Origin of the sequence: Rathayibacter sp. PhB151, assembly GCF_004366415.1 — a bacterium.
In the GTDB taxonomy this organism is placed as follows: Bacteria; Actinomycetota; Actinomycetes; order Actinomycetales; family Microbacteriaceae; genus Rathayibacter; species Rathayibacter festucae.
Genome location: NZ_SOEN01000010.1, coordinates 57,330 through 115,000, shown reverse-complemented (window position 1 = coordinate 115,000; position 57,671 = coordinate 57,330). Strand labels below are relative to the sequence as shown.

Here is a 57,671-nt window from a genome sequence, read left to right as displayed (position 1 = left end):
CCTTGAGGTGCAGGATCAGGTCGAGCAGGTGGTCGGAGTCCTCGTCGTTGAGCGCCGCGGTGGGCTCGTCGAGGATGAGCAGCTTGACCCGCTTGGAGAGCGCCTTGGCGATCTCGACGAGCTGCTGCTTGCCGACTCCGATGTCCTGGATCTTGGTGGTGGGGTTCTCCTTCAGGCCGACCCGGGCGAGCAGCGAGGCCGCCTCCTGGTTGGTCTTGTTCCAGTCGATCAGACCGGCGAAGCCGCGGACCTCGTTGCCGAGGAAGATGTTCTCCGCGATGGAGAGGTAGGGGCTGAGGGCCAGCTCCTGGTGGATGATGACGATGCCCTTCGCCTCCGAATCGCGGATGCTGGCGAACTGCATCACCTCGTCCTCGAAGACGATGTCGCCCTCGTACGTGCCGTGCGGGTACACGCCCGACAGCACCTTCATCAGCGTCGACTTGCCGGCGCCGTTCTCTCCGCAGATCGCGTGGACTTCGCCGCGCTCGGCGTTCAGCGTGACGTCCTGGAGCGCCTTCACGCCCGGGAACGTCTTGGTGATGCCGCGCATCTCGAGGATGTTCGTGGTCACGCGTGCCTCCCTTCCTTCGTAGTGGGGGAGGGCGCCCGATGGGCGCCCTCCCGGGGTCGTGCTGACTTCAGTGGAGGCGGTGCTTAGCCGTTGACCTCGGCGTCGGTGTAGTAGCCGCCGTCGACCAGCACGGACTGGATCTGGTCCTTGGTGACGATGACCGGCTCGAGCAGGAAGGACGGGACGACCTTCTCGCCGTTGTCGTAGGTCTCGGTGTCGTTGACCTCGGGCTCGGTGCCCTCGAGGACGGCCTGCGCCATGAGCACGGCCTCCTTGGCGAGCTCGCGGGTGTCCTTGTAGATGGTCGCGTACTGCTCACCCGAGATGATCGCCTTGACGGAGTCGAGCTCGGCGTCCTGACCGGTGATGATCGGGAAGTCGGTGCCCACGGTGTAGCCGGCGTCGGTCAGCGCGGAGATGATGCCGCGGCTGAGGCCGTCGTAGGGCGAGAGGACGCCCTGGATCTTCGAGCCGTCGGAGTACGTCTTGGTGATGATGTCCTCCATGCGGCTCTGGGCGACCTCGGGGTCCCAGCGCAGCGTGGCGACGGTGTTGAACTCGGTCTCGCCCGACTTCACGACGAGGGTGCCCGCGTCGATGAACGGCTTGAGGGTGTCCATCGCGCCGTTGAAGAAGAACGTGGCGTTGTTGTCGTCGGGGCTGCCGGCGAAGAGCTCGATGTTGAAGGGGCCGGCCGGGGCGCTCGCCGCGGCGGTGCCCTCGAGGTCGGTCAGGCCGAGGCCCGCGAGGAGCGAGGTGGCCTGCTGGACGCCGACCTTGTAGTTGTCGAACGTGGCGTAGTAGTCGACGTTCGGCGAGTCGCGGATGAGGCGGTCGTAGGCGATGACGGGGATGTCGTTGGCCTTGGCCTCCTCCAGCACGCTGGTGAGGGTGGTGCCGTCGATCGAGGCGACGATCAGGGCCTTGGCGCCCTTGGTGATCATGTTCTCGAGCTGCGAGACCTGGGTGGGGATGTCGTCCTCGGCGTACTGCAGGTCGACCTGGTAGCCGGCCTCCTCGAGCTGCGACTTGACGTTGTTGCCGTCGGCGATCCAGCGCTCGGAGGACTTGGTCGGCATCGCGACGCCGACGAGGCCGCCGTCGCCCGAGCCGGAGCCCGAGTCGCCGGAGCCGCTCGAGCAGGCGGCGAGGGAGAGGATCATCGCGCCACCGGCGAGGCCGGCGATGAGTGCGCGCTTCATTGTGGTCACTGTGATTCCTTCGTCATTGAATGCAGCGGGTGCTGGGCTGCCGCGGGGTGCCAGCGGCGGCGGGACGCTCATGTGAGCGATCACATGGAGTGATGCTAGACCCGCTGGCGGCAATCGTGCCACCACGGATGTCTCGACTCGATAACGGCGCGAATCATCGGTGCGCCGCGCGCGCGGCGGTCGCGAGCGACCGGGGAACCGCGGTCGAGCCGCGGACCATCAGCTGCGGGTCGATCGGCGGCGACGCCTCGGGGCGCTCGCCCTCGATCAAGCTCAGCAGCGTGGCCACGCAGCGGCGGCCGAGCTCGGCGAAGTCCTGCCGCACGCTCGTCAGCGGCGGCCAGTAGTAGGCGGCCTCGGGGATGTCGTCGAAGCCGATGACGCTGACGTCCTCCGGGACGCGGATCCCGCGCTCGTGGAACGCGCTCATCACGCCCAGCGCCATCTGGTCGTTGGCGGCGAAGACCGCGGTGACGTCGAGGAGGCGGCTGAGCTCGAGCCCGACGTGGTGGCCGCGCTCGGCGCTCCAGTCGCCGAGGATCGGCGGGCGCAGCGGCAGGTTCCGGTCGCCGAGCTCGACGAGGTACCCGCGCATCCTGGCCTCGGCCTCGATCCAGTCCTGGGGACCGGACAGGTGCACGATCTCGGTGTGGCCGAGCTCGATCAGGTGCGCGGTCGCCATCCGCGCGCCGGCCATCTGGTCGACGTAGAGCGCGTCGCCGCGCTCGGCGTCGGTGGTCTGCAGGGTGACGTTCGGGATCCGCAGGGCGACGCCGGAGAGGATGTCGAAGACGCGGATCTGCGGGGCGATGACCACGAGACCCTCGACCGCCTGGTTGAGGAGGTGCCGGATCCCGGCCTGGATGGAGTCGCCGTCGGTGCCGTCGACGTTGGCCGTGACGACGAGGTAGCCGGCGTCGCGGGCGGCGACCTCGATGGCCTGGATGCTCGACGCGGGGCCGAACTGGAGGCTCTGCGAGGAGAGCACGCCGATGGTGCGGGTGCGGCTGGTGACCAGCGCGCGGGCGGCGAGGTTGGGGCGGTAGTCGAGCTCGGCCATCACGCCGAGCACGCGCTTCTTGGTCTCGGCGCGCAGGCTCGGGTGATCGTTGAGCACCCGGGAGACGGTCTGGTGCGACACTCCGGCGGCGCGGGCGACGTCGTAGATGCTCGGGGCCCGCGGCGCGGGCTTGTCTTCCGGCATCGGGCACCGTGGCTTCCTGTGATCGGGCGGCGCTTCGTCGCAGGGACGCGGGTGCCGCTGCGATGCGGGGCCCGCCCGTCCGCGGGCGCGTGTGAGCACACCTTACGTCTCCCGCGGGGCGGAACCGCTCTCAGGGGGACGCGGGGGTGCGCGGGGCTCCGGCTCGTGGAACGGGGGCGGGCACGTCGGATCGCGGGGTTCCGGCGTGCCGGGGGTTGTTCCGCGTGCCGGAGGTGGGCGGGCGGAGGTTCGGCTCGTGGAACGGAGTCGGGCTCGTCGGATCGCGGGGTATCCGCGTGCCGGGGGTGGTTTCGCGTGCCGGAGGTGGGGCGGGCGGAGGTTCGGCTCGCGGGCTGGGGTCGGGCTCGCCGGATCGCGGCGTTCCGGCGTGCCGGGGGTGGTTTCGCGTGCCGGAGGTGGGGCGGGCGGAGGTTCGGCTCGTGGGATGGGGTCGGGCTCGCGGGATCGCGGGGTTGCGGCGTGCCGGGGGTGGTTTCGCGTGCCGGAGGTGGGGCGGGCGGAGGTTCGGCTCGTGGAACGGAGTCGAGCTCGTCGGATCGCGGCGTTCCGGCGTGCCGGGGGTGGTTCCGCGTGCCGGAGGTGGGGCGGGCGGAGGCTCAGGCGGGCGGGGTCGGCGCGTCGTCCGGGCTGGTGCCGGGGGCGGCATGGCGGCCGCGGGTGGCGAGCGCGCCCTCGCTGATGCGGAGGACGCGGTCGGCCGAGGACTGGACGGAGGCGTCGTGGGTGGCGATCAGGGCGGTCGCCGACTCGGCGTGCACGACCGCGCGGATGAGGTCCATGATCGCCGCGCCGGTCGCCGCGTCGAGCTGGCCGGTCGGCTCGTCCGCGATCAGGAGCCGCGGCGAGGCGGCGAGGGCGCGGGCGATCGCGACGCGCTGCTGCTGGCCTCCCGAGAGCTCGCCCGGCCGGGAGCGGCCGCGGCCGGCGAGCCCGACCAGGTCGAGGAGGTGGGCGACGCGCACGTCCCGGCGGGCCGGCTCCTCGCGGCGCAGGCGCAGCGGGAGGCCGACGTTCTCGGCGATCGTCAGGTGCGGCAGGAGTCCGAAGGTCTGGAAGACGAAGGCCAGGGAGTCGCGGCGCAGACGTGTGCGGGCCGCCTCGTCGAGGCCGGTGACCGGCTCGCCGTCGAGCAGGACGGTGCCGGAGGTGGGCACGTCGAGGCCGCTGATGCAGTTGAGCAGCGTCGTCTTGCCGGAGCCGGAGCGGCCGGAGAGCGCGACGATCTGGCCGCGCGGGATCCGGAAGGAGACGTCGCGGAGGGCCGTCACGTCGCCGGCCGGGGTGCGGAAGGTGCGGGTGAGGGATTCGACCACGAGCACGTCGGTCATCGCGGGGGCTCCTCGGCGTCGGTGTCGGCGTCCGGTCCGCGGTGCTCGGGCCAGACGCGCACGTGGTCGCCCTCGAGCGTCAGCCGCACCCGGTCCTCGAGCCTCAGCGCGTCGCGGTACTCGGCGGGCAGCTGCAGCCGGCCGACCCGGTCGAGGACGGCGAACTCCTCCTCCGAGGTGGTGGTGCCGCCGCTCGCGTCGAGCTCGTCGCGGCGGAGGGTCTCGGAGGAGATCCGGCCGTCGCGGATGGCGACCGCGCGCTGCACCTGGCCGGCGACGGTGGGGTCGTGGGTGACGATCAGGATCGTGCAGCCGAGCGACTCGTTCACCGCGCGGAGGGCGGCGAAGACCTCGTCGCCGGTGCGGGCGTCGAGCTGGCCGGTCGGCTCGTCCGCGAGCAGGACGCGGGGCGAGCCTGCCAGGGCGACGGCGATCGAGACGCGCTGCTGCTCGCCGCCGGAGAGCGCGGCCGGCCGGCGGTCGGCCTTTTCGGCCAGGCCGAGCATCCCGAGCAGCTCGTGGGCCTTCGCCGCCCGCTCGCGCCGGCCGCGCCCCGCCAGGGCGAGCGGCAGGGCGACGTTCTCGGCGGCGGTGAGCGCGGGCAGCAGGTTCTTCGCGGACTGCTGGCGGACGAAGCCGACGCTCGAGCGGCGGTAGCGGACCAGCTCCGCGCCGCGGAGGGCGGAGAGGTCGTGGCCGTCGAGGCGGGCGCGGCCGGCGGTGGGAGCGTCGAGTCCGGAGAGGATGCCGAGCAGGGTCGACTTGCCGGAGCCGGACGCACCGACGATCGCCAGCACCTCGCCCGCGCCGACGAGGAGGTCGAGGCCCTGCAGCGCCTGCACCTCGACGCCGCCGGCCCGGAAGACGCGGACGAGGGCGTCGCAGACGATCAGCGCCTCGCCGCCGAACTCGCCGGTGCGCGTCTGGAGCAGAGTGCTGGTGGGGCCGGGCGCGCCGGCAGCTGCTGATCCGGGTGCGCCACCGGGGAGGTCCGCTCTCGGCGTCCTTCCTGCGCTGCTGGTGCTCATGATTCCTCTCCGGATCTCAGGATGTCGGCTGTGCGCACGCGGCGCGAGAGCGGGGCGTCGACCGCGAGGGCGAGCGCGAGGGCCGCGGCGGCCGCGCCGAGCAGGCCGAGGGGCAGCGGCCAGGGGATCGAGAGGGCCGCGTCGCCGCCGACGAGGGTCTCCACGCCGAAGGCCGGCCAGGCCGCGGCGAGGACGACGGCCGCGGCGATCGCTCCGCCGACCACTCCGCTCAGCACCGCCGGGACCAGCTCGCCGGCCGCCAGGACGAGCCGCGCGCGACCGGGGACGCCGAGCGCGCTGAGCAGGGCGAGGGTCCCGCCGCGCCGGCGTGCGCCGAGGACCGTCGTGACCAGGAGGGCGAGGACGGCGAGCGCGGCGGTGGCCAGGAGAGAGAGCCCGGTCGCGTCCGCGACGCCGGCGACGAGGGCGGAGTCACGCTGCCGTTCCAGCACCTCGGGGCGGACGATCGTGCCATTCGGAAGGGTCGTGCGATCGACGTCGCCGACGGCGAGGACCGTGCCGGGCGGTGCGGGGGCGTCGCCGCCCGCGGCGGTGACGGCGGCGGCCAGCGCCTCGCGATCGACCACGAGGACGGACCTGTCGATCCAGTCCGGGCGCGTCATCGGCTCGCCGGTGACCACGGCGCGCAGCAGCACGTCGTCCACCACCAGGCCGAACGGCTCGGTGCCGAGAGAGGCGGTCAGCCGCGCGTCGGCCAAGACGGGCACCGGTTCGGCGGGGCCGGTGGCGACCAGGGCGCGGACGGCCTCGGCGGAGGCGTGCTGCGGCTGGTCGTCGGGCAGCGCGGCGAGCAGGTCGGCGTAGTCGTCGTCGACGCTGAGCACGGTCGCGCTGAGGGCGGCGGTGGGGCTGCGGACCTCGACCGCGTCGAGCACGCCGACCGCGGCGGTGACCGCTCCGCCGGCGGCGAGGGTCGCGGCCAGCGCGGGGCCGTCGGCGGCGTCGTCGACCCGGACGTCCGCCCCGACGGTGCGCCAGGACAGCGCCTCCTGACCCGCCGCGACCGTCTGCAGCAGCACCAGGGAGGTGAGGGCGGCGCTCGCGGCGAGCACGAGGGTCGCGAGGGTGAGCACCGAGCGGCCCTCCTGGGCGCCTGCACCGGCGAGCAGCGGACCGGGTCCGCGTGTGCCCGCGGCCGCGCGGCGCAGCGGGGCGAGCAGGGCAGTCGGCAGCGGCGCCAGCGCCAGCGCGATCACCGCCGCGCAGAGCACGGGGGCGACGAGGGCGAGCGGGTCGAGGCCGGTGCCGCTCGCTCGCGCCCCGCCGCGCAGCGCCGCGACCGCGGCGACGGCCAGTGCCAGGAGGAGGCCGGCCCCGGCGAGGCGCAGTACGCGAGCCCGGCGCGGCGGGCGGAGCAGCGGACGCAGCACCGCGACGACGGGCGCGGCGACGAGGACGGCGGCGACGGCGATCAGCAGGCCCGGCGACTCCGGCGGGGCACCGAGGGCGGCGGCGGTCGCGAGCCCGAGCGCGGTGCCGAGGGCGGTGACGATCAGCGACTCGAGGCCCGCGTGGCTCCCGAGCAGGCCGAGGGAGGCGCCGTGCGAGCGCACAAGCGCGATCTCGGGCCGCCGCCGCCGGGCGAGCGCGGTGCCGGCGAGACCGGTCACCAGCACCGCGACGCCGAGCAGCCCGGCGGCGAGGGTGGACAGCTGCGCGGTGGCGGCCGCGGCGGCGGGCGGGAGAGAGGCGAGGGCCTCCTCGTAGCCGGACTCCGCGGCGACGCTCAGCGGAGCGCCCTCGGTGAGCGTCGAGGTCGAGGTCGCGAGCGCGTCGATCTCGCGGCGCACGGTCTCGGTCCGCGCCAGGTCGAAGCGCGCGGGATCGATGCTCACGCGGATCGTGCCGACGGCCGGCTCCTGCAGGCGCAGGCCGATCCGGTCGAAGACGACGGGACTCGTGAGGGCGACGACGACGGGCTGAGGCTCGCCGCCGCTGCTGCCGGAGGTGCCGGGCTGCCAGAGGCCGGGCAGATCGGTCCATGCAGCGGCGGAGGGGTCGACGGGCTCGACGACGCCGGTGATGCGGAGCGAGGGGCCGCCGCCGCGGGAGGCGCCCTCGATCGCGTCGCCCACCGAGAGCCCGGCGGCGGCGGCGCTCGCCGAGGAGACGACGACCGGGGCGGGGTCGCCCGGGTGCTCCGTGGCCGGCAGCTCGCCGGCGACCAGCCGGATGCCGTCGGCGGCCGCCGGATCCAGGACGCCGACGCGGACGACGGCGTCGCCGGCGGGGATCCGCGCGGGCTCCTCCGGACCGAGGATCGCGGTGTCGATGCTCCGGACGACGTCGAGGAGCGGCGCGGGCAGGCGCTCGGGGAGCTCGTCGGCGAGGGCGAGCAGGCGCTCGGAGGTGGTGGTGTCGTAGCCGGAGACGTCGGCGACGGTGCTCAGGAGGCGGAGGTCGGCGTCGCTCCCGGCTGCGCTGACCGCCTCGACCGCGGCGGCGTCGAGGGTGGTGCGCAGCTGGTGCGGCACGGCGACCGCGAGGGCGGCGGTCAGGGCGGTGAGCACGAGGATCCCGAGCAGGGCGACGAGGTCGCGACGCGCACGGCGGGCGATCAGGAAGGCGGCGGCGCCGACGGCGCGGAGGCCGTCGGTGCGGCGGGCTGGGGAGGGGGCGGCGGTGGCCTGCGCCGGGCGGGCGGCGGCGCTCGGGCGCCCGGACGCGGTCATCCGTCCGCCCCCTGCCGGAGCAGCTCGGACAGCGGCAGGCGCCGCTGGGCGAGGGCAAGGGCCGCCGAGACGGCGGCGAGGGCGAGCAGCAGGGCCAGCGGCAGGAGCGAGACGGCCTGCCACGGCACCACCAGCTCGACCGGGCGGCCGCTCGCGCCCGCGGCGAGGCGGCTGCCGGTGAGCGCCAGCACGGCCCAGCCGCCGGCCAGTCCGACGAGCACGCCGGCCAGCGCGGTCGCGGCGGTGTCGGCCGAGAGGACGGCGAGCGTCCCGCGCCGGGAGAGCCCGATCGCCCGCAGCTGCGCCGCCTCGAGGCGTCGCGCGCGGGCGACCGCGGCGGCCCGGGCCGAGAAGCCGGCGAGCGCGAGCAGCAGGCTCGCCCAGACGACGACCGCGGAGGCGGCGGGGATCTCGGCGCGCAGCGGCGCCTCCTGCATCAGGCGGGCAAGGTCGGCGGCGGTGACGGTCTCGGGCTCGTCCGCGGTGGTCGCGCCCGCCGCGTCCGGCGCCTGTGCCGACCAGTACTCGTCCACCAGGCTGCCGAAGGCGTCGGCCTGCACCAGCCGGTGCGCGAGCGCGCGGCCGTCGACCACGATCGTCGAGTCGGATCGCGGGCTGGACGGCAGCCCGGCCGCGAGCGACGCCAGATCGTCGGAGGTCGCGGCTCCCGGCACCTCCGGAGTGTCGCCGACCATGCGCAGCGAGACCGGGGTGCCCGCGACGAAAGCGGTGACCGCGGCCCCCGCCAGGACGTCGAGGTCGTCGGCGAGCGCCTCGGGCAGGACAGCGCCGACCGGCTCCTCCGGGTCCCAGCCGACGGCGCCGTAGGTGGTCGGCGCGGAGGAGAGCTGGGTCAGGATCGAGAGGCGCACCCCGGTCGCGGTGACCGCGACCTCGGGCGGTCGGCGGCCGGTGTCCTGGCGCGAGCCGGCCCACTCGGCGGCGTCGGTCAGCGCGAGCGGGACAGGCGTGTCCGAGCCCGCGGACAGCGTGGCGAGCGACTCGAGCCAGACGTCGACGGTGACGAAGGTGTCCGTCTCGACGTCGCGCAGTGTCGCGGTGAGGGCGACGAGGCGGAGCGACGCGGCCGGGTCGATCGCTCCCTCCGCGGTGGCCAGCGGCACCGGCTCGGTCGGCGAGGTCAGCGCGCCGAGCGGCAGGATGTCGATCCGCCCGCGCTCGTCCTCCACGGCGGCCGACACCTGCACCTCGAGCCCCTCCGGCGCGTCGAGGGCGGCGAGCAGCTGGAGCCCGGTGGTCCCGGCGGGCAGGGCGGGGCCGGTGTCGACGCGGTCCTCGACGCGCAGCTCCCCGGCGATGTCGGCGCCGCCCGCGTGGGGGACCGGACCCGATCCCGCGCCGAGCAGCTGCCGGGCGCGGGCGTCGAGGGCGAGGATCTGCGCCGCCGCGCCGGGTCCCTCGCTCCCGAGACCGGGCGGGGCCTCCTTCGCCACCAGGCTCTGCCGGCGGAGCACGGGCGCGCCGTCGGCCGAGACCGACGACCGGGCGGGAGCGCCGAGGGCGACCGCGGCCTCGTCGCGGACGCCCTGCTGCCAGGTCGCGCTCGCACCGAGCGCCACGACCGAGGCGCCGACGGTGAGCGCGACGAGCACGATGCCGGTCGAGCGGCCGCTCCCGCGTGCCGCGAACCAGCCGGCCAGCGGAGCGACGGCGCCGCGGGAGCGGACGGCGACGGCTGCGACCGGCCGCGCGCACAGCTCCGCCAGCCGCGCGCCGACCACGGCGATCGCGCCGAGCAGCAGCGCGGGGGTGAGAGTGAGCAGGAGGTCGCCGCGCTCGGTGCCGCCGGTCGCCGCGCGCCAGACCAGCACGGCCGCGACGACGACGAGGATCGTCTGGCCGGCCGCGGCGAGCGGGCCCTCGCCTGCGGCCGGCGCGGGCGGCAGGGCGACGAGGACGCCGACGACGAGCGCCACCGCGGCGGCGCAGAGCAGGGCGGCGGCGTCCGGCAGCACCCAGCGGGGGAGGCCCGCGGCGTCGAGCGGCGGCGCGGAGACGACCAGCGCGTGCAGCAGGACACCGCCCCACGGGCTGAGCGCGGCGATCACCCCGGCGACCGCGAGGCCGTCGACGGCCACCGCGCCGATCCGCTGCAGGGGCGTCGCGCCGCGCTCGCGCAGCCGCTCGATCTCCTCGCGGCGCGCCTCGGCGAGCAGCCCGGTGACGGCGCGGGCGCAGACGATCAGCACGACGGCCAGCAGCAGCGCGACGACCAGGGCCGCGGCGCGGGAGCCGGCGAGGCCGTCGGCCACGTCGTCGAGGGCGGCGGGCAGCTCGGTGTCGACGAACAGCGAGCCGTTCTGATGCGGGACGGCCCGGGCGATCTCGAGGTCCGCGTCCCCGGCGGCGGCGCGCAGCTCGGCGAGGCCCTCGACTCCGGTGCTCGGGAACTCCGGGCTCTCGACCGCCTCCAGCTGGGCGGCGACGAGGCCGGAGGCGTCCAGTCCGCCCGGTGCGGTGATCAGCGGACCGACGGCGTGGACGGGGTTGTAGAAGGAGCGGTTCGGCTCGGGGAAGTCCTGCGCGTCGCCCTGCGCGAGCAGCGGGTCGTTCTCCCAGTACGTCGCGGAGTCGCGCGACGCGGAGTAGAGGCCGTCGATCCGGAGGGGGGCTTCGTCGCCGAGGGTGATCGTGTCGCCGACGGCGAGTCCCAGGGAGCGGGCGGCGATCTCGGGAAGGGCGACGCCGGGGGCGGCCGTCGGCCAGGCGCCCGCGGTGAGGACGGCGTCGGTGGCCGGGTCGTCGAGCTCGACGAGGTAGGAGTAGACGCCCTCCGCGGTCGTCGCCCACTCGGAGCTCGCCCAGCCGTTGCTCGTCCAGGCGACGCCGCCACCGTAGGCCTCCCGGGTCGCGGTGTCGGCGGCCGCCCGCGCATCCGCGACGGTGCCGCCCGGGCCGAGGACGCGGACGGTGACGTCGACCCGCTCCGAGCCGAGAGAGGTCAGCGCTCCGCTGACGCCGGCCTGCTCGGAGGAGCGGACGAGCAGGAGCGCGCCGCAGAGCACGGAGCCGGCGAGGACCGCGACGGCGAGGACGAGCGCGAAGAGCCGCGAGTGGCTCCGCCAGCGGCGCGCGGCGAGCGACCCCGCCCAGGCGGGCAGCGAGCCGGACGCGGTGACGACCGTGCACCTCCATCGGTGAAGCTGCGGACAGGACCGCGTGCCGAGTCTAGGGCGGCGGTTCGGCCGCGGGGGAGCGCGGGGCCCGTCGTTCTGCGGCGCCGAGCGCGGCGTGCGCCGGGGCGACCTCCGGCTCGCGGAACGCCGTCCGGCTCGCGGAATCGCGGGAGTTCGGCGAGCCGGAGGTGTTCTCGCGTGCCGGAGGTGTGCGGGTCGGAGCTTCGGCTCGCGGAACGGCCTCGGGCTCGTCGTTTCGCAGCGTTCCGGCGTGCCGGAGGTGCTTCCGCGTGCCGGAGGCGGCGCCCGGAGGTCGGGCTCGCGGAACGGAGTCAGGCTCGCGGAATCGCGCGGGTCCTGCGTGCCGTAGGTGCTTCCGCGTGCCGGAAGTGACGGGCCGGAGGTCCGGCTCGCGGAACGGAGTCAGGCTCGCGCAATCGCGAGGAACCTGCGTGCCGGAGGTGTTTCCGCGTACCGGAAGTGACGGGCCGGAGCTTCGGCTCGTCGATCGGGGTCGGGCTCGCGAGTCTGCGGAGTGCTCGCGTGCCGGAGTTGTTTCCGCGTGCCGGCGGTGGGCGGGGGAGCGGAGGTGGGCGGGGGAGCGGAGGTGGGCGGGGGAGCGGCGGGGCGGGGAGCGGCGGTGGGCGGGAGGGTAGGCGCTCGACAGCGGGATGGCCAGCACCTCGCCAGCGGAGCGGGGGCGGACCGACGATGGAGGGGCAGGCGGGACGCGCACCGGCGCACGACCGGCGCGACGGCTCGCCCCATCAGCACCGCTACGCATCACCGCGGGCACCGACGAGAGGACGGACGATGGGCTTCTGGGGACAGGACGACGACGAATCGCGCGGCACGCGCCCGGTCGACGAGCCACTGGGCGAGCTGGAGCTCGTGCACGAGTTCACCGAGGGGCCGATGCCGACGGGTGTGAGCGTGTCGCACACCGGCCGGATCTTCGTGAACTTCCCGAAGTGGGGCGACGAGGTGCCGGCGACGGTCGTGGAGCTGCGGGACGGCGTCGCGGTGCCGTTCCCGGACGAGGCGTGGAACTCGCCCGACGGAGACGACGACGCGGAGGCGCTGGTCTCGGTGCAGAGCATCGTGGTCGATCCGGCCGACCGGCTGTGGATCCTGGACACGGGCAGCCCGCTGTTCCAGCCGACGAAGCGCGGCGGGCCGAAGCTCGTCTGCGTCGACCTGGCGACGGACACGGTCGAGAAGGTGATCGTCCTCGAGCCGGACGTCGCGCTGCCGACGACCTACCTGAACGACATCCGCTTCGATCTAGGGCGCGGGATCGCCTACATCACCGACTCCGCCGATTCGGGGCCGAACGGGATCATCGTCGTGGATCTCGAGTCCGGCACTGCCTGGCGCCGCCTGCACGAGCACCCCAGCACCAAGGCACTGACGCCGCCCGAGCTCGTGCCGATGGCCGAGGGGCGGGTGCTGATGAAGCGGCCGGCCGACGGTGACCCCGAGCCCGTGACGATGGGCGCGGACGGCATCGCGATCTCGGCCGACGGCGAGCGGCTCTGGTACTGCCCGCTCGCCTCGCGGCGCTGGTACAGCGTGGCGACCGACGCGCTCGTCGACCGCGGCGTCTCCGACGAGGACGCCGCCGCGACGGTCGTCGACGAGGGCGACAAGGGCGGCGGGGCGGACGGACTCGAGACGGACGACCGGGGTCGCTTCTACGCGACGAGCTACGAGAACAACGCGATCGTGCGCCGCCGCACCGACGGCACCATCGAGACCCTCGTGCACGACGAGCGCCTGCTCTGGCCCGACACGATGTCGCTCGCGACCGACGGGCACCTCTACGTCACCGCCAACCAGCTGCACCGGCAGGCCGACTACCAGGGCGGGACGGACCTGCGGACCTACCCGTACTCGCTGTTCCGCCTCGCGGTCGACGCGGGGCCGGTGCTGCTGCGCTGAAGCGGCGACGCCTGCCGGTCGCGGACAGGACGGCGCCGGTCGGAACATGCTGGTCGAGCAGCCGTCCGCAGGCCCGCGTATCGAGCGGCGAAGCCGCTTCGCATCTCGGTGGTGAGCGAAAGGGACGCGGCTGCGCCGCGTCATGCCGGTCGAGTAGCCCCGCCAGGGGCGTATCGAGACCCGCCGTCACCAGCAGGGCGGGTCTGCAGACTCAGGTGCAGACGGTGGTGGATCTCGATACGCCCGCTCCGCGGGCTACTCGATCAGCAGGAGCCGTCAGGCGATGCCCGCCGCGCGGCGCACGAGCGCGGCGACCGTGGCACGGGTCGCGTCGTCGGCCGCGGTGAGCGCGTAGGCCGTCGGCCAGATCGTGCCGTCGTCGAGCTGCGCGCCGTCCTGGAAGCCGAGGGTCGAGTAGCGGGTGCCGAACTTCGCGCCCGGCTGGAAGAAGACGATCGCCTTGCCGTCGGCGCGCGCGTAGGCGGGGAAGCCGTACCAGGTCTTCGGCAGCAGCTCGGGGGCCTCGGCGGCCACGACCTCGTGCAGCATCTGCGCGATCGGACGCTCGACGTCCGTCATCGCGGCGATCGCCGCCTCCGCGTCGGCCTTCTCCGCGGCGGTCTTGTCGGCGCTCTTCTGGCGCTTCGCCTCCTCGCGCAGCTCGGCGGCGCGCTGCTTCATCGCGGCGCGCTCCTCTTTCGTGAAGCCGTCAGCCATGGGAGTCTCCTTCGCGCGGGCCCGGGCGGTCCGTCCGGGCTCATCGTGGCAGTCGGCGGCGATCGCAGCAACGGCGGAGACGGCCGCCCGCTCAGCAGCCGTGTCGGCGGCCGCCGGTAGCGTGGACGGATGCGCCTCCTCCTGATCCGCCACGGCCAGACCCCCTCCAACGTCGACGGCATCCTCGACACCCGCATCCCCGGCCCCGGGCTCACCGAGCTCGGCCGCAGCCAGGCCGCGGCGCTGCCGACGACGCTCGCCGACGAGCCGATCGGCGCGCTCTTCGTCTCGACCATGCGGCGCACGCACGAGACGGCCGCGCCCCTGGCCGCCGCGCTCGGGCTCGAACCGGTCGAGCGCGCAGGCATCCGCGAGATCGCGGCCGCGGGCCTGGAGATGCGCGGCGACGAGGGCGCGGTCGAGGAGTACATGGGCACGGTGTTCCGCTGGGCGGGTGGCGAGACCTCGCTGCGGCTGGCGGGCGGCGAGACCGGCGACGAGTTCGCCGCCCGCTACGACGCGGTGGTGGCGGAGGCGGAGGCGACCGGCCACGACGTCGTCGCGCTGGTCAGCCACGGCGCCGCCATCCGCTGCTGGGCCGGGATGCGCTCGCTCGACCTCGACGCGGACTTCATCGCCGACCACCTGCTCGACAACACCGGCGTCGTGGTCCTCGAGGGCTCGGGCTCGGAGTGGTCGCTCGTCTCCTGGGAGGGCGAGCCGGTCAGCGGCGTCGGCGTCGCGGCCCCGTCCGGGCCGGCAGGCGAGACGACGGACTGACGGCCGGGGATCTCGATACGCCCGCTGCGCGAGCCGCTCGAACATCCGGGCGCAAGCGGGCATCGGCGGGTAACGATCGGGCAACGGTGCGGAAACCCGCCCTGACCAGCACCGACGTCAGCCCATAGCCCGGCTCTGCATCGTTGTGGAGCGCCTTTCCGCAGGCCCGCCGTTTGTCCGCGCGGACACCCGCGGCTACGTTGGACGGCGGTCCTCGAGACCCCGATGAATCGGTCCGCGCTCGTGCGGCGTCCTCCCCGACGTGCCGCGAGCGTACGGTCAACGGGTGCGCGAGGCGGCCCCGTGGTCGCCTCCCGGACGAACCGGAATCGCCTCCGCGCCCCCTCCGCTCACTGCGGCGGGACGCCCGCGGCGGCTGGAGAGACGGTCGTCCCCCGCATCCGACCCGGCACCACGAGATGAGAGTGCAGGGATGCGTCCCTGCGCGCCGACGGAGTGCACGTGCAGCAGAATCAGCAGGACATCAGCGAGCCCGGGAACGGAGCCGCCACCGCCACCCTCGAGCGGGAGGGCCCGGCCCTCGAGGCGAGGAACCTCTTCAAGGTCTTCGGCCGCCGCCCCGACGAGGTCGTGCGGCGGCTGCGCCAGGGCGCCGACCGCGCCGACCTCGCGGGCCAGGGCACCGCGGCGGTGATCGACTCCTCCTTCGAGGTGCGCCGCGGCGAGATCTTCGTCGTGATGGGGCTGTCCGGCTCCGGCAAGTCGACGCTCATCCGCATGCTCAACGGCCTGCAGGAGCCGACCGCGGGCGAGGTGCTGATCGAGGGCACCACGATCACCGGCGTCCCGGAGAAGGAGCTGCGCCGCATCCGCCGCTCCTCGATCTCGATGGTCTTCCAGCACTTCGCGCTGCTCCCGCACCGCACCGTGCTCGACAACGTGGCCTACCCGCTCGAGATCCAGGGCGTGCCGGCGGCCGAGCGCCGCGAGCGCGCGCTGCTCGCGGTCGAGCGGGCCGGCCTCGCCGGCTGGCACGAGAAGATGCCCGACGAGCTCTCCGGCGGCATGCGCCAGCGGGTCGGACTCGCCCGGGCGCTCGCCGCCGACACCGACATCGTGCTGATGGACGAGGCGTTCTCGGCGCTGGACCCGCTCATCCGCCGCGAGATGCAGGAGCAGCTGATCGAGCTGCAGCACGAGCTCGGCAAGACCATCGTCTTCATCACCCACGACCTCAACGAGGCCATGCTCCTGGGCGACCGGATCGCGGTCATGCGCGACGGCCGGATCGTGCAGATCGGCACCCCGGAGGAGATCCTCACCGACCCGGCGAACGACTACGTCGCCCAATTCGTGCAGGACGTCGACCGGGCCCGCGTGCTCACCGCGTCCGCCGTGATGGAGGCGGCGCGCTCCGTCGTGACGCTCGCCGCCGGCCCCCGGGCCGCCCTGCGCACCATGCGCGACCAGCAGACCGCGGCGGCCTTCGTCGTCGGCGCCGGTCGCCGGCTGCTCGGCACCGTCCGCGACCGCGACGTGATCGAGCAGGTCCGCGCGGGCACCACCGACCTCTCGCTCGTCGTCACCGAGGCCGTCGTCAGCGTCGGCCCGGACACCGCGCTCAGCGAGATCATCGAGCCGGCCGTCGAGTCGGCGCTGCCGGTGGCCGTCGTCGACGAGGCGGGGCGGCTCCTCGGCGCGATCCCGCGCGTGACGCTGCTCGCGGCCCTCGGCAATCTCGGCCCGCAGACCGGCGGCCTGCCGCTCGTCGAGCCGCCCGCGACCCTCCCCACCGAGATGGTCACCGCGACCCTGCACGCGACCGGCGGCCCCGTCGACGACGCCGTGCTCGCGAGCGAGGGGGGCGTGCGATGAACCCGGACCTCCGCCTCCCGCTCGGCGCCGCCGCCGAGAACGTCGTCGACCTGCTGACGCAGACCTTCCAACCGGTCTTCGACCTGCTCCGCACGGTCTTCGGCGCCGCCTACACCGGTGTCGACTTCGTGCTGGCGACCCCGCCGTTCTGGGTCGTCATCGCCCTGATCGCGGTGCTCGCCTACGCCGCGCGCGGCTGGGTCTTCGGGCTCGGCTCCGCGGTCGGGCTCCTGCTGATCGCGAGCGTCGACCAGTGGGACAACGCGATGGACTCGCTCGCCCTGGTGCTCGTCGCCTCCGCCGTCGCGATCGCGCTGAGCGTGCCGCTCGGGATCCTCGCGGCCCGCAACCGGACCGCCTCGACGATCCTGCGCCCGGTCCTCGACTTCATGCAGACCATGCCGGCGTTCGTGTACCTCATTCCGGCGCTGATCCTCTTCCGCGTCGGCGTCGTGCCGGGCATCGTCGCGACGATCGTCTTCGCGATGGCGCCCGGCGTCCGGCTCACCGAGCTGGGCGTCCGCGGTGTCGACTCCGAGCTGGTCGAGGCGGGCGAGTCGTTCGGCTCGTCGAAGTGGCGCATCCTCCGCCAGATCCAGCTGCCGCTCGCGCTGCCGTCGATCCTGGCGGGCCTCAACCAGGTCATCATGCTCTCGCTCTCGATGGTCGTCATCGCGGGCATGGTCGGCGCGGGCGGTCTCGGCGGGGACGTCGTGGCCAGCATCGGCCGGATCGACGTGGCGCTCGGCTTCGAGGCCGGCATCGCGGTGGTGATCCTGGCGATCATCCTCGACCGGATGACGAGCGCCCTCGGCGCCCCGTCGCCGGCCCGCGTCGCCCGGGCGAGCAGCCGCAAGGCCGTCGTCGCGACCCGCACGGCGATCGCCGCGGTGTCGGTCGGCGTCGTCGCGTCGCTCGGCGCGTCGGCCGTCGCCGGACCGGCGACCACCGCGGCCGTCGACAACGGCGACCGCACCGACGTCACCCTCGCCGTCTTCCAGGGCTGGGACGAGGGCATCGCCGCGTCGCGGCTCTGGGGCGCGGTGCTCGAGGAGGAGGGCTACGACGTGACGCTGCAGAGCATCGACGTGGCGCCCGGCTTCTCGGGTCTCGCCAGCGGCGACTACGACCTGGCGCTGGACACCTGGCTGCCGATCACCCATGGCGACTACCTCGACGAGTACGGCGACCGGATCGTCGACCTCGGCGCCTGGAACGACGACGCGAAGCTCACCATCGCGGTGAACGAGGACGCGCCGATCGACACCCTCGAGGAGCTCGCGGCGAACCCCGAGGTGGTCGGGAACCGCCTCGTCGGCATCGAGCCCGGCTCGGGGCTGAACGGGATCACGACCGACGCGGTCATCCCCGGCTACGGCCTGGAGGGGATGGAGTACCTCACCTCGTCCACGCCCGCGATGCTGCAGGAGCTCTCCAGCGCGACGGCGGCCGGCGAGAACATCGCGGTGACGCTGTGGCGCCCGCACTGGGCCTACGACGCGTTCCCGGTGAAGGACCTCGAGGACCCGAAGGGACTGCTCGGCGAGGCCGAGGGGATCCACGCCTTCGGCTCCGCGTCCTTCGACAGCGACTTCCCGACGCTGAGCAGCTGGCTGCGCGACTTCCGGATGGACTCGGACACGCTGTACTCGCTCGAGAACGCCCTGTTCAACGAGGGGGCCGACGACCAGGACGCGGCCCTCGAGTCGTGGCTGGCGGAGAACCGGGAGTACGTCGACGGTCTGACGAGCTGACGAGGGGATCTCGATACGGGCGCTGCGCGCCCTACTCGATCAGCATGTGTCTTCCATGCTGGTCGAGCAGCGCGGAGCGCGTATCGAGACCCGCCCTCCGCCAGAACATCAGCTGAGAGCCGCCCTCATCGCTCATGGGCGATGAGACGGACTCTCAGCTGATGTTCTGCGCGCGGGTCAGGCGCGGGCCGCCGCGTACTGCTCGCGGATGACCGGGCGGTGGTCCGGCGCCGGCTCGGCGAGGGAGGTGACCTCCCAGGTCGGGCGCGCGCCGGTCAGCGCCCAGGCGGCCTGCACCGCGGCGCCGTCGGCGACGTACTCGCCCGGCGTCGGCACGACCACGGGCACGTCGAAGACCTGCGAGGCCGCCAGCTGCACGGCGCTGTTCTGCGCCGCCCCGCCGATCAGCAGGATGCGCCGCGCCTCGACGCCCTGCGCCCGCACCGCGTCCAGGCCGTCGGCGAGGCCGCAGAGCATGCCCTCGATCGCCGCGCGCGCCAGGTTCGGCCGCGTGGTCGACGCGATCGTCATCCCGTGCAGGCTCGCCGTCGCGTCGGGCAGGTTCGGCGTCCGCTCGCCCTCGAAGTAGGGGACGAGCACGAGGCCGCCGGAGCCCGGCTCCGCCTCGAGCGCGAGCGCCGAGAAGGCGTCGAAGTCGCTGCCGAGCAGCCCGGCCGTCGAGGCCAGCACTCGCGCCGCGTTCAGCGTCGCGACCAGCGGCAGGAACCGACCGCTCGCGTCCGCGAACCCCGCGACCGTCCCGGAGGCGTCGCGCACCGGGTCCTCCGTCACCGCGAAGACCGTGCCGCTGGTGCCGATGCTCACCACGACGTCGCCGGGACCCGCACCGAGTCCGAGCGCCGCGCCGGCGTTGTCGCCCGCGCCGGGACCGACGACGAGACCGCTCTCGGTCGTGCCGGCCTGCTCCGACGGGCCGAGCACGCGGGGGAGGAGCGCCCGGTGGCCGAGCGCGCGCTCGAGCAGGTCGAGGTCGTAGCCGTCGGCGCCCCAGTACGAGGTGCCGGAGGCGTCGGAGCGGTCGGTGGTCAGCGCGTCCAGCTGCGCCCCGCGCGCGGAGTCGGGGCCGTAGCCGAGCAGGCGCCAGGTCAGCCAGTCGTGCGGGAGCGCCACGGCCGCGACGCGCGCCGCGTTCTCCGGCTCGGCGTCGCGCAGCCAGCGCAGCTTGGTGGCGGTGAAGGAGGCGACCGGGACGGTGCCGGTGCGCTGGGCCCAGGCGTCGGCGCCGAGCTCCTCGATCAGCTCGCAGGCCGCGCCGGCGCTGCGGGTGTCGTTCCAGAGCAGCGCGGGCCGGATCACCTGCCCGTCCGCGTCGAGCACGACCATGCCGTGCTGCTGCCCGCCGACCGAGATCGCGGCGACGTCGTCGAGTCCGCCCGCGTCCGCGAGCGCGACCTGCAGCGCCTCCCACCACGCGGCCGGGTCGACCTCGGTCCCGTCCGGGTGCGCGGCGCGCCCGGTGCGGACCACGGCTCCCGTGTCGAGGTCGCGGACGACCACCTTGCAGCTCTGGGTGGACGAGTCGATCCCTGCGACGAGCGTCATCGCCGTCTCCGTTCGTTGTGGCGGGTGCGGAGGCGCGGCCTCCGCTGAAGTCGGGGCGAGGTGGCGGTGCCACCGTCGAGTGGAAGGGCGGAGGCGGTGCCTCCGCGGAGGAGATGCGGGGGAGGGCCGGAGCCGTCACCCCGGCATGCGAGAACGGACGAGACCCCCTGCCGAGGCAGAGGATCCCGTCCGTCTCAGGACGTCCCGCGGTGAACCGCGGGAGCGGCCGGGTGGGTCAGCCGCGCGCGCCGAGCAGGTGCTCGGTCGCGAGCTGCTGCAGGCGGACGAAGCCGAAGCCCTTGCCGCCGAGGTACGCGTCGGTGTCGAACGACTCGTAGGACGCGCTGTCCGCGAGCAGGTCGTCGTACGACTCGCCCTCGTTCAGCGTCGGGGTCGACAGCTCGCCGACCTTCGACGCCGCGAGCGCCTCCTGGACCTCGGGGTCGGCGCGGAAGGCCGCCGCGCGCTCCTTGAGCAGCAGGTAGGTGCGCATGTTGGCCGCGGCCGAGTCCCAGACGCCGGTCTCGTCCTCGGTGCGCGAGGGCTTGTAGTCGAAGTGGCGCGGGCCGTCGTAGGCCGGGACGCCGCCGGGGCCGCCGTTCTCCAGGAGGTCGACGAGCGAGAACGCGTTGTGCAGGTCGCCGTGACCGAAGACGAGGTCCTGGTCGTACTTGATGCCGCGCTGACCGTTGAGGTCGATGTGGAAGAGCTTGCCGTGGTACAGCGCCTGGGCGATGCCGGCCGTGAAGTTCAGGCCCGCCATCTGCTCGTGGCCGACCTCGGGGTTCACGCCGACGAGCTCGGGGCGCTCGAGCGAGTCGATGAACGCGATCGCGTGGCCGAGGGTCGGCAGCAGGATGTCGCCGCGGGGCTCGTTGGGCTTGGGCTCGATCGCGAAGCGGATGTCGTAGCCCTTGTCGGTGACGTAGTCGCCGAGCAGGTTGACGGCTTCGCGGTAGCGCTCGAGGGCCGCGCGGATGTCCTTGGCGGAGTCGTACTCGGCGCCCTCGCGGCCGCCCCACATCACGAAGGTCTGCGCGCCGAGCTCGGCGGCGAGGTCGATGTTGCGGAGGACCTTGCGCAGCGCGAAGCGGCGCACGTCGCGGTCGTTCGAGGTGAAGCCGCCGTCCTTGAAGACCGGGGCGCTGAAGAGGTTGGTCGTCACCATCGGGACGATCAGGCCGGTGGACTCGAGCGCGCCCTTGAGGCGGTCGATCTCGGTCTGGCGCTCGGCGTCGGTCGAGCCGAACGCGAAGAGGTCGTCGTCGTGGAAGGTGAGGCCGTAGGCGCCGAGCTCGCTCAGCTTCTCGACCGCGTGCACGGTGTCGAGGGGCTTGCGGGTCGGGCCGCCGAACGGGTCCGTCCCGTTGTAGCCGATGGTCCAGAGGCCGAACGAGAACTTGTCGGCGCGGGTGGGGGTCAGGGACATTGATCCGAATCCTTTCCGGCGACGTCGCCGAATTGTTGTTGCGCCCAACATATCGATCGGCGGCGTGCGGCGCAACGGTCGTCGCGACGTGTCGCGCGGTGGTGCTCCTCGATCGACGCGACGTCTCGCGACACTGTGCCCCTCGATCGACGCGACGTCTCGCGACGATATGTGGCGTGGCCCGACGAATTCCTTGCGGAAGCGTTTCGACTGTGCGTACAGTGCTCAGCAGCAACCCGGTCGAAGCGTTTCGAAGCACTGCTCTCCCGAGCAGGGCGGAGCGGCCGGGCACCGACGACGAGGTCCGGCAGGAGGAACGATGGCGAGCATCCACGACGTCGCCCGCGTGGCCGGAGTCTCGATCAGCACCGTCTCCTACGCCCTCTCCGGCAAGCGTTCGATCGCCGCCTCCACCCGCCAGCGGGTCGACGAGGCCGTCCGGCAGCTGGGCTACCGGCCGCACGCCGGCGCCCGCATGCTCGCCGGAGCGCGGACCCACATCCTCGCCCTCTCGGCGCCGATGCGCGGCGAGCTGCACCTGCCCACCCACATGCGCTTCGTCACCGAGGTGCTCGAGCGGGCCCGCGAGTCCGACTACGACGTCCTCCTCCTCGTCACGGACGAGGCCTCCAGCGGCATCGCCCGGGTCTCCTCCTCCTCGCTCGTCGACGGCGTCGTCCTGATGGGCGTCGACGACGAGGACGACCGCGCGGCCCTCATCCGCGCGGCCGGCGTCCCGGCGACCTTCATCGGCGTCCCGGCCGACGCGCACGACCTCGCCTGCGTCGACCTCGACTTCGCCGAGGCCGCCCGCCGCAGCGTCCGCCTGCTCGCCGAGCAGGGCCACCGCTCGATCGGCCTGATCGAGCACCCGCAGTCGTACACCGACCGCAACGCCGGCTTCGTCCGTCGCTTCGACGACGCCTTCGAGGCGGAGTGCGCGGCCCTCGGCCTCGCCCTGAGTGTCGAGCGCCCGCACATCGGCCGCGCCAGCGCGTCGGCGGCGGTCGACGCGCTGCTCACCGCCCCGGTCTCCGCCCTCGTGCTGCACTGCAACGAGCCGGTGGCGGAGGCGGCGATCGAGCGCCTCGTCGAGTGCGGCCTCTCGATCCCCGGCGACCTCTCGGTCCTCGCGGCCTGCGCGAGCTACGACGGCGCGGCGCTCCCGGTGCCGGTCAGCAGCATCCCCCTCCCGTTCGACGCGATGTGCCGCGCGGCCGTCGCCCGCACCCTCCAGCAGATCGACTCCGGCCGCACCACCGGCGTCGACCTCCTCCCGCCCCACTACGTCGACCGCGGCTCCGTCGCGCTCGCCGCGACCGGCGCCCCGGTGCCGGCCGCTCCCTGACCCCTCCCAATCCTCATCGCCTCCGCGCTCAACGCGCCGATCGTCGAAACGCTTCGACAGCTCGGCCGGTCTCAGAGAGCGCTCTTCGACTCGCACGATCCACCACTCACAGCCCTCGTCCACAGCCCCGCGGCACCGTTTGAAGGAGAACTCCCGCTATGTCGCTTCGTCCCCGCACCGCCTTCCACCGCCCCTCCGCCGCCACCGTCGGTTCCCTGAGCCGCCGCGGCCTGATCGCCGGCGGTGTCGGCATCGGCGCGATGTTCGCGCTCGCCGCCTGCTCCGGAGGCGGCTCCGACGCCGGCTCCGACGCCCTCGCCACCGACGTCGACGGTGCCGGCCGCACCCTGACCATGTGGGACTTCGAGACCCCCGACAGCGACCGCGGCATCGCCTGGCTCGCCGCCCGCGACATCTTCACCAAGGAGACCGGCGCCGAGATCGCCTACGAGTTCAAGGCCTTCGAGCAGCTGCGCACCGGTGCCAGCCAGATCTTCAACTCCAACTCCGCACCCGACGTCGTCGAGTACAACAAGGGCAACGCGACCAGCGGCCTGCTCTCCAGCCAGGGGCTGCTGACCAACCTCGACGAGGCCGTCGAGTTCTACGGCTGGGACAAGCTGATCCCCGGTGCCCTGCAGACCACGGCCAAGTACGACGACAAGGGCATCATGGGCTCCGGCTCCTGGTACGGCATCCCCAACTACGGCGAGTTCACGTTCGTCTACTACAACAAGGACGTCTTCGCGGCGAACGGCCTCGAGGTCCCCACCACCTACGACGAGTTCACCGCCGTGCTCGACGCCTTCGTCGCCAAGGGCATCACGCCGCTCGCCGAGGCCGGCGCGGAGTACCCGCTGCAGCAGCTCTTCTACCAGCTCGCGCTGCTGAAGGCCGACCGCCAGTGGATCACCGACTACCAGACCTACACCGGCGAGGTCGACTTCGAGGACGCGGCCTGGAGCTACGCGGCCGACCAGCTGCAGACCTACGTCGACAAGGGCTACTTCTCTGCCGACGCCTCCGGGCTCAAGGCGGAGGACGCGGGCACCGCCTTCATCTCGGGCGAGTACCCGATCTTCTTCTCGGGCTCGTGGTGGTTCGGCCGCTTCAAGACCGAGATCACCGGCTTCGAGTGGGACACCTTCCTCTTCCCGGGCGCCGAGTTCACGATGGGCTCCGCCGGCAACCACTGGGTCATCCCCGAGACGGCGAAGAACAAGGACCTCGCCTACAAGTGGATCGACATCACGATGCGCCCCGAGATCCAGAACCTCATCGGCAACAACGGCGGCATCCCGCTGGTCGTCGACGAGACCGCGATCACCGACGAGAAGAGCAAGGCGCTGCTCTCGCAGTGGAAGACGGTCGTCGACGAGGACCAGCTCTCCTTCTACCCGGACTGGCCCACCGCCACCTTCTACGACGACCTCGTCGCCGCCTCGCAGGAGCTCATCAACGGCTCGGTCGACCCCAGCGGAATGCTGACGGAGCTGCAGGGCAAGTACGACGACGGCGTGGCCGACATCAAGTAACCGCAAGGTCGTCCCGTTCCGCGAGATGCCACTTGTGCACGCGACACGCCGTGAAAGCCGTGCACAAGTGGCATCTCGCGTCACCCCAGGCTCCGCCGCCCCCACACGACAGCACACGTTCAAGGAGTACCCATGACGACGACCGTTCCGCGTCGCGCGGAGAGCGCCCCGCCGCCTCCCACAGCGGAGAAGCCGCCCCGCGAGAAGCGCTCCGGCGGCTACTGGCTGTACCTGATCCCGGGCTTCGTGCTCTTCGTGTTCATCGTGCTGATCCCGCTGATCTGGAACATCTACATCAGCTTCACGTCGTGGCGCGGCATCAAGCCGCCGATCTTCATCGGGCTCGACAACTGGATCGAGCTGATGGGCGACGACCAGTTCTGGACCTCGTTCCTCAACTCCGTCTACATGATCATCGCGATGGTGATCGTGCCGACGATCCTCGGCCTCCTCCTCGCCGCGATCCTCTTCGATCTCGTCGGCAAGAAGTTCGGCGGCCGGATCGCCTCCTTCCTCCGCGCGACCTACTACCTCCCGCAGATCCTGCCGACGGTCATCGCCGCCATCGTGATCGGCTGGATCCTCCGCCCGGACAACGGCGCCCTCAATTCGATCCTCGAGGCGGTCGGCCTCGGCTCGCTCGCGCACGACTGGCTGGGCAAGCCCGACACCGCGATGCTCTCGATCATGGTCGTGATGATCTGGGTGCAGCTCGGCTACCCGGTCGTCATCTTCATGGCAGCCCTGCAGCGCGTGGACCCCGAGCTCTACGAGGCCGCCGAGCTCGACGGCGCGAACTGGTTCCAGCGCTTCCGCTGGATCACCATCTCGATCATCCGGCCCGAGGTCTTCGTCGTCACCCTCACCTGCACCATCGCGGCGCTCAAGGTCTTCGGCCCGATCTACGCGCTGACCCGCGGCGGCCCGGGCGACTCGACCATCGTGCCGAGCTACTACTCCTACACCGAGTTCTTCCAGAAGCAGCAGGTGGGCTACGGCGCCACCATCGCGACCGCGCTGACCATCGTCATCGTGATCCTGGCCGTCCTCTTCATCCGCGCGCAGGAGCGCGTCGAGCGCAGCGAAGGAGCCCGCTGATGTCGGCCATCGAAGCCCTGCCGTTCACCCAGGCCGGAACCGACGACACCGATCTGACCACGCCGAAGAAGGCGCCCAAGGCCTCGAAGGGCGCGACCAAGCGCACTCTCGGCGACTGGGCGATCCTGGTCGTGGCCGTCGTGATCGGACTCGTCATCATCAGCCCGGTGCTGCTGATCCTGCTCAACTCGTTCAAGACCCCGGCCGAGTACTCCGTGGGCGGCCCGCTCGCCTTCCCGACCGGCCTCTCCTTCGACGGCCTCTCGACCTTCTGGGAGCGGGTGAACTTCCCGGAGAAGCTCGGCAACTCGATCCTGATCTCGGGCTCGGTCGCGATCCTCGCGGTCGCCCTCTCGGTCCTCAACGCCTACGCGATCGGCATCGGCCGGGTGAAGGGCCGGAGCTGGATCATCATCCTGTTCCTGCTGGCGAACATGCTGCCGCAGGAGGCCCTGCTCTACCCGCTGTACTACATGTTCAAGGCGGTCGGGATCTACGACAGCCAGCTCTCGGTGATCATCATCTTCACCGTGATCCAGTCGGCGTTCGGCACCTATCTGCTCTCCAGCGTCTACGGCACCTTCCCGAAGGAGATCCTCGAGGCCGCGGCGCTCGACGGCGCCTCCAAGTGGCAGGTGCTCACCCGGGTGATCGTGCCGATCTCGCGGCCGACGCTCTCGGTGCTGATGATCTTCTTCTTCATCTGGACCTGGAACGAGTTCCTCATCCCGCTGGTCTTCCTGGTGAGCGACGCGACGCAGACCGTCCCGATCGCCATCTCCAGCCTCCAGGGCGACAAGATCATGGACGTCACGACGACCAGCGCGAGCGCCCTGCTGGGCCTGCTGCCGACGCTGATCTTCTTCCTGATCTTCCAGCGCACCCTGACCCGCGGCATCACCGCCGGCGCGGTCAAGTAGCCCCTTCTCACCGCGGCGCGGGTCCTTCCACCGGGGCCCGCGCCGCTGATCCCCTCGGCGCGCCCGGCCGGGAATCGAAGCGCTTCGACCTCGCTCCCGGCATCGGCCTCCCCATCAGAAAGGCACCACCCATGAAGTTCACCGACGGGTTCTGGCAGACGAGGGCCGGATTCACGCCCCTCTTCGCGCAGGAGGCGTACGACATCCGCTCCCACGGCACCTCGCTCGAGGTGATCGCCCCGACCAAGGTGATCCAGGGCCGCGGCGACGTGCTGAACCGGCCGACGCTCACCGTCACCGTGTCCTCGCCCGCGGAGGGCGTCGCGAAGGTCCGGATCGAGCACTGGCGCGGCACCGCGACCCGCCGCGGCTTCGACCTGGTCGACGACGCGGTCGGCGAGGCGAGCCTCACCGAGAACGGCGGCGTGCTGCGCACCGGCGACCTCGAGGTCCGCGTCGCGCAGGGCGCGCCCTGGTCGCTCGAGTTCTGGGACACCGCGACGAACACCCGCCTCACCGGCTCCGGGCACAAGGCCGAGGGCTACCTCACCGGCCCGGACGGGAAGGCCTACCTGCACGAGCAGCTCGACCTCGGCGTCGGCGAGCTCGTCTACGGCCTCGGCGAGCGCTTCGGCCCGTTCGTGAAGAACGGCCAGACCGTCGACGTCTGGAACGCCGACGGCGGCACCTCCTCCGAGCAGGCCTACAAGAACGTCCCCTTCTACCTCTCCAGCCGCGGCTACGGCGTCCTAATCAACGACCCGGGACTGGTCTCCTTCGAGATCGGCTCCGAGACCGTCGAGCGCGTGCAGTTCTCCGTCGGCGGCGAGGCGCTCGAGTACCTGGTGATCCAGGGCCCGACCAAGAAGGACGTGCTCCGCCGCTACACCGGGCTGGCCGGCCGCCCCGCGATCGTCCCCGCCTGGAGCTACGGCCTCTGGCTCACCACGAGCTTCACCACCAGCTACGACGAGGAGACGGTGAACTCCTTCATCGACGGCTTCGCCGAGCGCGAGCTGCCGCTGTCGGCCTTCCACTTCGACTGCTTCTGGATGCGCGAGTTCCAGTGGACCGACCTCGAGTGGGACCCGCGCACCTTCCCCGACCCGGAGGGGATCCTCGCCCGCCTGCACGAGCGCGGCCTGCACACCTGCGTCTGGATCAACCCCTACATCGCCCAGGCCTCGGCGCTCTTCGAGGAGGGCCGCGAGAAGGGCTACCTGCTGCGCACCACCGCGGGCGACGTCTGGCAGTGGGACCTGTGGGTCGCCGGCATGGCGCTGATCGACTTCACCAACCTGGAGGCGACCCGCTGGTTCCAGGACAAGCTGCGGGTCCTCGTCCGCCAGGGCGTCGACTCCTTCAAGACCGACTTCGGCGAGCGCATCCCGTCCGAGGGCGTGGCCTGGTCCGACGGCTCGGACCCCGAGGGCATGCACAACTGGTACACCCAGCTCTACAACCGCGCGGTGTTCGAGGTGCTGGAGGAGGAGCTCGGCGCGGGCCGCGCGGCGCTCTTCGCCCGCAGTGCCACCGTCGGCGGCCAGGCGCTCCCGGTGCACTGGGGCGGCGACAACACCTCCTCCTACGTCTCGATGGCCGAGACCCTGCGCGGCGGGCTCTCGCTCGCGCTCGGCGGCTTCGGCTTCTGGGCGCACGACATCGGCGGCTTCGAGGGCACGCCCGACCCGGGCGTGTTCAAGCGCTGGCTCGCCTTCGGCCTGCTCTCCTCGCATTCGCGGCTGCACGGCTCGTCCTCGGTGCGGGTGCCGTGGGTGTTCGACGAGGAGGCGGTCGACGTCACCCGGCTGTTCACCCGGCTGAAGCTCTCGCTGATGCCCTACCTCTATGCGGCGGGGGCGGAGGCGGCCCGCACCGGCACCCCGGTGATGCGGCCGATGACGCTTGAGTTCGAGGACGACCGCAACGCGGCGCACCTCGACACGCAGTACATGCTCGGGCACGACCTGCTGGTCGCGCCGGTGTTCACCCCCGACGGGTCGGTCGAGTTCTACCTGCCGCGCGGGCGCTGGACCAGCTGGTGGACGGGCGAGAGCACCGACTCGGCGGGGGAGTGGCGCCGCGAGGTGCACGGCTTCGACTCGCTGCCGCTCTACGTCCGCGAGGGCGCGGTGATCCCGGTCGGCGCGCGCAGCGACGTCGCCGAGTACGACTACGTCGACGGGCTGGAGCTGCGGGTGTTCCCCGGCTCGGACGGCGACACGGTCGTGCGGGTGCCGGCGCACGACTCGGCCGCGGAGACGGTGTTCACGGTGACCCGTTCGGGTGGCGACGTGAGCATCGACGCGCCCGCCGGCAGCTGGACCTGGACCCGCGCGGGGTCCTGACCGCCGGGGCCCGCGCACAACATCAGCTGAGAGAGGGGTCCCTCCTCTGTGGAGGGAGGGACCCCCTTCTCAGCTGATGTTGTGCGGCCGGAAGCGCCCGCACCCGCGGATAGGCTGGCCACGGAGAGCAGAGGAGACCGCGGAATGGCCGAGAACGCGACGCGCGGCAACAACCTCGACCGGGTCCGCCGGCACAACCTCTCCGCGCTCCTGCGCCTCGTGCACCGCGGGGGCCCGCGCTCCCGCTCGCAGCTGACCCGTCTCACCGGGCTCAACCGCTCCACCATCGCCGCCCTCGTCGGCGAGCTGGTCGAGCTGGGCCTCGTGCGCGAGCTGCAGCCCGAGACCCTCAACCAGGTGGGCCGGCCGAGCCCGATCGTCGAGACCGATCCGCGGGTCGTCGCTATCGCGGTGAACCCGGAGATCGACGCCGTCACCGTCGCGATCGTCGGCCTGGACGCCGAGGTGCGCCGCCGCATCCGCCGCACCGCCGCCGTGCCGAGCGCCGAGGCCGCGGCGGCGCTCGCGGCCGGCGCCATCGCCGAGCTGGTCGCCGAGCTGCCGGCGGACGCCCGCACCGTCGGCATCGGCGTCGCCGTCCCCGGTCTCGTCCGGGACGCCGACGGCCTGGTCCGGGTCGGTCCGCACCTCGGCTGGACCGACGAGCCGTTCTCCCGGATGCTCGCCGAGGCGACCGGACTGCCGGTGCTCTCGGCCAACGACGCGAATCTCGGCGCACTCGCCGAGAGCGTCCTCGGCGCCGGGCGTGACGTGTCCCACCTCGTCTACCTCAACGGCGGCGCGAGCGGCGTCGGCGCCGGCGTGATCGTCGGCGGCACCACGCTGCACGGGATCGACGGATACGCGGGCGAGATCGGCCACACCCTCGTCAACAGCGCCGGCGTCGACTGCCACTGCGGCGCGGTCGGCTGCCTCGAGACCGAGGTCGGCCGCGCCGAGCTGCTGCGGGTGCTCGGCCTCGACGAGAGCGCCGACGTGAGCGAGCGGCTCGAGGAGGCGCTCGCCGCCTCGAGCGATCCTGCGGTGCGTGCGGAGGTGGAGCGGCAGCTCGGGCACCTCGCCGTGGCGCTGCGCAACGTCGTCAACATCTTCAACCCGCAGCTGGTGGTGCTCGGCGGGTTCCTCGGCGCGCTCGTCGGCGTCGCACCGGGCTTCCTCGAGGAGCGCCTGGGCCGCGGCGGGCCGTTCCGGGTGGCGCTCGACTCCGTGCGCATCGCCCGCACCGAGCTCGGCGCCGACCTGCTGATGCTCGGCGCGGCCGAGCTGGCCTTCGAGCGCCTGCTCGCCGATCCGCTCACCGCCGAGCTGCACCCGGCCGGCGGCGCGCGGCCTGCGGCCTGAGCGGCTTTCAGTCGCCAGCGAGGGGAGCCGCCGCTACGGACAGCGGCGGCTCAACAAATCAGTATCTTAGCCGCGCGTTGAGTCACGATCCTGCTCCGTCAATAACCGCAGATATGCAAAGTCCAAACTCCTCAATTCGAAGCCACCTGCGCCACGAGTGAGTCGCATTTAGACGCATTCTTAAAAAGACTGGTGATGTAATTTGCTGGGTACAATTTTGTGACGGCCGCGATCAGTGATTCCAAAGCTTCCTTCGTTTTCACGGGAATCGAGTCGATAAGATTCTCGAAGGTTTTTGACTCCATCTCCCGTCCGAAAGAGTTGAGTCCACCAAGGTCCCTCATCACGATGTGAGCAATTATTCGGTTGCCCTGCTGGGCAACTGCGCGATCTCTGCCCAGTAGTTCGGACCTCAGTGCGAGGAGTGCCGTTTCGATTGCACGATAGATCACCACTGATTGCCAAAGTTCGAAAACGGTCCTTTTCGAGTTGAACAACTGCGGATAATAACGACCATCACGTTCCTCGAGGCGGCCAATGGCACTCTTGGCTAAAACTGCGAAAGTGCTATCCTCTTTCGCGCAGGCCAGGGAAATAATTGCCTCTTGAACTGTGCAGCCTTGATCCGGCTTGGGAGCGATCTCGCCTCTGCGAAATACATAGCTCTTTTTCAACGACAGAACCATATCCGTTCGAAGCCGGTCTTGTTCTGGATCGAGAGATAGGAAGTCTCGACTTTCGACGGAGTTCTGCGTATTAGTCGTTCGAGTGACCTCCGTTGCGAATCCATCTGGGGCATCTCGAAGACTGATTATCCGTATCCAAACGGACACATTCCCAAGTTTTTCGGGAGCGGATCGAGCGACGTTCGCGATGCTGGAGACCGTCTGAGCCCCGTTTACGATGCTAAGACCCTTGATCTGGAAATCTCCCGACTGCCGACTGGCGCCGCCGCGCATCGTCTTGTCGACACTTTCAGACAGAACAGTTATGCCGTTATTGAAATACCAAAAATTCTGAGGCTCATCGGTCAGTGTCTTTATCAAAGAGCTATTAACTGGCGTGGCGCCAAGTGCCTTCCGCAGATTCTGATCGAAGAGCTGCCCGCCATATTGCTTGTACCAACTTGCGACTGTCGCCGCTTCAATCAGTCCATAATAGGCAGTGTAGGGATCGGTAAGCAGTCCCCAATTGAGAAGCGTGACGTCCATGTCTATCTTTGCACCTCCGGATCCGGAGGTCAGAAACCGCCGCAGGTCCGCGAGCCCTAAGTGAGAAATGGCGAGAAGTTCGCTGATCTCGTTCATCTCTTCAATAAAGTCATCGAGCGCAGTCTGGGGCTCCTGTGCCAAGGTCGATGAGCCAGTTACCGCGATTGCAAGGTTCACAGAAACGTTCACGTTGTCAAAAGCGGATTCGACTTGCGGAAGGATGTTAGCAAACTTGCTGTTGAATCTGTCGTATCTGCTGTCCATCAGATACTTGATTCCTCCAATAGTGTTGCGGAGATCACCGAGGCCAATAGAGCCGGTTCCCTCATCGTGCCACTTACTTTGAACGACAAAAATGGCACTCGTGGTTGGCTGCACATAAAGCGCATCGATCCCGCAGTCGCCGGATCCGTCTGTGACGTGATTAGCCGCATCTGCGTCGCTGAGGCCTGGCACTAGGCAAACGAGGGCATAGGCTGCAAGACCTCGCGTCTTGATCGCCATTGAGCGCTGAGCTTGCGATGCTGACTTAACGTCGGAGATGTCAAGTAGATGAGTAAATCGACGCTCAATCTCTGTAGCAATGTGGGCCGTGTATATCCGGGTGATGGCGGTCATGCGAGTCCGTTCTACTTTTGAAACCGTCGTCGAGTGAACCTGATGTTAGCGACGCGAGCGGTGAGCGCAAGGACGTTCACTAAGTTCTGGCCGCTGTAGGACGATCCCACTTTTTTCGGATTGGGTAGTTTTTACTAGCGCGGGTTGGGTGCTCGTCAGGAGCTTGATGGCATCGAGAGGCCAGCGCTGACTGTTGCGCGACTCTGGGAAGCGTCGCTCGATCTGCGTGGACCGGCGTGGGGCCGGCGTGCCTAGCCTGCCGCCGTGACGCCTTGCCGAGCTGGTGAGCGTTGTGCTCCTGCGACCTCGAAGGCGCGAGTGTGATGCGAGCCCTTGCGCGACACCCGGTCGAATTGATTCGATAGTCAGGGAATGAATCCGGTCTCCCGTCGCTTGGCGGTAGAGGCGGTGCCCTTCCGCACACCCCTCTCCCTCCTCCGCTCTGCGCTCCGCAGGAAGGCTCCGTGACCTCTCTCGCCCCGACCCCCACCGGCTCGATCCCCGTGCACCGGCACGCCGGCGACGCCCTGACCAACCGTCAGCGCCTCGTCTACGTGATCGTCCTCGGCGCGCTCACCGCGCTCGGTCCGTTCACGATCGACCTCTACCTCCCCGCGTTCCCCGCGCTGCAGAGCGAGCTGAACGTGTCGGAGGCGGCGGTGCAGCTGACCCTCACCGGCACGACCCTCGGCTTCGCGCTCGGGCAGCTGGTCGTCGGGCCGTGGAGCGACATGGTCGGCCGCCGGCTGCCGATCCTGCTCGCGACCTCGCTGCACGTGCTGGCCTGCGTCGGCGCGGCGTTCGCCCCCGAGATCGTCTCGCTCGGCGTCTTCCGCTTCCTGATGGGAGCCGGCGCCGCAGCGGGCGGTGTCGTCGCGATGGCGATGGTCCGCGACCTGTTCGGCGGGCGTCCGCTGGTGAAGATGCTGTCGCGGCTCGCGCTGGTCTCGGGCCTCGCGCCCGTGCTCGCGCCGGTGATCGGCTCGCAGCTGCTGCTGGTGATGGACTGGCGCGGCATCTTCGTCTTCCTGGCCGCCTACGGCCTGCTGGTGATGCTGGCGGTCGCGCTGCTGATCGTCGAGACGCGTCCCCGGGTCGCCCGCGCCGACCGCGAATCCCGCTCGCTCGTGCAGCGCTACCGCGCGGTCCTCAGCGACCGGGTCTTCGTCGGCGTCGCGATCATCGGCGGCATGACCTTCGGCGGTCTGTTCACCTACCTGTCCAGCTCGTCGTTCCTCTTCCAGGGGCTCTACGGACTCGACGCGCAGCAGTACGGCCTGCTCTTCGCGGTGAACTCGCTCGGCGTGGTCTCGGGCGTCCAGGCGTCCTCGTACCTCAGCCGCCGCGGCGTGGGACCGCAGTGGATCCTCGCGATCACCACGGTCACGCTCTTCGTCACCGCCGGGCTGATCGCGCTCTTCGACGGCCTGGGCTTCGGCATCTGGGGCACGCTCGTGCCGCTCTGGTTCTTCATCGCCTCCTGCGGCTTCAGCTTCCCCTGCGTGCAGGTGCTCGGCCTGGTCAACCACGGCCGCGAGGCGGGCACCGCGGCGTCGCTGCTGGGCGCGGTGAACTTCGGCACCGCCGGCATCCTCTCGCCGATCTCCGGCCTCTTCGGCGCCGAGTCGGCCGTGCCGATGGCCGGCGTGATGATGGCCACCGCCGCCGTCTCGATCCTGGCGCTCTGGCTCGTCGTCCGCCCCCGGACGGTCCCGGCCCTGCAGGACTGACCCGCCGGGCTGGACCTCCGGCTCGCGGAACCGGCCCCGGCTCGCCGGATCCTCGGATTCGGGCGTGCCGGAGCGCGTTCCGCGTGCCGGAGGTGCCACCGCATGACCTCCGGCTCGCGGAATCGGCCTCGGCTCGCGGGAACGCCCTCTTCCGACGTGCCGGACGCGTTCTGGCGAGCCGGAGGTGCCCGCGGATGACCTGGGGCTCGTGGAATCGATTCCAGCTCGTAGAAACGCACCGATTCGACCTGCCGGACGCGTTTCAGCGTGCCGGAGGTGTCCGCGGCTGATCTCCGGCTCGTCGTCCCGGCTTCGGCTCGCGGAAACGCGCCGCTTGCACGCGCCGAACGCGGTTCTGCGAGCCGAACGCGTCCGCTCGGGATCTCCGGCTCGTGGAATCGGCTCCGGCTCGCGGAAGCGCACCGATCCGACGTGCCGGAGACGATTCCGCGTGCCGGAAGTGCTCGCGGCTGATCTCCGGCTCGTCACTCCAGCTCCGGCTCGCTGGAACACACCGCTCCGACGTGCCCGACGCGATTCCGCGAGCCGGACATCGCCGCCCCGCCCGCAAGCCCCAGCGCGTGAACGGCCGGCGACGGCATCATGTCCGGATGGATCCTCGCCACGACCCCCTGAAGAGCGAGCCCGGCGTCGCCCAGCCCGACGCCGTGCAGCGCGAGCGCCTACACCGGCGCGCCCCCTCGGACGACGTCGTCTCGAAGGTCCTCACCACGGAGGCCGCCCGGCACGTCTCACGCCGCTGGCCGCTGATCTCCGCCTCGATCGCGCTGGTCGTGACGATCGTCCTCGCCGTGATCATCGCCTTCCGCCCCACCAGCGCGTTCTCGTTCGACGTCGAGTGGATGGACGAGATCGTCGAGCACCGCTCGAGCGTCTGGGACGTCCCGGCGCTCATCATGAACACCGTCGGCGCCGGCATCGTCGGCACGGCGATCATCCCGGTCGCCATCATCATCGTGCTGCTGGTCTTCCGCCGGCGCTGGGCCGCCCTCTACTACGCGCTCGCCGCCCTCGTCAGCGTCGGCGCGACCCAGCTCGTGAAGGAGCTGGTCGGCCGCGCCCGCCCCGAGGACATGCTGGTCACCAGCGACTACGGCTCCTTCCCCTCCGGCCACACCGCGAACGCCTCGACCACCGCGATGGTGCTCGCCCTGGTCTTCCCGCTGCTCTGGGTCTGGATCGCCGGCTTCCTCTACACCGTCGCGATGATGGCCAGCCGCACCTACCTCGGCGCGCACTGGCTCACCGACACGATCGGCGGCCTCCTCCTCGGCCTCGCCGTCGCCCTGATCGTCTGGGCCCCCCTGGCCGGCCGCCTCCGCACCGAGTCCGAGCTCCCGCACCCGCCGATCTGGATCCGCCGCACGCACTGACCCCTCCCGCGAGATGCCACTTATGCGCGCGACACGCCGTGAAAAGTGCTCATAAGTGGCATCTCGCGGCGGGGGTCAGAAGTCGCGCAGGCCGTCCAGCTCGTTGAAGGTGTAGACGTGCAGGCCGGCGAGGCGGTCGCCCGCGGCCGCTTCGAGCCGGCCGACGAACGCGGCGGGGTCGAAGCGGCGGCCGCGCAGCAGCCCGCCCGCGACCGACGTGCTCCGCTGGAGGAAGCCGAGCGACGACCCGACGCCGATCCGTGCGCCCAGCGAGAGCAGCCGCACCCGCTCGACCGGCCCCGGCACTCCGGCCCACAGCTCCGCGTCGATCCCGTCCGCGCGCAGCCGGTCGGCGTAGCGGACCACCGCGTCCACGTCGAAGCACATCTGCGTGACGATCCCGCGGAGGTACGGCGCCCGCTCGCGCAGGTGCTTCGCGATGCTCTCGTCCGACAGGTGCGGGTGCCCCTCCGGGTAGCCGGCGATGTCGACGGCCAGCTCGGGCCGCAGCTCGCGGGCGTCGCGGATCAGCTCGAGCGACGTCGAGTAGCTGCCGGCGGCGCTCCTCGCGTCGCCCGAGATCACGAACGCCTCGTCGATCCCCGCGTCCCGCATCCGCCCGAGTGCGCGCTCCAGCGCCTCGCGACCCTCCACGTTCCGCGCAGCGAGGTGCGGCACGACCCGGAAGCCCCGGCCGGCCAGCTCCACCGCGGAGTCGATCGTCCGCTCGGTCCCGTGCTTCGGCAGGCTCGTGACGGTGAGCGTCACCGCGGCCGGATCGGGGAACGCCCGCTCCGCTTTCTCGCCGATGCCGTCCGACGGGATGATCTCGAAGCGCGCCCTGGTCATCCGCCCAGCCTCGCACGCGCCGGTGTCGGAGGGTCGCCCTACCCTGGAGGCGGTCGCCGCCCGGCGGCCTGGGAGGGAGCCGCGTGTATCTCGAGGACGACCGCAGCGGGGGAGTCCGCCTCGTCACGAGCCCGACCGACCTCTCCTCCTGGTCGGCCTGCGAGTGGGCGGTGCTCCGCCGGCTCGACGCGACCCTCGGTCGCGCGCCCCGCGTCGTCGTCGAGGAGGACGCGATGCTGCAGCGCACCGCCGTGCTCGGCGACGCGCACGAGGTCGCCTTCCTCGCCCAGTTGAAGCGCACGCACGAGGTCCTCGAGTTCGCCCGCCCCGAGCGCGCCGACTACGCGCGGGCCGCGGACGAGGCGGTAGAGGCGATGCGCGCGGGAGTCGACGTGCTCTACCAGGCCACCTTCTACGACGGCACCTTCATCGGCTTCTCCGACTTCCTGCTCCGCACCGAGGACGGCGCCTACGAGGTCTACGACACCAAGCTCGCCCGGCACGCGAAGATCCCGGCGCTGCTGCAGCTCGCCGCCTACGCCGAGCAGATGGCGGCGCGGGGGATCCGCGTGGGCGAGAAGGTCCACCTCGTCCTCGGCGACGGCACGACCACCAGCCACGACCTCGCGACGATCGCCCCCGTGCAGCGGGTCCAGCGGGCGCGCCTGCGCGCGGTGCTCGAGGAGCACCTCGCCGCGACCGAGCCGGTGGCCTGGGGCGATCCGCGCTTCACCGCCTGCGGCCGCTGCGGCCTCTGCGCCCCCGAGGTGCAGGCCCACCGGGACCCGATCCTCGTCGCGGGCATGCGCCTCGACCAGCGCGCGAAGCTCGCCGCGGCCGGCATCACCACCCTCGACGCGCTCGCGGTGAGCGAGGGGCCGGTCCCCGGGATGAGCGCCGGCGCCGCGGAGACGCTGCGCGCCCAGGCCCGCCTGCAACTCGCCACCGAGGCCTCGGCCGACCACGTGCCTGTCGTCGAGGTCGTCGACGCCTCCGTGCTGACCGCCCTGCCCGCCCCCGACCCGGGCGATCTCTTCTTCGACTTCGAGGGCGACCCGCTGCACGCGGAGGACGGCCAGTGGGGCCTCGACTACCTCTTCGGCATGGTCGACCAGGACGAGGTCTTCACCGCGCTCTGGGCGCACGATCTGGCGGCCGAGCGCCGCGCCCTCGTCGACTTCCTCGCCCTCCTCCGCGAGCGGCGGGCGCGCTTCCCGCGGATGCACGTCTACCACTACGCCTCCTACGAGCGCAGCCATCTGCTCTCGCTCGCGCAGCGGCACGGCACGGGGGAGGAGGAGGTCGACGCGCTCCTGCGCGACGGCGTCCTCGTCGACCTCTACCCCGTCGTCCGCCGGGCGCTGCGCGTCGGCTCGCGCAGCTACTCGATCAAGAAGCTCGAGCCGCTCTACATGGGTGAGGAGGCGCGCGACGCCGAGGGAGTGACGAACGCGGCGGACAGCATCAGCGAGTACGTCGAGGCGCGGGCGCTGCTGCAGTCGGCCGATCAGAACGCCGCGTCGGCCGACGAGGACCCCGAGAAGGCCGAGGCCGACCGCCGCGAGGGTGAGCGCCGCCTCGCCGAGATCGGCGAGTACAACGCCTACGACTGCCGCTCCACCCTGCGCTTGCGCGACTGGCTGCGCTCGCTCGTCCCCGCCTGCGAGGAGGAGCCGCTCCCGCTCGTCGACGTCGATCTGCCCGTCCCACGCGAGCCCGATCCGGTCGCCGTCGCCCTGCTCGCCGAGGTCGAGGGGATCGAGCCGCGCGAGCGCACCCCCGACCAGACCGCCCTCGCCCTCGCCGGCGCGGCGATCGACTACCACCGCCGCGAGGCGAAGACCTTCTGGCAGGAGCACTTCGACCGCCTGCGCCAGCCGCTCGACGACTGGGCCGACGCCCGCGACGTGGTCGTCGTCGAGCGGGTCGAGGTCGTCCGCGACTGGTCGACACCGGCCCGGGCGCGCACCCTCTCCCGCGAGCTGCGGATCCTCGGCCGCCTCGCCCCGGGCAGCCGGCTCAGCATCGGCGCGAAGCCGTTCCTCGTCTACGACTCCCCGGCGCCGCCCGGGGCGCCCTCGCCCGGTCCGGGGATGCGCGGCGCCTCCGACCGCGCCGAGATCCTCGCCGCGTCCGACGACGGCGAGCGGATCGTCCTGCTGCTCAAGGAGGGCCTGCGGACGGGGGAGGACCCGCACGACGACGCCCCGATCGCCCTGGCGCCGGCGCCGCCGCCCCGGGCCGCGCCGCAGCCCGAGGCGATCGCGGAGTGGGGCGGCCAGGTGCTCGACGCCCTGCCCGCGCTGCTCGCCGACCCCGCCCTCGACGTGCTCCGGCGCGTGCCCCCGGCCGTCGTCGCGCCGGTCGAGGGCGACGACGTCATCGCCGCCGTCGTCGAGACCCTGCTCGGCCTCGAGCGCGCGACGCTCGCCGTCCAGGGCCCGCCCGGCACCGGCAAGACCTACGTCGGCTCGCACGTGATCGCCCGGCTCGTCACCGAGCACGGCTGGCGGGTCGGCGTCGTCGGGCAGTCCCACTCCGTCGTCGAGAACGTCCTGACCGCGGTCGTCGCGAAGGGCGTCGACCGCGCCCGGGTCGCGAAGGTGCCCAAGGCCGGCAGCTCCGCGGAGGCCCTCGCCGCCGTCGCCTGGACGCCGGTGAAGAACGGCGCCGCCCTCGCGGCGCTCGCCGAGGGCGGCGGCTGCGTCGTCGGCGGCACCGCCTGGACCTTCGCCAACGCGGGCAGCGTCCCGCGCCGCTCGCTCGACCTGCTGGTGATCGACGAGGCCGGCCAGTTCTCGCTCGCGCCGACCATCGCCTCCGCGATCGCCGCGGAGCGCGTGCTCCTCCTCGGCGACCCGCAGCAGCTCCCGCAGGTCAGCCAGGGCTCGCACCCCGAGCCGGTCGACGAGTCGGCGCTCGGCTGGCTCGCCGACGGCCACGACGTCCTGCCGCCCGCCTACGGCTACTTCCTCGCGCAGACCTACCGGATGCACCCCGCGCTCGCCGCCGCCGTGTCCGAGCTCTCCTACGAGGGCGCCCTCTCCTCCCGCGCCCCGGAGATGCGCCGGCTCGACGGCGTCAGGCCCGGACTGCACGCGGTGCCGGTCGTGCACGCCGGCGACACCACCTCCTCCCCGGACGAGGCGCGCCGGGTCGTCGAGATCGCCCTCTCGATGGTCGGCCGCACCTGGACCGACGAGCACGGCGAGCGCACGCTCACCGCCGCGGACGTCATCGTCGTCGCCCCGTACAACGCGCAGGGCGCGCTCCTCCGCGACGCCCTCGACGCGGCCGGGCTCGAGGAGACGCTGGTCGGCACGGTCGACCTCTTCCAGGGCCGGGAGGCGGTCGTCGCGATCGTCTCGCTCGCCGCCTCCTCCGGCGCCGACGTCCCGCGCGGCCTCGAGTTCCTGCTGCTGCCCAACCGGCTGAACGTCGCGATCTCGCGGGCGAAGTGGGCCGCGTTCCTCGTGCACTCCCCGGCCCTGGCGGCGTCGCCGCCCACCTCGATGGCGGCGCTCGAGCGGCTCTCGCGCTTCATCCGCCTCCTCGAGATCGCGGAGGAGACGGCGCAGGAGTGACGGATTCCGTCGTGCAGATCCGCTCCGCCTCCCGATTCCCGCGGTCCGGACCTTGAATCACGAGTGATTCCGTCGCTACGGTGGCTGCATGAGAATCCTCCTGGTCGGCGCCGGCGGCGTCGGCGACGCCTTCGCGAAGATCGCCGCTCGCCGCTCCTTCTTCGAGCAGATCATCGTCTGCGACTACGAGCTCGCCCGGGCCGAGCGGACCGTCGCCTGGATCCTCGAGCGGCACGGCGCCGACGGCGTCGAGAACCGCTTCGTCGCCGCGCGCATCGACGCCTCCGACGCCGAGAACGTCGAGACCGTCGCCCGCGCGCACGGCGCCACCCACGTGATGAACGCGGTCGAGCCGTCCTTCGTGCCGACGATCTTCGCGGGCGCCCTCGCCGCCGGCGCCGACTACGTCGACATGGCGATGAGCCTCTCCCGGCCGCACCCCGAGGAGCCGCACGCGAAGACCGGCCTGAAGCTCGGCGACGAGCAGTTCGCCGCCGCGCCCACGTGGGAATCCGCCGGCCGCCTCGCCCTGGTCGGCATGGGCGTCGAGCCCGGTCTCTCCGACGTCTTCGCCCGCTACGCCGCCGACCACCTGTTCGACGAGATCGACGAGCTGGGCGTCCGCGACGGCGCGAACCTCGTCGTCCGCGACGACTCCGGCGCCGAGATCTTCGCGCCCTCCTTCTCGATCTGGACGACCATCGAGGAGTGCCTGAACCCGCCGGTGATCTTCGAGAAGGACCGCGGCTGGTTCACGACGCCGCCGTTCTCCGAGCCGGAGGTGTTCGAGTTCCCCGAGGGGATCGGCCCCGTCGAGTGCGTCAACGTCGAGCACGAGGAGGTGCTGCTGATGCCGCGCTGGCTCGATGCGAAGCGGGTCACCTTCAAGTACGGCCTCGGCGCCGAGTTCATCGGCGTCCTCCGCACGCTGAACCTGCTCGGACTCGACCGCACCGAGCCGGTCCGGGTCCGCTCCGCCGACGGGCCGGTGCTGGTCTCGCCGCGCGACGTGGTCGCCGCGGGCCTGCCCGACCCGGCGAGCATCGGCCCGCGGATGACCGGCAAGACCTGCGCGGGCCTCTGGGTCTCCGGCGCCAAGGACGGCGAGCACCGCGAGGTGTACCTGTACCACGTGAGCGACAACGAGTGGACGATGGCCGAGTACGGCACCCAGTGCGTCGTCTGGCAGACCGCGCTCAACCCGGTGATCGCCCTCGAGCTGCTCGCGACGGGCGCCTGGTCCGGCGCCGGCGTGCTCGGGCCGGAGGCATTCGACGCCGAGCCGTTCCTCGAGCTGATGGCCCGCCCGCTCGACGAGGGCGGCTACGGCCAGTCGTGGCACGTCCGCGAGGACTGAGCGGGGCCGGGCGCGGATCCGGGCCGGGATGTCGCGCCGTCGCGACCCTAGGCTGACCCCATGAGCAACGACGACGGGCTCGCCTCGGCGAGGGACGACGCACGCACGGCCCTCGAGGCCGCCCGACGACTGCAGGCCCAGGCCGCGGAGGCGCTGGCCCGCGCCGAGGCGGCTGCTGCCGCCCTCGAGGCGGTCGCCGGTCCGGAGGAGGCGGCCGCGGTCGTCGACGACGTGCGGCTGGTCGACGGCGGTCCGGGGGAGGGGCCCGCGCCCGCCGCAGTGCCCGCACCGGCCGAGGCGTCCGCGCCCGCTGCGGCATCTGCTCCCGAACCTGCTGCGGCATCCGCACCCGCACCGTCCGCCGCCCCCACCCCCGGACCGCTCGCCGAGTCCGCCGTCGACGCCGTCCGCACCGGCTACGCCTTCACCGGCCCCGCCCTCGAGATCGGCGCCCTCGTCAACGGCGACGCCCGCGCCGACGTCCCCGTCCGCATCCCGCTCGGGATGCTCAACCGCCACGGCCTCGTCGTCGGCGCGACCGGCACCGGCAAGACCAAGACGCTCCAGGTCCTCGCCGAGCAGCTCTCCGCGCACGGCGTCCCCGTCTTCGCCGCCGACATCAAGGGCGACCTCTCCGGACTCGCGACCCCCGGCACCCCCGACGAGAAGCTGCTCGCCCGCACCCGCACCATCGGCCAGGACTGGACCCCCGAGGCCGCTCCTGCCGAGTACTTCGCGCTCGGCGGCGTCGGCACCGGCGTCCCGGTCCGCGCGACGGTCACCGGCTTCGGCGCCCTGCTGCTGGCGAAGGTCCTCGGCCTCAACCACACCCAGGAGTCGAGCCTCGGCCTGGTCTTCCACTACGCCGAGAGCGCCGGGCTGCCGCTCGTCGACCTCTCCGACCTGCGCGCCGTGCTCACCTACCTCGTCGGCGACGAGGGCAAGGCCGAGCTGGCCGAGCTCGGCGGCCTCTCGAAGGCCACCGCCGGCGTCATCCTGCGCGAGCTGATCGCCTTCGCCGACCAGGGCGCCGACGTCTTCTTCGGCGAGCCCGAGATCGACACCGCCGAGTTCCTCCGCCTCGCGCCCGACGGCCGCGGCGTGGTCAGCCTGCTCGAGGTCCCCGGAGTCGCGGACAAGCCCGCGCTGTTCTCGACGTTCCTGATGTGGCTGCTCGCCGACCTCTTCAACGACCTGCCCGAGGTCGGCGACCTCGACCGGCCGAAGCTGGTCTTCTTCTTCGACGAGGCGCACCTGCTCTTCCGCGACGCGTCGAAGGACTTCCTCGCGGCCATCACGCAGACCGTGCGGCTGATCCGCTCGAAGGGCGTCGGCATCGTCTTCGTGACGCAGACTCCGAAGGACGTGCCGAGCGATGTGCTCGCGCAGCTCGGCTCGCGGATCCAGCACCAGCTGCGCGCGCACACCCCCGACGACGCGAAGGCCCTGCGCGCCACCGTCTCGACCTATCCCGAGAGCGACTACGACCTCGGCGAGGTGCTGCAGGCGCTCCCCATCGGCGAGGCGATCGTCACGGTGATGAACGAGCGCGGCGCGCCGACCCCGGTCGCGTGGACCCGCCTGCGCGCGCCGCGCGGCTCGATGGCGCCGACCCCCGAGGCCGAGCGGCAGGCGAGCGTCCAGCGCTCCCCGCTGCTCGCCCGCTACGGCACCCCGCTCGACCGCGACTCGGCCCGCGAGATCCTCACCCGCCGCCTCGACGCGGCCGCCGACGCCGAGGAGGCCCGCGCCGCCGCCGAGGAGCAGGCCGAGGAGGACGCCCGCCGCGCGAAGGAGCAGGCCGCCGAGGCCGCCCGCAGCGCCAAGGAGCAGGCCGCCGACGACGCCCGCCGCGCCAAGGAGGACGCCCGCGCCGCCGCTCAGCGGGCTGAGGACCGCGCCGCCGCCGAGCGCCGCGCCGACCAGGCCGCCGAGCGCTCCCGCCGCCGCACCGCGCCCACCACCCGCTCCCGCTCCACCCGCCGCGACAAGACCGTCGTCGAGGAGGTCCTCGGCTCCTCGGTGGGGAAGACCTTGTTGCGCGAGGTCGTCCGAGGCATCTTCGGCACGGCCCGCCGCGGCCGCTGACACCACCGTCTGCGGCGTTGTCGTCAGTCGCGATACCGCCGGTATCGCTCCTTCCTCCGCCTTGCAGCCGGCGGCGTCAGCGCCCGCGGCCCGCGGCCGCTGACGGGGCGATCTGCGGCGTTGTCGTCGGGCGCGATACCGCCGGTATCGCTTCCTCCTCCGCCTTGCAGCTCACCCCGTCAGCGCCCGCGGCGACTGCTGGGCCCTGCTGATATCTGCGGCGCGCGCCCCCTGCATGCTGATCGAGTAGCCCGCGCAGCGGGCGTATCGAGATCCACGTCACCAGCGCTCCCCGTGCACGAGCGCTAACGCCGCCGTGTTAGCGTCGTTACTCGTGACCGAGAGCCCGACGACCCGCGACCGCATCCTCAGCGCGACGGCGGCGCTGCTCGCGGAGGGCGGCCGCGACGCCGTCTCGACCCGGGCGATCAGCTCGGCGGCCGGCGTCCAGGCGCCCACCATCTACCGCACCTTCGGCGACCTCCGCGGCCTGCTCGACTCCGTCGCCGCCGCGGGCTTCGCCTCCGCCCAGGCCGAGTTCGACGCCGTCGACGCACCCGCCGACCCCGTCGACGCCCTCCGCGCCGCCTGGGACCACCACATCGCCTTCGGGCTCGCCGAGCCGCACCTCTACGCCCTGATGTTCACCGGCCGTCCGGGGGAGGAGTCGGAGGCGGCCCGCCTCGCCCGCGGCGTGCTCGCCGCCCACGTCCGCGCCGTCGCCGAGGCCGGCCGCCTGACCGTCGAGGTCGAGCACGCCGCCCGCCTCCTGCAGTCCGCAGCCCTCGGCTGCACCCTCACCCTCGCGTCCGCGCCGGACGACGAGCTCTCCGCCCGCTCCCGCGAGGCCGTCCTCGCGGCGATCACCACGGCGGAGGCGGGCCCGACCGACCCCGCCGCCCGCGCCTTCGCCGCCCACGCGGTCGCCCTGCGCACCGCGCTGCCCGGCGTCGCGGGCCTCACCGCAGCCGAGTCCGCCCTCCTCGACGAGTGGCTCCTGCGCCTCACCCGCTGACCAGCGCGCCGACTCGCCCGAGAAGGCTCGTTCTCCACCCCGGGAACGAGCCTTCTCGGGCGACTCGAAAGCCGTCTCGGGCGACTCGGCGGGGGGAGGCGCGGTGCGCCGTCAAGCAGAGAACGGCGCCGCAGCTGGCGAGAGCGTGCGGCGCCGTTCGGCGGAGGATGGGGGATTCGAACCCCCGAGGGCTTGCACCCAACACGCTTTCCAAGCGTGCGCCATAGGCCACTAGGCGAATCCTCCTGGCGCGACCGTGGCCGCGACTCATCGATACTAGCCGGTGCCGGCGCCCTCCGCTGACCACGGCACCGCGACGGCCGTGCCCGCACCCCGCCGGCGTCGGTTAGACTGTCTCCCGGCTCCCCGCGTGGCGCCATCCAGGCCAACTCCCCCAGGGCGGAAACGCAGCAAGGGTAACCGGGCTCTGGCGGGTGCGCGGGGGGTCTTTCCTGTTGAGCGGCACGAGCGCCTGTGCGCCGCCCACGGGGTGCCGCCGCCCAGCGGGCGCCCGGCTCCGGAGCGCCGCAGGCTCACGGCCGCGCCGCACCGGCCCCCGCCGCCCTGCGCGCCCGGCCCCCGCCTGCTGCGGGCCTCCCGCTGCGACGTCACGAGTCCGTGGCGCCTGAGTCGGCCCACCTCTCCTCCACAGCCCGCCGCTCCTGCACGCTCTCCCATCCGGGGCACCCGCCCAGCCTCCGGAGGGCGCCCGTCGCTAGGCTTGCGACGATGGTTCAGAGCATCTACATCTCGTCCGCCGAAGGTCATTCGGGCAAGTCCACGGTCGCCCTCGGCGTCCTCGACCTGCTCAGCAGTCAGGTGCAGCGGGTCGGCGTCTTCCGCCCGATCGCCCGCTCCACCTCCGAGCGCGACTACGTGCTCGAGATGCTGCTCGGCCACTCCGACTCGGGTCTCGCCTACGACGACTGCATCGGCGTCACCTACGAGGACGTGCACGCCGACGGCGAGGCCGCCCTCTCCCGCATCGTCGAGCGCTACAAGGCCGTCGAGGCGCAGTGCGACACCGTCGTGATCCTCGGCTCCGACTACACCGACGTCGGCAGCCCGACGGAGCTCGGCTACAACGCCCGCATCGCCGCGAACCTCGGCGCCCCCGTCCTCCTGGTCCTGACCGGCCGCGACCCGTCCCGGAGCGAGCAGCTCGGCCAGGCCCCCGCGCGCACGCCCGACGAGATGCGGCAGATCACCGAGCTCGCCGCGGTCGAGCTGCGCACCGCGCACGCGAGCCTCATCGGCGTCGTCGCCAACCGCGCCGATCCGGGCACCTCGGAGCAGGCCGTCGCCGCGATCCGCGAGGCCCTGCCCTCCGGGGCCCTGGTCTGGGCGATCCACGAGGACCCGTCCCTGGTCGCCCCGAGTGTCTCCCGCATCATCGACGCCGTCGACGGCGTCTTCGTCGCGGGAGACCCGGAGCTGCTCGGCCGCGAGGCCCTCGGCGTCGTCGTCGCCGGCATGTCGATGGTCAACGTGCTGCCGCGCCTGATGGAGGGCGGTGTCGTCATCGTCCCCGGCGACCGGCCCGAGGTCGTGCTCGCCGTGATCATGGCGCACGCCTCCGGCAACTTCCCGACGGTCTCCGCGATCATCCTCAACGGCGGCTTCGAGCTGCAGGAGCCGATCGTGCGCCTCATCGAGGGCGTCGACAACCGCCTGCCGATCGTGATGACCGAGCTCGGCACCTACGACACCGCGGTGCGTGTCACCGCCGCACGCGGCCGCCTCGCCGCCGACTCGCCGCGCAAGCGCGACACCTCCCTCGCCCTGTTCGCCGAGGCTATCGACCCCGTCGAGCTGCTCACCCTCCTCGACGTCGGCCGCTCCGAGGTCGTCACCCCGCTGATGTTCGAGTACGGCCTGATCGAGCGCGCCCGCATCGCCGACCGGCACATCGTGCTGCCCGAGGGCGGCGACGACCGCATCCTCCGCGCCGCCGCGACCGTGCTGAAGCGCGGCATCGCCCGCCTCACGATCCTCGGCGAGGAGGTCGAGGTCCGCTCCCGCGCCGCGAGCCTGGGCCTGGACATCGACGGCGCCCGCGTCCTCAGCGTCCTCGACCCGGAGCACCGCAACCGCTTCGCCGAGGAGTACGCCCGCATCCGGGCGCACAAGGGCATCACCTTCGACCACGCCTACGACACCGTCACCGACGTCTCCTACTTCGGCACGATGATGGTGCAGCTCGGCCTCGCCGACGGCATGGTCTCGGGAGCTGCGCACACCACCGCGCACACCATCCGCCCCGGCTTCGAGATCATCAAGACGAGCCCCGGCGTCTCCGTCGTCTCGAGCGTGTTCCTGATGGCGCTCGCCGACCGCGTCCTCGTCTACGGCGACTGCGCCGTGAACCCCGACCCGACCGAGGCGCAGCTGGCCGACATCGCGATCTCCTCCGCCGAGACGGCGCAGCAGTTCGGCATCGACCCGCGGATCGCGATGCTCTCCTACTCGACCGGCGAGAGCGGAGCGGGCGCCGACGTCGAGAAGGTCCGGGCCGCCACCGCGCTCGTCCGCGAGCGCCGCCCCGACCTGCTGGTCGAGGGCCCGATCCAGTACGACGCCGCCGCGGACGCGGCCGTCGCCGCCTCGAAGATGCCCGGCTCGCAGGTCGCCGGCCGCGCGACGGTGTTCATCTTCCCCGACCTCAACACGGGCAACAACACCTACAAGGCCGTGCAGCGCTCGGCCGGCGCCGTCGCGATCGGGCCGGTCCTGCAAGGCCTGCGGAAGCCGGTCAACGACCTCTCCCGCGGCGCCCTCGTGCAGGACATCGTCAACACCGTCGCGATCACCGCGATCCAGGCGGCGACCCAGGCCATCGTCCCGCCGACCTCCGCCATCCCCGTCGTGCGCTGAGGGCCACCCGCCCGAGCGCCCCGTCCGACCCCGAACCCCCAGGAGTCCCACCGTGTCCGTCGTCCTCGTCGTCAACAGCGGCTCGTCGTCCTTCAAGTACCAGCTCATCGAGATGACGACGGAGGAGACGCTCGCGAGCGGCCTCGTCGAGCGGATCGGCGAGGAGACCGGCCGCACCAGGCACAGCCACGACGGCGACACGGTCGAGTTCGAGACGCCGATCCCGGACCACACGGCCGGCTTCGACGCGATGATCCGCGCCTTCGCCGAGCACGGCCCGAGCCTCGACGAGTTCCCGCCGATCGCCGTCGGCCACCGCGTCGTGCACGGCGGCAAGCGCTTCTACGAGCCGACCGTCGTCACCGACCTCGTGAAGATCAACATCGAGGACCTCAGCGACCTCGCCCCGCTGCACAACCCCGCCAACCTCGAGGGCATCGAGGCCGCGCAGAAGGCGTTCCCGGACGTCCCGCACGTCGCCGTCTTCGACACCGCGTTCCACCACACCATCCCCGCGGCGGCCTCCACCTACGCGATCCCCGCCGAGCTCGCCGACAAGCACCGCATCCGCCGCTACGGCTTCCACGGCACCTCGCACAAGTTCGTCTCCGAGGCGGCCGCCGCGTTCCTCGGCCGCCGCCGCTCCGACCTCAAGACGATCGTCCTGCACCTCGGCAACGGCGCCTCCGCCTGCGCGATCGACGGCGGCGCCTCCGTCGAGACCTCGATGGGCATGACCCCGCTCGAGGGCCTCGTGATGGGCACCCGCTCCGGCGACCTCGACCCCGCCGTCGTCTTCCACCTCGCCCGCAAGGCCGGCCTGTCCACCGACGAGCTCGACACCGTGCTCAACCGCCGCAGCGGACTCCTCGGCCTCTCCGGCCGCGGCGACATGCGCGACGTGCAGGACGCGGCCGAAGCCGGCGACGAGACCGCCACCGCCGCACTCGAGGTCTACTACCACCGCCTCCGCCACTACGTCGGCGCCTACTACGCCCAGCTCGGCCGCGTCGACGCGATCGTCTTCACCGCCGGAGTCGGCGAGAACGTCCCCGCCGTCCGCGCCGGCGCCCTCCGCGGCCTCGAGGGCCTCGGCATCGAGCTCGACCCCGAGCGCAACACCGCTCGCGACCGCGGCCCTCGCCGCATCTCCACCGACGACTCCCGCGTCGCCGTCCTCGTCATCCCCACGAACGAGGAGCTGGAGATCGCTCGGCAGTGCTTGTCGGTCGTGTAGCGGCGCAGCCGCTACACGACTCGCGGTCGGCTTGCACAGGTGGGAGCGTTCTGTGGAGCGGGTCGCGTCGGGCTGCCCTGAATCGCTGGCACGCGATTCCGGGTCGCGGCCCTCTGCCCTGCCCGTGCAAGCCCGGTGCGGCCGACGTCCTCGGTGGTCGCGTGAGCAACGGTGGGGCAGCGCTATCGCGCGAGCTGCTTCCGGCGACGGTCAACGTGCGAGCAGTGGAAGGGCCGCGCTGACGCGCGAGCTGCTTCCGGGGACGTCGCTGGTGGGAGTGCGAGCAGCGGTGGGGCCGCGCTGCGCGCGAGCTGCTGCCTTCCGCGGTCGCTGCCCCTGCATGCTGGTCGAGGAGCCGCGGCACGCGGCGTATCGAGACCCCGCGTCAGCCTGCGAGGCGGGCGTCGCCCGCGTAGACGTTGAAGCCCGCGCCGCGGCTGAAGCCGATGAGGGTGAGGCCCGCGTCGCGGGCGAGGTCGACGGCGAGCGAGGACGGGGCGCCGACCGCCGCGAGGAGGGGGACGCCCGCCATCACGGCCTTCTGGACGAGCTCGAACGAGGCGCGGCCCGACACCTGCAGCAGCGTGCCGCGCAGCGGCAGCCGGCCCTCGCGCAGGCCCCAGCCGACGACCTTGTCGACCGCGTTGTGCCGCCCCACGTCCTCCCGCAGCACCAGCGGCATTCCGTCGGCGTCGAAGAGGCCGGCCGCGTGCAGGCCGCCGGTCCGCTCGAACACGGCCTGCGCCTCCCGCAGCCGGTCCGGCAGCGACACGAGCAGCTCGGTCGACACCCGCAGCGGATCCTCCGCCACGCTCCAGGCGGACTCCGTCGCGACGGCCTCGAGCGACGCCAGCCCGCACACCCCGCACGAGCTCGAGGTGTACACCGAGCGCTCGCGGTCGAGCAGGATCTCCGCGCGGCCCCCGCGCACCGTCGCGTCGATCACGTTGTAGGTGTTCTCGCTCGGCCCCGCGCTGCTCGCGCAGTAGCGCATCGCCGCGAGCTGCTCCGTCGAGGTGAGCACCCCCTCCGACACCAGGAACCCGGCGACCAGGTCGAAGTCCTCCCCGGGCGTGCGCATGGTGACGCTGAAGCGCCGCCCACCCACGCGGATCTCGAGCGGCTCCTCGACGGCCAGCACGTCCTCGCGGCGGCGGGTCGGCTCCCCGGCGCGGACGGCGATCAGGCGGGTCCGGGCGACGGCACGGCTCATGGGGTCCTCCTCGACGCGGCTGGCGCACCGCCCGCGACCTGAGAGCCCGGACGGCCGGCGCTCATCCTCCCACCCGCTCCCCGACGTAGCATGCAGGAATGGTCGATGACGCCGAAGCCCGCGAGAACCCGATCGACGAGAGCGCCGTCACGGTCGGCGCCCCGAAGAGGCGGGCCGTCGGCATCCCCGGCGTCGCGCATGCGCTGCAGATCTCGCTCAAGCAGATGGGTCCGCTGCGCAGCGCCGAGACGCTCCTCCGGGTGAACCAGAAGACCGGCTTCGACTGCCCCGGCTGCGCCTGGCCCGAGGGCGACAAGCGGCACGTCGCGGAGTTCTGCGAGAACGGCGCGAAGGCGGTCGCCGAGGAGGCGACGCTGCGCACCGTCACGGCCGACTTCTTCGCCGCGCACTCGATGACCGAGCTCGAGGGCTGGGACGACTACCAGCTCGGCCAGCAGGGCCGCCTCACGGAGCCGATGCTCCTGGACGAGGGCGCGACGCACTACCGCCCGGTCGGCTGGGACGAGGCGCTCGACGTCGTCGCGGACGAGCTGCGCGCCTGCGCCGATCCCGACCAGGCGATCTTCTACACCTCGGGCCGCACCTCCAACGAGGCCGCGTTCGTCTACCAGCTGCTGGTGCGCGGCTTCGGCACCAACAACCTGCCGGACTGCTCGAACATGTGCCACGAGTCCAGCGGGTCCGCGCTGACCGAGACGATCGGCATCGGCAAGGGCTCGGTCAGCCTCCGCGACGTCGAGCGGGCGCCGCTGCTGATCGTCGCCGGCCAGAACCCGGGCACCAACCACCCGCGGATGCTCACCGCGCTGGAGCGGGCGAAGCGCGCGGGCGGCACGATCGTCGCGATCAACCCGCTGCCCGAGGCGGGCCTGCTGCGCTTCGAGAACCCGCAGACCGTGCGCGGCATGATCGGCGGCGGCACGGCGCTCGCCGACCACTTCCTCCAGGTGCGGCTGGGCGGCGACCAGGCGCTCTTCCAGGGCTTCGGCAAGGCGCTCCTCGACGCGGAGGAGGCGCGCGGCGGTGTCTTCGACCGCGCCTTCATCGCCGAGAGCACCGACGGGCTCGAGGGCTACCTCGACGAGATCCGCGGCACCGAGTGGTCCGAGATCGAGCGGGCGAGCGGGATCGACGAGGCCCGCATCCGCGAGATCGCCGAGCTGATCGCGGCGAGCGAGGGCACCATCGTCTGCTGGGCGATGGGTCTCACGCAGCACGCGCACTCCGTCGCGACCCTCAAGGACGTCGTGAACGTCCTGCTGCTGACCGGCAACATCGGCAAGCCGGGCGCGGGCGTCTGCCCGGTGCGCGGCCACTCGAACGTGCAGGGCGACCGCACGATGGGGATCTTCGAGCGGATGCCGGACTCCTTCCACGACGCGCTCGACCGTGAGTTCTCCTTCGCCTCGCCGCGCGAGCACGGCACCGACACGGTTGCCGCGATCCGGGCGATGCGCGACGGGAAGGCCCGCGTCTTCATGGGCCTCGGCGGCAACTTCGCCCGGGCGACCCCGGACACCGCCGTGACCGAGGCCGCGATGCGCTCGCTCGCCCTCACAGTGCACGTCTCCACCAAGCTCAACCGCTCGCACGTGGTCACCGGCCGCCGTGCGCTGATCCTGCCGACCCTCGGCCGCACCGACTCCGACAAGCGCGCGACGGGGGAGCAGCGGGTCACCGTCGAGGACTCGATGAGCGCCGTGCACGCCTCGCGCGGGCGGCTCGCCCCGCCGAGCACGGTCCTGCAGTCCGAGGTGGCGATCCTCACCGGCATCGCGGAGCGGGTGCTCGCCGACCGCCCGAACACCCCCGTCGTCGACTGGGCGGCGCTGCGCGAGGACTACCGCCTGATCCGCCGGCACATCGCCGCCGTCGTCCCCGGCTTCGAGGACTTCGAGCGCCGGGTGAACGAGCCGGGCGGCTTCGTCCTGCCGCACCCGCCGCGCGACGAGCGCCGCTTCGCCACCGCGACCGGCCTCGCCCGCTTCACCGCGAATCCGCTGCAGTACCCGAAGGTCCCGGAGGGGCGGCTGCTGCTGCAGACGCTGCGCTCGCACGACCAGTTCAACACCACCATCTACGGCAAGGACGACCGCTACCGCGGCATCCACGGCGGTCGCCGCGTCGTCTTCGTGCACGCCGCCGACATCGCCGAGCAGGGCCTCGCCGACGGCGCGATGGTCGACCTGGTCTCGGAGTGGGAGGACGGCCTCGAGCGCCGCGCCCCGTCGTTCCGCGTCGTCGCCTACGACACCCCGCGCGGCTGCGTCGCCGCCTACTACCCCGAGACGAACGTGCTCGTCCCGCTCGACTCCACCGCGGCCGTCAGCGGCACCCCCACCTCGAAGTCCGTCGTCGTCCGCCTGGAGCCGGCCGCCTGACCCGCCGGCCGCCGGTGGATCTCGATACGTCCGCTGCGCGGGCTACTCGATCAGCATGAAGGCGGGCCACTCGCTACGCCCGCTGCGGAACATGCTGGTCGAGTAGCCGCGGAGCGGCGTATCGAGACCCGCCCCCACAGAAGTCCGCCCGCGCTCACCACGGCAGCCGCAGCAGCCGCACCCTCTCGCCGGCCCCGGCACCGCCCGCCGGAACGACGGCGACAGCCTCCGCCACCGTCAGCCCCGAGAGCATGTGCGAGCGGATGCCATGGACCGCCCGCCAGACGCCGTCCGCCTCGACGACGGGCACGAGCACGGTCGACCCGTCGCGCCCCAGCGGCTCGCCGAGCACCCCCTGACGCAGCACCGGCGCGGCGGCCCCGCTCGCCGCGTCCAGCGCCGGCGGCAGGAACGACAGCGCCGCGAGGAACGCGGCGAGCGGATTCCCGGGCAGCGCCAGCACGACCGCGCCACCGGGCAGCGACGCGATCACCGTCGGATGCCCCGGCCGCATCGCGACCCCGTCGACGACGAGGGTCGCTCCCGCGATCCGGAGCGCCCGCCGCACCGCGTCCACCCGCGACCGCCCGGTCCCGCCCGTCGTGATCTGCAGCGGAGCCGTGCTCGCGAGCAGCGCTGCGGCGATCGCCTCGTCGTCGTCGCCGAGCCGCCGCACCGATCCCACCGCACCCCCGCCGCGCGCGACGAGCGGCGGCAGCAGCGGCGTGAACGCGTCCCGGACGCGGCCGGCCCCCGGCATCCCCGCGGTGTCGACCTCGTCCCCGGTGAAGAGCAGATCGACCGTCACCGGCCGCCGCACGACGAGCTCGTCGAAGCCCGCGATCGCGAGCAGCGCGAGGTGCGCCGACCGCAGCCGCACGCCGGAGTCGACGAGCGCGGTGCCCGCCGGAGCCTCGTCGCCCGCGCTGCGGATGTGCCGTCCGAGCGGCACCGGGTGCTCCGAGGAGAGCACGTCGCCGGTCACCCGGCCGCGCTCGCTCGGAAGGACGCTCTCGCACCACTCCGGCACGACCCCGCCGGTGACGATCGGCTCGGCGCTGCCCGGTCCGAGGCGCCAGGGCGACGCTCCGCGGACGGCCCAGCCGTCCATCGCCGAGGAGTCGTAGTGGGGGAGCGGTCGCGGTGCGAGCACGGAGCCGGACGTGACGCAGCCCTCCGCCTCGAGCAGCGGGACCGTCGCGAGCGGCCCGGGAGCGGTCGCCGCGGCGATCCGCGCGCGAGCGCCGTCCCAGTCGATGTCGCTCATCCGTCCATTCTGGTCGCGCCCGCGGTGGGCCGGCGACGGCACCGGATCCGCGGACCCGGCGCCGTCGCGGTCACGGGCTCAGCCGAGGTACCCGTTCGGGTTCAGCACGAACTTCTTCGCGGCGCCCTTGTCGAAGTCGGCGTAGCCCTGCGGCGCCTCGTCCAGCGTGATGGCCGTGGCCTGCACCGCCTTCGCGATCTGCACCTTGTCGTGCAGGATCGCCATCATCAGCGAGCGGTTGTACTTCATCACCGGGCACTGGCCGGTCGTGAAGGACAGCGACTTCGCCCAGCCCAGCCCGAGGCGGATCGAGAGCGAGCCCTCCTGCGCGGCCTCGTCCACTCCGCCCGGGTCACCGGTGACGTAGAGCCCCGGGATGCCGAGCGCGCCGCCCGCCGCGGTGATCGACATCAGCGAGTTCAGCACGGTGGCCGGCGCCTCGGTGCCCGAGTCGGCGCCGTTGCCGTGCGCCTCGAAGCCCACGGCGTCCACGCCGCAGTCGACCTCCGGCACGCCGAGGATCTGCTCGATCTGCCCGGCCGGGTCGCCCTTGGAGACGTCGACGGTCTCGCAGCCGAACGAGCGCGCCTGTGCGAGCCGCTCCTCGTTGAGGTCCGCGACGATCACGACGGCCGCGCCGAGCAGCTGCGCACCGACGGCCGCGGCGAGTCCGACCGGGCCCGCTCCGGCGACGTACACGGTCGAGCCGACGCCGACGCCCGCGGTGACCGCGCCGTGGAAGCCGGTCGGGAAGATGTCCGAGAGCATCGTGAGGTCGAGGATCTTCTCGAGCGCCTGGTCGCGGTCGGGGAAGACGAGCAGGTTCCAGTCCGCGTAGGGGACCATCACGTACTCGGCCTGCCCGCCGACCCAGCCGCCCATGTCGACGTAGCCGTAGGCGCTGCCCGGGCGGTCCGGGTTCACGTTCAGGCAGATGCCGGTCTTGCGCTCCTTGCAGTTGCGACAGCGGCCGCAGGCGATGTTGAACGGCACGGAGACGATGTCGCCGACCTTGACGAACTCGACGTCCGGCCCGACCTCGACGACCTCGCCGGTGATCTCGTGCCCGAGGACGAGGTCGGCGGGAGCGGTGGTGCGCCCGCGGACCATGTGCTGGTCCGAGCCGCAGATGTTGGTCGAGACGGTGCGGAGGATCGCGCCGTGCGGCAGCTTCCTGCCGATGTTCGCCGGGTTCACGCCCGGACCGTCCTTCAGCTCGAAGGTCGGGTAGTCGATGTCGATGACCTCGACGACGCCGGGGCTCTTGTAGGCGACTGCTCTGTTGCCTGACATGCGGTTCTCCTTCACGGGATGCGACCGCGGTGCGTGAGCGCCCGCGGGAGCCGCGCCGCAGTCGTCCGGAGGAGGGCCGCGGCGTCGGGGCTCGAGCGAACCGTACGCCCGGACCCTGGTGCCGGATCGAGGGGGAGGGAGTAGCGTCTCAGGATTTGTGCGTTCGCATGCGAATGGCCTCGAGCGACGTCCGCACCGCCGCGTCGAGCGCCGCCCGGTCGCCGCCCCGCAGTCCCGCGGCGTAGCCGGCGAGGAACGTCGTCAGCGGAGCGGCCGGCCGCACCACGCCGTGCGCCGCGTCGCCGGCCAGGGAGAGCAGGGCGTCGCGCTCGACCGGAACATCGGCGAGGCCGAGGGCGGCGCTCAGCTCGTCCCACCAGGCGGCGAGCAGAGCGGCGGTGTCCTCGCGGGCGTCCGGGGCGGAGGAAGGGGTCGCGTTCGTGTCGTGGGTCACGCGTTCAGTCTGCGCCCGGTTCGGATCCTGCGCCCGGCGCGCTCTCCGCGCCCGGCACGGCGATGCCGTGGCGGCGGGCGTCGGCGCGGTCGTCGACGTCCGCGGTCGATCCGGCCGGCACCTCGACGAGCCGCACGGCCAGCCCCGCCAGGAGCGCGCGGACGGAGGCGCCGTCGACCGCGGGGAGCCCAGTCACGGCGGCGGTCAGTGCGGCTCGGCGGTGCAGACCGAGGAGGAGCTGCGCGCGTCCGTCCCCGTCGACGGCGAGCAGGGCGTCGGCCGCCGGATCCGCGGCGGCGGCGGCCAGCAGCCGATCGAGTGCCGGAGCGGGATCGACGAGGTCGGCGGCGAGGACGGCGATCCAGCCGGCCGCGTCGTCCCGCGCGAGCAGGGGCAGCGCCGCCGCGAGACCGGCGACCGGTCCGCCGAACTCCGGCTCCTCCCGGACGAGGAGCGCCGCTCCGACCCCGCCCCGGAGCTCCTCCGGTCCGGCGACCACGACGCGCCGGGCGCCGGCGACAGCGGTCAGCGCGTGCGCGAGCAGCGTCGAGCCGTCGTGCTCGAGCAGCGGCTTGGCCGCGCCGCCGAGGCGCTCGCCGCGTCCGCCGGCGAGGACGACGGCGTCGAACGGGGGAGTGCTGGGGCGGCCGGTCACGGCCTCGAGGCTACGGGAGGCGGCGGCTCCGGCGACCCGCGTCCGGTGTCGGAGGTCGCGGCTACTCTTGTCGGGTGGTAGCAGCCCTGTATCGCCGGTACCGGCCGGAGACGTTCGCCGAGATGATCGGCCAGTCCCAGGTGACCGATCCGCTCATGACGGCGCTGCGCACCAACCGCGTCAATCACGCCTACCTCTTCAGCGGTCCGCGCGGCTGCGGCAAGACCACCTCGGCGCGCATCCTCGCCCGCTGCCTCAACTGCGCCCAGGGCCCGACGGACACCCCGTGCGGCGTCTGCGACAGCTGCGTCGAGCTCAGCCGCGACGGCCAGGGCTCGCTCGACGTGGTCGAGATCGACGCCGCGAGCCACAACGGCGTCGACGACGCGCGCGACCTGCGCGAGCGGGCGATCTTCGCCCCGGCCCGCGACCGCTTCAAGATCTTCATCCTCGACGAGGCGCACATGGTGACGCCGCAGGGCTTCAACGCGCTCCTCAAGATCGTCGAGGAGCCGCCGGAGCACGTGAAGTTCATCTTCGCGACGACCGAGCCCGACAAGGTCATCGGCACGATCCGCTCGCGCACGCACCACTACCCGTTCCGGCTCGTCCCGCCCGCGCAGATGCTCGACTACACGCAGGAGCTCTGCGAGCGCGAGAAGGTGAGTGTCGCCGCGGGCGTGCTCCCGCTGGTCGTGCGGGCCGGCGGCGGCTCGGTCCGCGACACCCTCTCCCTCCTCGACCAGCTGATGGCCGGCTCCGAGGACGAGACGGTCGAGTACGAGCGCGCGGTCGCCCTGCTCGGCTACACCCACGGCGCGCTGCTCGACGAGGTCGTCGACGCGCTCGCCGAGCACGACTCCGCCGAGGCGTTCGGCGCCGTCGACCGGGTCATCCAGACCGGCCAGGACCCGCGTCGCTTCGTCGAGGACCTGCTCGAGAAGCTGCGCGACCTCATCGTCGTCGCCGCCACCGGAGGCGCGGCCTCCGCGGTCCTGCGGGGCGTGTCCCAGGACGAGCTCGACCGGATGGCCGGCCAGTCGCGCGCCCTCGGCCTCGGCGAGCTCTCCCGCATCGCCGACATCGTGAACGACGCGCTCACCGAGATGACGGGCGCGACCTCACCGCGGCTGCACCTCGAGCTGATGATCGCGCGCACGCTGGTGCACGGCTCCGGCGCGGCGGCCGCCCCGGCGTCCGTCGTGGTGCCGGCGCCGTCGCAGGCCGCCCCGGCACCGACGCGGCCTTCCGCCGACTCGCGTGCTCCGGAGCCGCGCGCGCCCGAGTCCCGTGCCGCCGCCTCCCGCGCACCCGAGACCCGCGCACCCGAGTCGCGCATGCCCGAGCCGCACCTCCCGTCGCACGCCGCGACGCCGGAGTCGGTGCCGGAGTCGATCGCGGCGGCCCCGCGCGTCGAGGCCCCGGTCGTCTCCGCGGCGTCGGCCGACGCCGGCTCCGGCGCGGCTTCGCCGTCATCCGCGCCCGACGCCGTCCCGGGTGCCGCCGCCGACTCGACTCCGGCCGACTCGACTCCCGCCGACTCGAGGCAGGCCGACGCCGCGACTCCGAGCCCGGCCGCGCCCGCTCCGGCGCCCCACCCCTCCGCGGCGGACGAGCCCGGCGGCGTCACCCTGCAGCGGATGAAGGACAGCTGGCCAGAGATCCTCGAGGTCGTGCAGAAGGCTCGGATGACGGCCTGGCTCGTCGCCTACACCGCACAGGTGCGGGCGCTGAAGGACGACGTCCTCACCCTCTCCTTCCCGAGCCAGAACGACGTCGACTCGTTCAAGATGGCCGGCAGCGCCGGTCAGCCCGGCGTCAGCGAGCACCTGCGCCAGGCGATCCAGCAGGTCCTCGGCCTCCGGGTGAAGTACATCGCCCGCGTCGAGCCCCGCGCGACCGCGCCCGAGGCCGAGCGCGCCGCCGTCGAGGCGACCCCGACGCCCGCCGTCGAGCAGTCCGCCGCGCAGCAGCCCGCGGCGGCGACCGCCCCCAGCGACCCCGACGAGTGGGCGACGGTCGCCATCCCGGCCGACCCGGCCCCCGCCGAGGTCGCCGCCGAGCCCGCGATCGAGACGGTCGTCGCTCCCGAGCCGACCGACGTGCCGGTCCTCGCCCCGTCGCCGCGCTCCGCCCCGGTCGTCCCCGCGGAGGAGCCCCCGGCCCGCCCGGCCGCCGCGTCGGCCGGCCCCTCGGACGACGAGCCGCCGTTCGACGAGGAGCCGCCCGAGGAGGACATGCCGCCGGTCGAGCCGCCGATGCCCGACTCCTGGGCGACCGTCGCGCCCCCCGGCGAGCCGTCCGCGCCCCCGGCGCCCGTCGCACCTGCGCCGGTTCGCGCTCGGGAGCGGCCCGAGCCGGCCCCCCGCCCGGTCACCCGCACCACCCGCTCGGCCACGGCCGACGGCCGCCAGCGCTACGGCGAGGCGGTGGTGCGCGAGATCCTCGGTGCCCAGTTCATCGAGGAGCAGCCGCACGTCCCGCGCGGTCCGCGGGTGACCGGCGCATGACCCTCGCCCCGTTCCTCGCTCCCGCTCTCCTCACCCCTGAATCCGCATCCCGAGAGGAGGCGACCGCATGTACGAAGGCATCGTCCAGGAGCT

Annotated in this window: 38 protein-coding genes, 1 tRNA gene and 1 other RNA gene (2 of these 40 cut by a window edge); 22 read left to right on the top strand and 18 right to left on the bottom strand. The window is 72.7% G+C overall.

Features of this window, described 5'->3' with window-relative positions; all coding sequences use genetic code 11:
* The 7 genes from mmsA to EDF35_RS17490 all read right to left on the bottom strand — a co-directional run.
* Positions 1–574 carry the 5' end (the start) of a multiple monosaccharide ABC transporter ATP-binding protein gene (gene mmsA / locus EDF35_RS17520; protein ID WP_123705243.1) on the bottom strand. It extends 956 nt beyond the left edge of the window, so only the first 574 of its 1,530 coding nucleotides appear in the window; its start codon is at positions 572–574; its stop codon lies off the left edge, out of view.
* 83 nt (positions 575–657) lie between these two features.
* The gene (chvE, locus tag EDF35_RS17515) at positions 658–1,776 is read right to left on the bottom strand and encodes a multiple monosaccharide ABC transporter substrate-binding protein (RefSeq protein WP_123733651.1); all 1,119 of its coding nucleotides are present in this window, start codon (positions 1,774–1,776) and stop codon (positions 658–660) included.
* 163 nt (positions 1,777–1,939) lie between these two features.
* On the bottom strand, positions 1,940–2,989 hold the full coding sequence (locus EDF35_RS17510) for a LacI family DNA-binding transcriptional regulator (RefSeq protein WP_123733650.1): 1,050 nt from the start codon (positions 2,987–2,989) through the stop codon (positions 1,940–1,942).
* Positions 2,990–3,606: 617 nt separating this feature from the next.
* On the bottom strand, positions 3,607–4,338 hold the full coding sequence (locus EDF35_RS17505; protein WP_133963269.1) for an ABC transporter ATP-binding protein: 732 nt from the start codon (positions 4,336–4,338) through the stop codon (positions 3,607–3,609).
* Positions 4,335–5,366 carry an ABC transporter ATP-binding protein gene (locus EDF35_RS17500; protein ID WP_133963268.1) on the bottom strand — a complete coding sequence of 344 codons (1,032 nt, stop codon included), beginning with the start codon at positions 5,364–5,366 and terminating at the stop codon, positions 4,335–4,337. Before EDF35_RS17500 ends, EDF35_RS17505 begins: the two co-directional genes overlap by 4 nt.
* Entirely contained in the window at positions 5,363–8,059 is a 2,697-nt protein-coding gene (locus EDF35_RS17495) for a hypothetical protein (RefSeq protein ID WP_133963267.1), read from the bottom strand. The genes EDF35_RS17500 and EDF35_RS17495 overlap by 4 nt, the downstream gene beginning before the upstream one ends.
* The gene (locus EDF35_RS17490; RefSeq protein ID WP_133963266.1) at positions 8,056–11,085 is read right to left on the bottom strand and encodes an FtsX-like permease family protein; all 3,030 of its coding nucleotides are present in this window, start codon (positions 11,083–11,085) and stop codon (positions 8,056–8,058) included. Before EDF35_RS17490 ends, EDF35_RS17495 begins: the two co-directional genes overlap by 4 nt.
* A 924-nt stretch (positions 11,086–12,009) precedes the next feature.
* On the opposite strand from EDF35_RS17490, the gene EDF35_RS17485 reads away from it, so the two are divergent.
* The gene (locus EDF35_RS17485) at positions 12,010–13,137 is read left to right on the top strand and encodes an L-dopachrome tautomerase-related protein (protein WP_133963265.1); all 1,128 of its coding nucleotides are present in this window, start codon (positions 12,010–12,012) and stop codon (positions 13,135–13,137) included.
* 276 nt (positions 13,138–13,413) lie between these two features.
* On the opposite strand, the gene EDF35_RS17480 is transcribed toward EDF35_RS17485, so the two are convergent.
* Positions 13,414–13,854, bottom strand: a complete 441-nt coding sequence (locus EDF35_RS17480; protein WP_123705235.1) for a hypothetical protein — start codon at positions 13,852–13,854, stop codon at positions 13,414–13,416.
* A gap of 129 nt (positions 13,855–13,983) precedes the next feature.
* Here EDF35_RS17480 and EDF35_RS17475 point away from each other — a divergent pair, with 129 nt between their 5' ends.
* From EDF35_RS17475 to EDF35_RS17465, 3 genes are all read left to right on the top strand, one after another.
* Positions 13,984–14,634, top strand: coding sequence for a histidine phosphatase family protein (locus tag EDF35_RS17475; RefSeq protein WP_133963264.1), 651 nt, complete (start codon positions 13,984–13,986; stop codon positions 14,632–14,634).
* A 483-nt stretch (positions 14,635–15,117) separates the two neighbouring features.
* Positions 15,118–16,470, top strand: coding sequence for a glycine betaine/L-proline ABC transporter ATP-binding protein (locus tag EDF35_RS17470; protein ID WP_243840053.1), 1,353 nt, complete (start codon positions 15,118–15,120; stop codon positions 16,468–16,470).
* Positions 16,467–18,224 carry an ABC transporter permease/substrate binding protein gene (locus EDF35_RS17465; RefSeq protein WP_133963263.1) on the top strand — a complete coding sequence of 586 codons (1,758 nt, stop codon included), beginning with the start codon at positions 16,467–16,469 and terminating at the stop codon, positions 18,222–18,224. Before EDF35_RS17470 ends, EDF35_RS17465 begins: the two co-directional genes overlap by 4 nt.
* Before the next feature lie 177 nt (positions 18,225–18,401).
* On the opposite strand, the gene xylB is transcribed toward EDF35_RS17465, so the two are convergent.
* Together xylB and xylA are read right to left on the bottom strand one after the other, a co-directional pair.
* The gene (gene xylB / locus EDF35_RS17460) at positions 18,402–19,787 is read right to left on the bottom strand and encodes a xylulokinase (RefSeq protein WP_133963262.1); all 1,386 of its coding nucleotides are present in this window, start codon (positions 19,785–19,787) and stop codon (positions 18,402–18,404) included.
* 235 nt (positions 19,788–20,022) lie between these two features.
* Positions 20,023–21,216 carry a xylose isomerase gene (gene xylA / locus EDF35_RS17455; RefSeq protein WP_123705231.1) on the bottom strand — a complete coding sequence of 398 codons (1,194 nt, stop codon included), beginning with the start codon at positions 21,214–21,216 and terminating at the stop codon, positions 20,023–20,025.
* 319 nt (positions 21,217–21,535) lie between these two features.
* Here xylA and EDF35_RS17450 point away from each other — a divergent pair, with 319 nt between their 5' ends.
* From EDF35_RS17450 to EDF35_RS17425, 6 genes are all read left to right on the top strand, one after another.
* Entirely contained in the window at positions 21,536–22,564 is a 1,029-nt protein-coding gene (locus EDF35_RS17450; protein ID WP_166674154.1) for a LacI family DNA-binding transcriptional regulator, read from the top strand.
* 158 nt (positions 22,565–22,722) lie between these two features.
* The gene (locus tag EDF35_RS17445) at positions 22,723–24,099 is read left to right on the top strand and encodes an extracellular solute-binding protein (RefSeq protein WP_243582285.1); all 1,377 of its coding nucleotides are present in this window, start codon (positions 22,723–22,725) and stop codon (positions 24,097–24,099) included.
* A 132-nt stretch (positions 24,100–24,231) separates the two neighbouring features.
* Entirely contained in the window at positions 24,232–25,197 is a 966-nt protein-coding gene (locus tag EDF35_RS17440) for a sugar ABC transporter permease (RefSeq protein ID WP_123447720.1), read from the top strand.
* The gene (locus tag EDF35_RS17435) at positions 25,197–26,117 is read left to right on the top strand and encodes a carbohydrate ABC transporter permease (protein ID WP_123447719.1); all 921 of its coding nucleotides are present in this window, start codon (positions 25,197–25,199) and stop codon (positions 26,115–26,117) included. Before EDF35_RS17440 ends, EDF35_RS17435 begins: the two co-directional genes overlap by 1 nt.
* 131 nt (positions 26,118–26,248) lie before the next feature.
* On the top strand, positions 26,249–28,465 hold the full coding sequence (gene yicI, locus EDF35_RS17430; RefSeq protein ID WP_133963260.1) for an alpha-xylosidase: 2,217 nt from the start codon (positions 26,249–26,251) through the stop codon (positions 28,463–28,465).
* Positions 28,466–28,609: 144 nt separating this feature from the next.
* On the top strand, positions 28,610–29,827 hold the full coding sequence (locus EDF35_RS17425) for an ROK family transcriptional regulator (protein ID WP_133963259.1): 1,218 nt from the start codon (positions 28,610–28,612) through the stop codon (positions 29,825–29,827).
* Between the two features lie 131 nt (positions 29,828–29,958).
* On the opposite strand, the gene EDF35_RS17420 is transcribed toward EDF35_RS17425, so the two are convergent.
* On the bottom strand, positions 29,959–31,656 hold the full coding sequence (locus EDF35_RS17420) for an AIPR family protein (protein WP_133963258.1): 1,698 nt from the start codon (positions 31,654–31,656) through the stop codon (positions 29,959–29,961).
* A gap of 464 nt (positions 31,657–32,120) precedes the next feature.
* Here EDF35_RS17420 and EDF35_RS17415 point away from each other — a divergent pair, with 464 nt between their 5' ends.
* Positions 32,121–33,386, top strand: a complete 1,266-nt coding sequence (locus EDF35_RS17415; RefSeq protein ID WP_208323096.1) for a multidrug effflux MFS transporter — start codon at positions 32,121–32,123, stop codon at positions 33,384–33,386.
* 611 nt (positions 33,387–33,997) lie between these two features.
* Positions 33,998–34,780, top strand: a complete 783-nt coding sequence (locus tag EDF35_RS17410) for a phosphatase PAP2 family protein (RefSeq protein WP_133963257.1) — start codon at positions 33,998–34,000, stop codon at positions 34,778–34,780.
* A 75-nt stretch (positions 34,781–34,855) separates the two neighbouring features.
* Here EDF35_RS17410 and EDF35_RS17405 read toward each other — a convergent pair whose 3' ends face one another.
* Entirely contained in the window at positions 34,856–35,629 is a 774-nt protein-coding gene (locus EDF35_RS17405) for a methylenetetrahydrofolate reductase (protein WP_133963256.1), read from the bottom strand.
* Positions 35,630–35,712: 83 nt separating this feature from the next.
* On the opposite strand from EDF35_RS17405, the gene EDF35_RS17400 reads away from it, so the two are divergent.
* From EDF35_RS17400 to EDF35_RS17385, 4 genes are all read left to right on the top strand, one after another.
* Complete coding sequence (locus EDF35_RS17400) at positions 35,713–39,213, top strand: bifunctional RecB family nuclease/DEAD/DEAH box helicase (RefSeq protein ID WP_133963255.1); 3,501 nt, start codon at positions 35,713–35,715, stop codon at positions 39,211–39,213.
* A gap of 88 nt (positions 39,214–39,301) precedes the next feature.
* Positions 39,302–40,570, top strand: a complete 1,269-nt coding sequence (locus EDF35_RS17395; protein WP_133963254.1) for a saccharopine dehydrogenase C-terminal domain-containing protein — start codon at positions 39,302–39,304, stop codon at positions 40,568–40,570.
* Positions 40,571–40,630: 60 nt separating this feature from the next.
* Positions 40,631–42,658 (top strand): helicase HerA-like domain-containing protein, encoded by a 2,028-nt coding sequence (locus EDF35_RS17390; RefSeq protein WP_133963253.1) that lies wholly within the window; start codon positions 40,631–40,633, stop codon positions 42,656–42,658.
* A 334-nt stretch (positions 42,659–42,992) separates the two neighbouring features.
* Positions 42,993–43,673, top strand: coding sequence for a TetR/AcrR family transcriptional regulator (locus EDF35_RS17385; RefSeq protein WP_133963252.1), 681 nt, complete (start codon positions 42,993–42,995; stop codon positions 43,671–43,673).
* 161 nt (positions 43,674–43,834) lie between these two features.
* Here EDF35_RS17385 and EDF35_RS17380 read toward each other — a convergent pair.
* Positions 43,835–43,919 (bottom strand) — tRNA-Ser (locus EDF35_RS17380).
* A 111-nt stretch (positions 43,920–44,030) separates the two neighbouring features.
* On the opposite strand from EDF35_RS17380, the gene ffs reads away from it, so the two are divergent.
* From ffs to EDF35_RS17365, 3 genes are all read left to right on the top strand, one after another.
* Positions 44,031–44,127, top strand: an RNA gene (ffs, locus tag EDF35_RS17375) — signal recognition particle sRNA small type.
* Between the two features lie 275 nt (positions 44,128–44,402).
* A complete protein-coding gene (gene pta / locus EDF35_RS17370) occupies positions 44,403–46,547 on the top strand; it encodes a phosphate acetyltransferase (protein ID WP_133963251.1) in 2,145 nt (714 codons plus the stop codon).
* Between the two features lie 52 nt (positions 46,548–46,599).
* Entirely contained in the window at positions 46,600–47,784 is a 1,185-nt protein-coding gene (locus EDF35_RS17365; protein WP_133963250.1) for an acetate kinase, read from the top strand.
* A 385-nt stretch (positions 47,785–48,169) separates the two neighbouring features.
* Here EDF35_RS17365 and fdhD read toward each other — a convergent pair whose 3' ends face one another.
* Positions 48,170–48,997, bottom strand: coding sequence for a formate dehydrogenase accessory sulfurtransferase FdhD (fdhD, locus tag EDF35_RS17360; protein ID WP_133963249.1), 828 nt, complete (start codon positions 48,995–48,997; stop codon positions 48,170–48,172).
* Positions 48,998–49,095: 98 nt separating this feature from the next.
* Between fdhD and EDF35_RS17355 the strand changes: the two genes are divergently transcribed.
* Positions 49,096–51,399, top strand: a complete 2,304-nt coding sequence (locus EDF35_RS17355; RefSeq protein ID WP_133963248.1) for an FdhF/YdeP family oxidoreductase — start codon at positions 49,096–49,098, stop codon at positions 51,397–51,399.
* Between the two features lie 154 nt (positions 51,400–51,553).
* Here the strand turns inward: EDF35_RS17355 and EDF35_RS17350 are convergent, their stop codons facing one another.
* The 4 genes from EDF35_RS17350 to EDF35_RS17335 all read right to left on the bottom strand — a co-directional run bounded on the left by EDF35_RS17350 (position 51,554) and on the right by EDF35_RS17335 (position 55,068).
* Positions 51,554–52,666, bottom strand: coding sequence for a molybdopterin-binding protein (locus EDF35_RS17350; RefSeq protein WP_133963247.1), 1,113 nt, complete (start codon positions 52,664–52,666; stop codon positions 51,554–51,556).
* 78 nt (positions 52,667–52,744) lie between these two features.
* Complete coding sequence (gene fdhA, locus EDF35_RS17345; RefSeq protein WP_123447705.1) at positions 52,745–53,959, bottom strand: formaldehyde dehydrogenase, glutathione-independent; 1,215 nt, start codon at positions 53,957–53,959, stop codon at positions 52,745–52,747.
* 148 nt (positions 53,960–54,107) lie between these two features.
* Positions 54,108–54,413, bottom strand: a complete 306-nt coding sequence (locus EDF35_RS21055; RefSeq protein ID WP_208323094.1) for a DUF6457 domain-containing protein — start codon at positions 54,411–54,413, stop codon at positions 54,108–54,110.
* A 4-nt stretch (positions 54,414–54,417) separates the two neighbouring features.
* A complete protein-coding gene (locus tag EDF35_RS17335; RefSeq protein ID WP_133963246.1) occupies positions 54,418–55,068 on the bottom strand; it encodes an NTP transferase domain-containing protein in 651 nt (216 codons plus the stop codon).
* 74 nt (positions 55,069–55,142) lie between these two features.
* On the opposite strand from EDF35_RS17335, the gene EDF35_RS17330 reads away from it, so the two are divergent.
* Together EDF35_RS17330 and recR are read left to right on the top strand one after the other, a co-directional pair.
* The gene (locus EDF35_RS17330) at positions 55,143–57,578 is read left to right on the top strand and encodes a DNA polymerase III subunit gamma and tau (protein WP_133963245.1); all 2,436 of its coding nucleotides are present in this window, start codon (positions 55,143–55,145) and stop codon (positions 57,576–57,578) included.
* Positions 57,579–57,645: 67 nt separating this feature from the next.
* On the top strand, positions 57,646–57,671 hold the 5' end (the start) of the coding sequence (recR, locus tag EDF35_RS17325; protein WP_123447702.1) for a recombination mediator RecR. It continues 574 nt past the right edge of the window; 26 of the gene's 600 nt are visible here — the first part of the coding sequence; the start codon lies at positions 57,646–57,648; its stop codon lies off the right edge, out of view.

Bases quoted from the DNA above. Each gene is read 5' to 3' on its own strand.
- EDF35_RS17425 (WP_133963259.1), top strand. From the start codon at position 28,610: ATGGCCGAGAACGCGACGCGCGGCAACAACCTCGACCGGGTCCGCCGG.
- xylA (WP_123705231.1), bottom strand. From the start codon at position 21,216: ATGTCCCTGACCCCCACCCGCGCCGACAAGTTCTCGTTCGGCCTCTGG.
- EDF35_RS17350 (WP_133963247.1), bottom strand. From the start codon at position 52,666: ATGAGCGACATCGACTGGGACGGCGCTCGCGCGCGGATCGCCGCGGCG.
- EDF35_RS17505 (WP_133963269.1), bottom strand. From the start codon at position 4,338: ATGACCGACGTGCTCGTGGTCGAATCCCTCACCCGCACCTTCCGCACC.
- EDF35_RS17495 (WP_133963267.1), bottom strand. From the start codon at position 8,059: ATGACCGCGTCCGGGCGCCCGAGCGCCGCCGCCCGCCCGGCGCAGGCC.
- EDF35_RS17355 (WP_133963248.1), top strand. From the start codon at position 49,096: ATGGTCGATGACGCCGAAGCCCGCGAGAACCCGATCGACGAGAGCGCC.
- EDF35_RS17465 (WP_133963263.1), top strand. From the start codon at position 16,467: ATGAACCCGGACCTCCGCCTCCCGCTCGGCGCCGCCGCCGAGAACGTC.
- EDF35_RS17445 (WP_243582285.1), top strand. From the start codon at position 22,723: ATGTCGCTTCGTCCCCGCACCGCCTTCCACCGCCCCTCCGCCGCCACC.
- EDF35_RS17500 (WP_133963268.1), bottom strand. From the start codon at position 5,366: ATGAGCACCAGCAGCGCAGGAAGGACGCCGAGAGCGGACCTCCCCGGT.
- pta (WP_133963251.1), top strand. From the start codon at position 44,403: ATGGTTCAGAGCATCTACATCTCGTCCGCCGAAGGTCATTCGGGCAAG.
- EDF35_RS17435 (WP_123447719.1), top strand. From the start codon at position 25,197: ATGTCGGCCATCGAAGCCCTGCCGTTCACCCAGGCCGGAACCGACGAC.
- yicI (WP_133963260.1), top strand. From the start codon at position 26,249: ATGAAGTTCACCGACGGGTTCTGGCAGACGAGGGCCGGATTCACGCCC.
- EDF35_RS17510 (WP_123733650.1), bottom strand. From the start codon at position 2,989: ATGCCGGAAGACAAGCCCGCGCCGCGGGCCCCGAGCATCTACGACGTC.
- EDF35_RS17480 (WP_123705235.1), bottom strand. From the start codon at position 13,854: ATGGCTGACGGCTTCACGAAAGAGGAGCGCGCCGCGATGAAGCAGCGC.
- EDF35_RS17390 (WP_133963253.1), top strand. From the start codon at position 40,631: ATGAGCAACGACGACGGGCTCGCCTCGGCGAGGGACGACGCACGCACG.
- EDF35_RS17450 (WP_166674154.1), top strand. From the start codon at position 21,536: ATGGCGAGCATCCACGACGTCGCCCGCGTGGCCGGAGTCTCGATCAGC.
- EDF35_RS17440 (WP_123447720.1), top strand. From the start codon at position 24,232: ATGACGACGACCGTTCCGCGTCGCGCGGAGAGCGCCCCGCCGCCTCCC.
- EDF35_RS17420 (WP_133963258.1), bottom strand. From the start codon at position 31,656: ATGACCGCCATCACCCGGATATACACGGCCCACATTGCTACAGAGATT.
- EDF35_RS17395 (WP_133963254.1), top strand. From the start codon at position 39,302: ATGAGAATCCTCCTGGTCGGCGCCGGCGGCGTCGGCGACGCCTTCGCG.
- EDF35_RS17475 (WP_133963264.1), top strand. From the start codon at position 13,984: ATGCGCCTCCTCCTGATCCGCCACGGCCAGACCCCCTCCAACGTCGAC.
- EDF35_RS17410 (WP_133963257.1), top strand. From the start codon at position 33,998: ATGGATCCTCGCCACGACCCCCTGAAGAGCGAGCCCGGCGTCGCCCAG.
- fdhA (WP_123447705.1), bottom strand. From the start codon at position 53,959: ATGTCAGGCAACAGAGCAGTCGCCTACAAGAGCCCCGGCGTCGTCGAG.
- chvE (WP_123733651.1), bottom strand. From the start codon at position 1,776: ATGAAGCGCGCACTCATCGCCGGCCTCGCCGGTGGCGCGATGATCCTC.
- fdhD (WP_133963249.1), bottom strand. From the start codon at position 48,997: ATGAGCCGTGCCGTCGCCCGGACCCGCCTGATCGCCGTCCGCGCCGGG.
- EDF35_RS17485 (WP_133963265.1), top strand. From the start codon at position 12,010: ATGGGCTTCTGGGGACAGGACGACGACGAATCGCGCGGCACGCGCCCG.
- xylB (WP_133963262.1), bottom strand. From the start codon at position 19,787: ATGACGCTCGTCGCAGGGATCGACTCGTCCACCCAGAGCTGCAAGGTG.
- EDF35_RS17405 (WP_133963256.1), bottom strand. From the start codon at position 35,629: ATGACCAGGGCGCGCTTCGAGATCATCCCGTCGGACGGCATCGGCGAG.